Origin of the sequence: Escherichia sp. GZ89, assembly GCF_019366485.1 — a bacterium.
Taxonomy (GTDB): Bacteria; Pseudomonadota; Gammaproteobacteria; order Enterobacterales; family Enterobacteriaceae; genus Escherichia; species Escherichia fergusonii.
The window spans coordinates 173,015-230,685 of the sequence record NZ_JAEOHX010000005.1 but is presented as its reverse complement, the minus strand read 5'-3'; the positions used below and the strand labels follow the sequence as shown (position 1 = coordinate 230,685).

Annotated in this window: 54 protein-coding genes and 1 pseudogene (2 of these 55 running past the window's edge); 32 read left to right on the top strand and 23 right to left on the bottom strand. The window is 51.4% G+C overall.

Features of this window, described 5'->3' with window-relative positions; all coding sequences use genetic code 11:
* Nucleotides 1-402 carry the 3' portion of a molecular chaperone DnaJ gene (dnaJ, locus tag K0335_RS11085; RefSeq protein WP_001118464.1) on the top strand. It extends 729 nt beyond the left edge of the window, so only the last 402 of its 1,131 coding nucleotides appear in the window; the start codon falls outside the window, past its left edge; it ends in the stop codon at nt 400-402.
* Nucleotides 403-507: 105 nt separating this feature from the next.
* On the opposite strand, the gene mokC is transcribed toward dnaJ, so the two are convergent.
* Nucleotides 508-660, bottom strand: coding sequence for a type I toxin-antitoxin system toxin MokC (gene mokC, locus K0335_RS11080; protein WP_000809173.1), 153 nt, complete (start codon nt 658-660; stop codon nt 508-510).
* A gap of 540 nt (nt 661-1,200) precedes the next feature.
* Here mokC and nhaA point away from each other — a divergent pair.
* Nucleotides 1,201-2,367 (top strand): Na+/H+ antiporter NhaA, encoded by a 1,167-nt coding sequence (gene nhaA, locus K0335_RS11075; protein WP_000681374.1) that lies wholly within the window; start codon nt 1,201-1,203, stop codon nt 2,365-2,367.
* A gap of 67 nt (nt 2,368-2,434) precedes the next feature.
* Nucleotides 2,435-3,334, top strand: coding sequence for a transcriptional activator NhaR (nhaR, locus tag K0335_RS11070; protein ID WP_000019050.1), 900 nt, complete (start codon nt 2,435-2,437; stop codon nt 3,332-3,334).
* 95 nt (nt 3,335-3,429) lie between these two features.
* Here nhaR and rpsT read toward each other — a convergent pair whose 3' ends face one another.
* The gene (gene rpsT, locus K0335_RS11065) at nt 3,430-3,693 is read right to left on the bottom strand and encodes a 30S ribosomal protein S20 (RefSeq protein ID WP_001274021.1); all 264 of its coding nucleotides are present in this window, start codon (nt 3,691-3,693) and stop codon (nt 3,430-3,432) included.
* Nucleotides 3,694-3,795: 102 nt separating this feature from the next.
* Between rpsT and K0335_RS11060 the strand changes: the two genes are divergently transcribed.
* From K0335_RS11060 to K0335_RS11025, 8 genes are all read left to right on the top strand, one after another.
* A complete protein-coding gene (locus K0335_RS11060) occupies nt 3,796-4,014 on the top strand; it encodes a DUF2575 family protein (RefSeq protein WP_012599853.1) in 219 nt (72 codons plus the stop codon).
* Between the two features lie 7 nt (nt 4,015-4,021).
* On the top strand, nt 4,022-4,963 hold the full coding sequence (gene ribF / locus K0335_RS11055) for a bifunctional riboflavin kinase/FAD synthetase (protein ID WP_000767324.1): 942 nt from the start codon (nt 4,022-4,024) through the stop codon (nt 4,961-4,963).
* Between the two features lie 42 nt (nt 4,964-5,005).
* Entirely contained in the window at nt 5,006-7,822 is a 2,817-nt protein-coding gene (ileS, locus tag K0335_RS11050; RefSeq protein ID WP_104919943.1) for an isoleucine--tRNA ligase, read from the top strand.
* Nucleotides 7,822-8,316: a signal peptidase II gene (gene lspA / locus K0335_RS11045; protein WP_000083381.1), complete on the top strand. Its 495-nt coding sequence runs from the start codon at nt 7,822-7,824 to the stop codon at nt 8,314-8,316. Before ileS ends, lspA begins: the two co-directional genes overlap by 1 nt.
* A gap of 107 nt (nt 8,317-8,423) precedes the next feature.
* The gene (gene fkpB / locus K0335_RS11040) at nt 8,424-8,873 is read left to right on the top strand and encodes an FKBP-type peptidyl-prolyl cis-trans isomerase (protein WP_000004655.1); all 450 of its coding nucleotides are present in this window, start codon (nt 8,424-8,426) and stop codon (nt 8,871-8,873) included.
* Between the two features lies 1 nt (nt 8,874).
* Complete coding sequence (ispH, locus tag K0335_RS11035; protein ID WP_001166400.1) at nt 8,875-9,825, top strand: 4-hydroxy-3-methylbut-2-enyl diphosphate reductase; 951 nt, start codon at nt 8,875-8,877, stop codon at nt 9,823-9,825.
* A gap of 65 nt (nt 9,826-9,890) precedes the next feature.
* Entirely contained in the window at nt 9,891-10,805 is a 915-nt protein-coding gene (rihC, locus tag K0335_RS11030) for a ribonucleoside hydrolase RihC (protein WP_104919944.1), read from the top strand.
* Nucleotides 10,806-10,822: 17 nt separating this feature from the next.
* A complete protein-coding gene (locus K0335_RS11025; protein ID WP_104919945.1) occupies nt 10,823-11,188 on the top strand; it encodes a DUF805 domain-containing protein in 366 nt (121 codons plus the stop codon).
* 45 nt (nt 11,189-11,233) lie between these two features.
* On the opposite strand, the gene K0335_RS11020 is transcribed toward K0335_RS11025, so the two are convergent.
* From K0335_RS11020 to citS, 6 genes are all read right to left on the bottom strand, one after another.
* Nucleotides 11,234-11,917 carry a response regulator gene (locus K0335_RS11020; protein ID WP_000357985.1) on the bottom strand — a complete coding sequence of 228 codons (684 nt, stop codon included), beginning with the start codon at nt 11,915-11,917 and terminating at the stop codon, nt 11,234-11,236.
* A complete protein-coding gene (locus K0335_RS11015; RefSeq protein ID WP_012599854.1) occupies nt 11,910-13,538 on the bottom strand; it encodes a sensor histidine kinase in 1,629 nt (542 codons plus the stop codon). The genes K0335_RS11020 and K0335_RS11015 overlap by 8 nt, the downstream gene beginning before the upstream one ends.
* 142 nt (nt 13,539-13,680) lie before the next feature.
* Nucleotides 13,681-14,982 carry an oxaloacetate decarboxylase subunit beta gene (locus tag K0335_RS11010; protein ID WP_000377761.1) on the bottom strand — a complete coding sequence of 434 codons (1,302 nt, stop codon included), beginning with the start codon at nt 14,980-14,982 and terminating at the stop codon, nt 13,681-13,683.
* A gap of 12 nt (nt 14,983-14,994) precedes the next feature.
* Nucleotides 14,995-16,776, bottom strand: coding sequence for a sodium-extruding oxaloacetate decarboxylase subunit alpha (gene oadA, locus K0335_RS11005; protein WP_219393824.1), 1,782 nt, complete (start codon nt 16,774-16,776; stop codon nt 14,995-14,997).
* Nucleotides 16,777-16,791: 15 nt separating this feature from the next.
* Nucleotides 16,792-17,040, bottom strand: coding sequence for an oxaloacetate decarboxylase subunit gamma (locus K0335_RS11000; RefSeq protein WP_000990547.1), 249 nt, complete (start codon nt 17,038-17,040; stop codon nt 16,792-16,794).
* Between the two features lie 150 nt (nt 17,041-17,190).
* Complete coding sequence (gene citS / locus K0335_RS10995) at nt 17,191-18,531, bottom strand: citrate/sodium symporter CitS (protein WP_219393823.1); 1,341 nt, start codon at nt 18,529-18,531, stop codon at nt 17,191-17,193.
* A gap of 283 nt (nt 18,532-18,814) precedes the next feature.
* Here citS and citC point away from each other — a divergent pair, with 283 nt between their 5' ends.
* The 7 genes and pseudogenes from citC (at nt 18,815) to dapB (ending at nt 24,944) form a co-directional block, all read left to right on the top strand.
* Nucleotides 18,815-19,801 (top strand): [citrate (pro-3S)-lyase] ligase, encoded by a 987-nt coding sequence (citC, locus tag K0335_RS10990; RefSeq protein ID WP_223667279.1) that lies wholly within the window; start codon nt 18,815-18,817, stop codon nt 19,799-19,801.
* Between the two features lie 29 nt (nt 19,802-19,830).
* Entirely contained in the window at nt 19,831-20,124 is a 294-nt protein-coding gene (gene citD / locus K0335_RS10985) for a citrate lyase acyl carrier protein (RefSeq protein ID WP_000402612.1), read from the top strand.
* Nucleotides 20,121-20,991, top strand: a pseudogene (gene citE / locus K0335_RS10980) (citrate (pro-3S)-lyase subunit beta). The gene citD and the pseudogene citE overlap by 4 nt, the downstream one beginning before the upstream one ends.
* 12 nt (nt 20,992-21,003) lie before the next feature.
* The gene (citF, locus tag K0335_RS10975; protein WP_104919948.1) at nt 21,004-22,524 is read left to right on the top strand and encodes a citrate lyase subunit alpha; all 1,521 of its coding nucleotides are present in this window, start codon (nt 21,004-21,006) and stop codon (nt 22,522-22,524) included.
* Complete coding sequence (gene citX / locus K0335_RS10970) at nt 22,524-23,075, top strand: citrate lyase holo-[acyl-carrier protein] synthase (protein WP_001012528.1); 552 nt, start codon at nt 22,524-22,526, stop codon at nt 23,073-23,075. Before citF ends, citX begins: the two co-directional genes overlap by 1 nt.
* Nucleotides 23,053-23,964 (top strand): triphosphoribosyl-dephospho-CoA synthase CitG, encoded by a 912-nt coding sequence (gene citG / locus K0335_RS10965; RefSeq protein ID WP_104919949.1) that lies wholly within the window; start codon nt 23,053-23,055, stop codon nt 23,962-23,964. Before citX ends, citG begins: the two co-directional genes overlap by 23 nt.
* Nucleotides 23,965-24,122: 158 nt before the next feature.
* Complete coding sequence (dapB, locus tag K0335_RS10960; RefSeq protein ID WP_000543618.1) at nt 24,123-24,944, top strand: 4-hydroxy-tetrahydrodipicolinate reductase; 822 nt, start codon at nt 24,123-24,125, stop codon at nt 24,942-24,944.
* 131 nt (nt 24,945-25,075) lie between these two features.
* On the opposite strand, the gene K0335_RS10955 is transcribed toward dapB, so the two are convergent.
* Nucleotides 25,076-25,282 (bottom strand): hypothetical protein, encoded by a 207-nt coding sequence (locus K0335_RS10955; protein ID WP_219393822.1) that lies wholly within the window; start codon nt 25,280-25,282, stop codon nt 25,076-25,078.
* A gap of 117 nt (nt 25,283-25,399) precedes the next feature.
* Here K0335_RS10955 and carA point away from each other — a divergent pair, with 117 nt between their 5' ends.
* The 3 genes from carA to caiF all read left to right on the top strand — a co-directional run bounded on the left by carA (nt 25,400) and on the right by caiF (nt 30,446).
* Nucleotides 25,400-26,548, top strand: coding sequence for a glutamine-hydrolyzing carbamoyl-phosphate synthase small subunit (gene carA / locus K0335_RS10950; protein WP_012599856.1), 1,149 nt, complete (start codon nt 25,400-25,402; stop codon nt 26,546-26,548).
* Nucleotides 26,549-26,565: 17 nt separating this feature from the next.
* Nucleotides 26,566-29,790: a carbamoyl-phosphate synthase large subunit gene (carB, locus tag K0335_RS10945; protein WP_001126395.1), complete on the top strand. Its 3,225-nt coding sequence runs from the start codon at nt 26,566-26,568 to the stop codon at nt 29,788-29,790.
* Between the two features lie 260 nt (nt 29,791-30,050).
* Nucleotides 30,051-30,446 carry a carnitine metabolism transcriptional regulator CaiF gene (gene caiF / locus K0335_RS10940; protein WP_000333114.1) on the top strand — a complete coding sequence of 132 codons (396 nt, stop codon included), beginning with the start codon at nt 30,051-30,053 and terminating at the stop codon, nt 30,444-30,446.
* An 85-nt stretch (nt 30,447-30,531) separates the two neighbouring features.
* Here the strand turns inward: caiF and caiE are convergent, their stop codons facing one another.
* The 6 genes from caiE to caiT form a co-directional block, all read right to left on the bottom strand.
* A complete protein-coding gene (gene caiE / locus K0335_RS10935; protein WP_104918211.1) occupies nt 30,532-31,122 on the bottom strand; it encodes a carnitine operon protein CaiE in 591 nt (196 codons plus the stop codon).
* 5 nt (nt 31,123-31,127) lie between these two features.
* Nucleotides 31,128-31,913: a crotonobetainyl-CoA hydratase gene (gene caiD, locus K0335_RS10930; RefSeq protein WP_104919951.1), complete on the bottom strand. Its 786-nt coding sequence runs from the start codon at nt 31,911-31,913 to the stop codon at nt 31,128-31,130.
* Between the two features lie 109 nt (nt 31,914-32,022).
* Nucleotides 32,023-33,576, bottom strand: coding sequence for a crotonobetaine/carnitine-CoA ligase (gene caiC / locus K0335_RS10925; protein WP_160193839.1), 1,554 nt, complete (start codon nt 33,574-33,576; stop codon nt 32,023-32,025).
* Between the two features lie 72 nt (nt 33,577-33,648).
* Nucleotides 33,649-34,866 carry an L-carnitine CoA-transferase gene (gene caiB, locus K0335_RS10920; RefSeq protein WP_000349945.1) on the bottom strand — a complete coding sequence of 406 codons (1,218 nt, stop codon included), beginning with the start codon at nt 34,864-34,866 and terminating at the stop codon, nt 33,649-33,651.
* A 70-nt stretch (nt 34,867-34,936) separates the two neighbouring features.
* Nucleotides 34,937-36,079, bottom strand: coding sequence for a crotonobetainyl-CoA dehydrogenase (gene caiA, locus K0335_RS10915; RefSeq protein ID WP_000347117.1), 1,143 nt, complete (start codon nt 36,077-36,079; stop codon nt 34,937-34,939).
* Nucleotides 36,080-36,109: 30 nt separating this feature from the next.
* Nucleotides 36,110-37,624: an L-carnitine/gamma-butyrobetaine antiporter gene (gene caiT, locus K0335_RS10910; RefSeq protein WP_219393821.1), complete on the bottom strand. Its 1,515-nt coding sequence runs from the start codon at nt 37,622-37,624 to the stop codon at nt 36,110-36,112.
* 472 nt (nt 37,625-38,096) lie between these two features.
* Between caiT and K0335_RS10905 the strand changes: the two genes are divergently transcribed.
* The 10 genes from K0335_RS10905 (at nt 38,097) to K0335_RS10860 (ending at nt 46,635) form a co-directional block, all read left to right on the top strand.
* Complete coding sequence (locus K0335_RS10905) at nt 38,097-38,867, top strand: electron transfer flavoprotein (protein ID WP_000692219.1); 771 nt, start codon at nt 38,097-38,099, stop codon at nt 38,865-38,867.
* Between the two features lie 14 nt (nt 38,868-38,881).
* Entirely contained in the window at nt 38,882-39,823 is a 942-nt protein-coding gene (locus K0335_RS10900; protein ID WP_104919954.1) for an electron transfer flavoprotein subunit alpha/FixB family protein, read from the top strand.
* Between the two features lie 50 nt (nt 39,824-39,873).
* The gene (locus K0335_RS10895; RefSeq protein WP_219393820.1) at nt 39,874-41,160 is read left to right on the top strand and encodes an FAD-dependent oxidoreductase; all 1,287 of its coding nucleotides are present in this window, start codon (nt 39,874-39,876) and stop codon (nt 41,158-41,160) included.
* A complete protein-coding gene (gene fixX / locus K0335_RS10890; RefSeq protein ID WP_000203741.1) occupies nt 41,157-41,444 on the top strand; it encodes a ferredoxin-like protein FixX in 288 nt (95 codons plus the stop codon). The genes K0335_RS10895 and fixX overlap by 4 nt, the downstream gene beginning before the upstream one ends.
* Nucleotides 41,445-41,502: 58 nt before the next feature.
* Nucleotides 41,503-42,834 carry an MFS transporter gene (locus K0335_RS10885; RefSeq protein ID WP_104919955.1) on the top strand — a complete coding sequence of 444 codons (1,332 nt, stop codon included), beginning with the start codon at nt 41,503-41,505 and terminating at the stop codon, nt 42,832-42,834.
* A gap of 107 nt (nt 42,835-42,941) precedes the next feature.
* Nucleotides 42,942-43,472, top strand: coding sequence for a glutathione-regulated potassium-efflux system oxidoreductase KefF (kefF, locus tag K0335_RS10880; RefSeq protein WP_000600701.1), 531 nt, complete (start codon nt 42,942-42,944; stop codon nt 43,470-43,472).
* The gene (gene kefC / locus K0335_RS10875; protein WP_104919956.1) at nt 43,465-45,327 is read left to right on the top strand and encodes a glutathione-regulated potassium-efflux system protein KefC; all 1,863 of its coding nucleotides are present in this window, start codon (nt 43,465-43,467) and stop codon (nt 45,325-45,327) included. Before kefF ends, kefC begins: the two co-directional genes overlap by 8 nt.
* 192 nt (nt 45,328-45,519) lie before the next feature.
* A complete protein-coding gene (gene folA / locus K0335_RS10870; protein ID WP_000624375.1) occupies nt 45,520-45,999 on the top strand; it encodes a type 3 dihydrofolate reductase in 480 nt (159 codons plus the stop codon).
* A gap of 85 nt (nt 46,000-46,084) precedes the next feature.
* Nucleotides 46,085-46,318 (top strand): type II toxin-antitoxin system CcdA family antitoxin, encoded by a 234-nt coding sequence (locus K0335_RS10865; RefSeq protein ID WP_000125566.1) that lies wholly within the window; start codon nt 46,085-46,087, stop codon nt 46,316-46,318.
* Between the two features lie 2 nt (nt 46,319-46,320).
* Entirely contained in the window at nt 46,321-46,635 is a 315-nt protein-coding gene (locus tag K0335_RS10860; RefSeq protein ID WP_001160963.1) for a CcdB family protein, read from the top strand.
* On the opposite strand, the gene apaH is transcribed toward K0335_RS10860, so the two are convergent.
* Genes apaH through lptD form a run of 6 tightly spaced genes read right to left on the bottom strand, consistent with a single transcriptional unit; the run spans nt 46,632 to nt 53,365 of the window.
* On the bottom strand, nt 46,632-47,480 hold the full coding sequence (gene apaH / locus K0335_RS10855) for a bis(5'-nucleosyl)-tetraphosphatase (symmetrical) ApaH (protein WP_000257189.1): 849 nt from the start codon (nt 47,478-47,480) through the stop codon (nt 46,632-46,634). The genes K0335_RS10860 and apaH overlap by 4 nt on opposite strands.
* Nucleotides 47,481-47,486: 6 nt before the next feature.
* Nucleotides 47,487-47,864, bottom strand: coding sequence for a Co2+/Mg2+ efflux protein ApaG (gene apaG / locus K0335_RS10850; RefSeq protein ID WP_000610901.1), 378 nt, complete (start codon nt 47,862-47,864; stop codon nt 47,487-47,489).
* A gap of 2 nt (nt 47,865-47,866) precedes the next feature.
* Nucleotides 47,867-48,688: a 16S rRNA (adenine(1518)-N(6)/adenine(1519)-N(6))-dimethyltransferase RsmA gene (gene rsmA, locus K0335_RS10845; protein ID WP_001065388.1), complete on the bottom strand. Its 822-nt coding sequence runs from the start codon at nt 48,686-48,688 to the stop codon at nt 47,867-47,869.
* Nucleotides 48,685-49,674 (bottom strand): 4-hydroxythreonine-4-phosphate dehydrogenase PdxA, encoded by a 990-nt coding sequence (pdxA, locus tag K0335_RS10840; RefSeq protein ID WP_104918215.1) that lies wholly within the window; start codon nt 49,672-49,674, stop codon nt 48,685-48,687. The genes rsmA and pdxA overlap by 4 nt, the downstream gene beginning before the upstream one ends.
* Nucleotides 49,674-50,960 (bottom strand): peptidylprolyl isomerase SurA, encoded by a 1,287-nt coding sequence (gene surA, locus K0335_RS10835; protein ID WP_219393819.1) that lies wholly within the window; start codon nt 50,958-50,960, stop codon nt 49,674-49,676. Before surA ends, pdxA begins: the two co-directional genes overlap by 1 nt.
* A 53-nt stretch (nt 50,961-51,013) precedes the next feature.
* Entirely contained in the window at nt 51,014-53,365 is a 2,352-nt protein-coding gene (gene lptD, locus K0335_RS10830; RefSeq protein ID WP_104919958.1) for an LPS assembly protein LptD, read from the bottom strand.
* Nucleotides 53,366-53,619: 254 nt separating this feature from the next.
* On the opposite strand from lptD, the gene djlA reads away from it, so the two are divergent.
* Nucleotides 53,620-54,435 (top strand): co-chaperone DjlA, encoded by an 816-nt coding sequence (gene djlA, locus K0335_RS10825; protein ID WP_001200589.1) that lies wholly within the window; start codon nt 53,620-53,622, stop codon nt 54,433-54,435.
* 70 nt (nt 54,436-54,505) lie between these two features.
* Here the strand turns inward: djlA and rluA are convergent, their stop codons facing one another.
* On the bottom strand, nt 54,506-55,165 hold the full coding sequence (rluA, locus tag K0335_RS10820) for a bifunctional tRNA pseudouridine(32) synthase/23S rRNA pseudouridine(746) synthase RluA (protein WP_000525176.1): 660 nt from the start codon (nt 55,163-55,165) through the stop codon (nt 54,506-54,508).
* A gap of 11 nt (nt 55,166-55,176) precedes the next feature.
* Nucleotides 55,177-57,671: the 3' portion of an RNA polymerase-associated protein RapA gene (gene rapA, locus K0335_RS10815; protein WP_001117011.1), read on the bottom strand. It continues 412 nt past the right edge of the window; 2,495 of the gene's 2,907 nt are visible here — the last part of the coding sequence; the start codon falls outside the window, past its right edge — the gene reads right to left on this strand; it ends in the stop codon at nt 55,177-55,179.

Genomic DNA, 57,671 nt, shown 5'->3' with positions numbered 1-57,671 from the left:
CTGTACGTTCAGGTTCAGGTTAAACAGCACCCGATTTTCGAGCGTGAAGGCAACAACCTGTATTGCGAAGTCCCGATCAACTTCGCTATGGCGGCGCTGGGTGGCGAAATCGAAGTACCGACCCTTGATGGCCGCGTCAAACTGAAAGTGCCCGGCGAAACCCAGACCGGTAAGCTGTTCCGTATGCGCGGTAAAGGCGTGAAGTCTGTCCGCGGCGGCGCACAGGGTGATTTGCTGTGCCGCGTTGTCGTCGAAACACCGGTAGGCCTGAACGAGAAGCAGAAACAGCTGCTGCAAGAGCTGCAAGAAAGCTTTGGTGGTCCAACCGGTGAGCACAACAGTCCGCGCTCAAAGAGCTTCTTTGATGGTGTGAAGAAGTTTTTTGACGACCTGACTCGCTAACCTCCCCAAAAAGCCTGCCCGTGGGCAGGCCAGGTAAAAAAACAGGGTGCGTTGAAGATATGCGAGCACCTGTAAAGTGGCGGGGATCACTCCCCGCCGTTGCTCTTACTCGGATTCGTAAGCCGTGAAAACAGCAACCTCCGTCTGGCCAGTTCGGATGTGAACCTCACAGAGGTCTTTTCTCGTTACCAGCGCCGCCACTACGGCGGTGACACAGATGACGATCAGAGCGACTATCATCGCCTTATGCTGCTTCATTGCTCTCTTCTCCTTGACCTTACGGTCAGTAAGAGGCACTCTACATGTGTTCAGCATATAGGGGGCCTCGGGTTGATGGTAAAATATCACTCGGGGCTTTTCTCTATCTGCCGTTCAGCTAATGCCTGAGACAGACAGCCTCAAGCACCCGCCGCTATTATACAGCGCTTTTAATTTCCCCTTACTTACTCCTTTCTGTTTCCTGAAAGCACTACGCAAAAATGAAGAATTATTTTTAATTTCTTTGTTTTTCAAAAGATTATTTGTATCTCGTCGGACTTTCGCGTGAGCAGGCTGAACATGCGCGAATTCCCCATTATGCAAAGCGTTTTCAAGGCATGATCATTTTTATCCAATATTCTTAAGATTAATCTTTTTCAGACAGTACAATACATACAATACGTGAATGACTTATGAGTGAAATTGCTCATAAAACTCGAATTATCCGAATTAAAAGCCATAAATAATCTAATTTTAGCGATTTGTTGATCGGTGTAATATAGAAATAACGAAGTGTTCACGGTGAAGAGAGAAGAAAAAGTGAAACATCTACATCGATTTTTCAGTAGCGATGCCTCGGGGGGCATCATACTTATCATTGCCGCAGTATTGGCAATGATAATGGCGAATAGCGGAGCAACCAGTGGATGGTATCACGACTTTCTGGAGACCCCAGTACAGTTGCGGGTGGGAGCCCTTGAGATCAATAAAAACATGCTGTTATGGATTAACGATGCACTTATGGCAGTGTTTTTCTTATTGGTCGGCTTAGAAGTCAAACGTGAACTGTTGCAAGGTTCTCTGGCGAGTTTGCGCCAGGCAGCATTTCCAGTGATAGCGGCGATTGGTGGGATGATTGTCCCGGCACTGCTTTATCTGGCATTTAACTATTCAGATCCCATTACTCGTGAGGGTTGGGCAATTCCTGCGGCTACAGATATCGCATTTGCTCTTGGTGTACTTGCTTTGCTGGGTAGCCGTGTACCGCTGGCGTTGAAAATCTTTTTGATGGCGTTGGCAATTATCGATGATCTGGGCGCTATCATTATCATCGCACTGTTTTACACCAATGACCTGTCGATGGCGTCACTGGGTGTTGCGGCTTGCGCCATTGCGGTATTGGCGGCGCTTAATCTTTGTGGGGTTCGTCGTACAGGTGTTTACATACTGGTTGGCGTGGTCTTGTGGACTGCCGTTCTGAAATCAGGCGTACATGCGACGTTAGCAGGCGTTATTGTCGGTTTCTTTATCCCCTTGAAAGAGAAGCATGGACGGTCTCCCGCAAAACGTCTGGAGCATGTTCTTCATCCATGGGTTGCTTATTTGATTCTGCCATTGTTTGCTTTTGCCAACGCCGGTGTTTCGTTACAAGGCGTCACTGTTAATGGGCTGACTTCGGTATTGCCTCTGGGGATCATCGCCGGGTTGTTAATCGGTAAACCTTTGGGGATCAGCTTGTTTTGCTGGCTTTCCTTGCGTCTTAAACTGGCGCATTTGCCAGAAGGGACACATTTTTCGCAAATTATGGCGGTGGGCATTTTGTGTGGCATTGGCTTCACCATGTCGATCTTTATTGCCAGCCTGGCTTTCGGCAGTGTTGATCCAGAATTGATTAACTGGGCGAAACTGGGAATATTAATCGGTTCACTACTTTCGGCGCTAATTGGTTATAGCTGGTTACGTCTTCGTTTAAACGCGACGACATGATCGGTACAAGAGAGCAGGGAGCCATGATCGGCTCCCTTTGTGGTACATATCAGGGAGAGAAAAAAGAATGTCTCATATGAATTACAACCATCTTTATTATTTCTGGCATGTGTATAAAGAAGGTTCGGTGGTTGGTGCGGCTGAGGCACTTTACTTAACGCCACAAACCATTACCGGTCAGATTAAGGCGCTGGAAGAACGCTTGCAGGGAAAACTGTTCAAACGTAAAGGGCGCGGCCTTGAGCCCAGCGAGTTGGGAGAGTTAGTTTTCCGTTATGCTGACAAAATGTTCACATTAAGCCAGGAAATGTTGGATATTGTGAACTATCGCAAAGAGTCTAACTTACTGTTTGACGTCGGTGTTGCCGATGCGTTGTCGAAGCGCCTGGTCAGCAGTGTGCTGAATGCAGCAGTGGTGGAGGAAGAGCAGATCCATCTGCGCTGTTTTGAATCGACGCATGAGATGCTATTGGAGCAGTTGAGTCAGCATAAACTGGATATGATCATCTCTGACTGTCCGATCGATTCCACTCAGCAGGAAGGTCTGTTTTCCATGAAGATAGGCGAGTGTGGTATCAGTTTTTGGTGTACTAATCCACTGCCAGAAAAACCGTTTCCTGCCTGTCTTGAAGAGCGCCGTTTACTTATTCCGGGGCGTCGCTCAATGTTGGGGCGTAAGCTATTAAACTGGTTTAACTCCCAGGGCTTGAACGTCGAAATCTTGGGTGAGTTTGATGATGCTGCGTTGATGAAAGCCTTTGGGGCGACGCATAACGCTATTTTCGTTGCACCTTCGCTTTACGCTAATGATTTCTATAACGATGATTCGGTTGTGGAGATAGGCCGCGTTGAGAACGTGATGGAAGAGTACCACGCTATTTTCGCCGAAAGGATGATTCAGCATCCTGCAGTACAGCGTATTTGCAATACAGATTACTCAGCGCTGTTTACTCCAGCTTCAAAATAAACATTTGTACTTTGCAGGCCGAATTTTGGCCTGCAGGTGGACATAAAAAAACCCGCCAGAGCGGGTTTTTTTACAAAGCTGACAACAACAGGCGATTAAGCCAGTTTGTTGATCTGTGCAGTCAGGTTAGCCTTATGACGTGCAGCTTTGTTTTTGTGGATCAGACCTTTAGCAGCCTGACGGTCCACGATCGGTTGCATTTCGTTAAATGCTTTCTGTGCAGCAGCTTTGTCGCCAGCTTCGATAGCTGCGTATACTTTCTTGATGAAAGTACGCATCATAGAGCGACGGCTTGCGTTGTGCTTACGAGCCTTTTCAGACTGAATGGCGCGCTTCTTAGCTGATTTGATATTAGCCAAGGTCCAACTCCCAAATGTGTTCTATATGGACAATTCAAAGGCCGAGGAATATGCCCTTTTAGCCTTCTTTTGTCAATGGATTTGTGCAAATAAGCGCCGTTAATGTGCCGGCACTCGTTACGTAGTGATGGCGCAGGATTCTACCAGCTTGCGGGGTGTGAATACAGCTTTTCCGCGATAAAAATTGCAGCAGGCAGTCTGTTTCTTCCCGTAATTTGCGCCATGGCAATGAAAAGCCACTTCTTTCTGATTTCGGTACTCAATCGCCGGTTAACCTTGACCGCTGTACAAGGTATACTCGGACGATTTTCACTGTTTTGAGCCAGACATGAAGCTGATACGCGGCATACATAATCTCAGCCAGGCCCCGCAAGAAGGGTGTGTGCTGACTATTGGTAATTTCGATGGCGTGCATCGCGGTCATCGCGCGCTGTTACAGGGCTTGCAGGAAGAAGGGCGCAAGCGCAACTTACCGGTGATGGTGATGCTTTTTGAACCTCAACCACTGGAACTGTTTGCTACCGATAAAGCCCCGGCACGGCTGACCCGGCTGCGGGAAAAACTGCGTTACCTTGCTGAGTGCGGCGTTGATTACGTGCTGTGCGTGCGTTTCGACAGGCGTTTCGCGGCGTTAACCGCGCAAAATTTCATCAGCGATCTTCTGGTGAAGCATTTGCGCGTAAAATTTCTTGCCGTAGGTGATGATTTCCGCTTTGGCGCTGGTCGTGAAGGCGATTTCTTGTTATTACAGAAAGCTGGCGCGGAATACGGCTTCGATATCACCAGTACGCAAACTTTTTGCGAAGGTGGCGTGCGCATCAGCAGTACCGCTGTACGTCAGGCGCTGGCGGATGACAATCTGGCTCTGGCAGAAAGTTTACTGGGACACCCGTTTGCCATCTCCGGGCGTGTGGTCCACGGTGATGAATTAGGGCGCACTATAGGTTTCCCGACGGCGAATGTACCGCTGCGCCGTCAGGTTTCCCCGGTGAAAGGGGTTTATGCGGTAGAAGTGCTGGGCCTCGGTGAAAAGCCGTTACCCGGCGTTGCAAACATCGGAACACGCCCAACGGTTGCCGGTATTCGCCAGCAGCTGGAAGTGCATTTGTTAGATGTTGCAATGGACCTTTACGGTCGCCATATACAAGTAGTGCTGCGTAAAAAAATACGCAATGAGCAGCGATTTGCGTCGCTGGACGAACTGAAAGCGCAGATTGCGCGTGATGAATTAACCGCCCGCGAATTTTTTGGGCTAACAAAACCGGCTTAAGCCTGTTATGTAATCAAACCGAAATACGGAACCGAGAATCTGATGAGTGACTATAAATCAACCCTGAATTTGCCGGAAACAGGGTTCCCGATGCGTGGCGATCTCGCCAAGCGCGAACCGGGAATGCTGGCGCGTTGGACTGATGATGATCTGTACGGCATCATCCGTGCGGCTAAAAAAGGCAAAAAAACCTTCATTCTGCATGATGGCCCTCCTTATGCGAATGGCAGCATTCATATTGGTCACTCGGTTAACAAGATTCTGAAAGACATTATCGTGAAGTCCAAAGGGCTTTCCGGTTATGACTCGCCGTATGTGCCTGGCTGGGACTGCCACGGTCTGCCGATCGAGCTGAAAGTAGAGCAAGAATACGGCAAGCCGGGTGAGAAATTCACCGCCGCCGAGTTCCGCGCTAAGTGCCGCGAATACGCTGCGACCCAGGTTGATGGTCAGCGCAAAGACTTTATCCGTCTGGGCGTGCTGGGCGACTGGTCGCACCCGTACCTGACTATGGACTTCAAAACTGAAGCCAATATCATCCGCGCGCTGGGCAAAATCATCGGCAACGGTCACCTGCACAAAGGCGCGAAGCCGGTGCACTGGTGCGTTGACTGCCGTTCTGCACTGGCAGAAGCGGAAGTTGAGTATTACGACAAAACTTCTCCGTCCATTGACGTCGCTTTCCAGGCGGTCGATCAGGATGCGCTGAAAGCAAAATTTGCCGTAAGCAACGTTAACGGCCCAATCTCGCTGGTGATCTGGACCACCACGCCGTGGACTCTGCCTGCCAACCGCGCAATCTCCATTGCACCGGATTTCGACTATGCGCTGGTGCAGATCGACGGTCAGGCTGTGATTCTGGCGAAAGATCTGGTTGAAAGCGTAATGCAGCGTATCGGCGTTACCGATTACACCATTCTCGGCACGGTAAAAGGTGCGGAGCTGGAGCTGCTGCGCTTTACCCATCCGTTTATGGGCTTCGACGTTCCGGCAATTCTTGGCGATCACGTTACGCTGGATGCCGGTACCGGTGCCGTTCACACCGCGCCTGGCCACGGCCCGGACGACTATGTGATCGGTCAGAAATATGGTCTGGAAACCGCTAACCCGGTTGGCCCGGACGGTACTTATCTGCCGGGTACTTACCCGACGCTGGATGGCGTTAACGTCTTCAAAGCGAACGACATCGTCGTTGCGCTGCTACAGGAAAAAGGCGCGCTGCTGCACGTTGAGAAAATGCAGCACAGCTATCCGTGCTGCTGGCGTCACAAAACGCCGATCATCTTCCGCGCGACGCCGCAGTGGTTCGTCAGCATGGATCAGAAAGGTCTGCGTGCGCAGTCACTGAAAGAGATCAAAGGCGTGCAGTGGATCCCGGACTGGGGCCAGGCGCGTATCGAGTCGATGGTTGCTAACCGTCCTGACTGGTGTATCTCCCGTCAGCGCACCTGGGGCGTACCGATGTCACTGTTCGTGCACAAAGACACGGAAGAGCTGCATCCGCGTACCCTCGAACTGATGGAAGAAGTGGCAAAACGCGTTGAAATTGATGGCATCCAGGCGTGGTGGGATCTCGATGCGAAAGAGATCCTCGGCGACGAAGCTGACCAGTACGTGAAAGTGCCGGATACGCTGGACGTATGGTTTGACTCCGGATCTACCCACTCTTCCGTTGTTGACGTGCGTCCGGAATTTGCCGGTCACGCAGCGGACATGTATCTGGAAGGTTCTGACCAACACCGTGGCTGGTTCATGTCTTCTCTGATGATCTCTACCGCGATGAAAGGCAAAGCGCCGTATCGTCAGGTACTGACCCACGGCTTTACCGTAGATGGTCAGGGTCGCAAGATGTCTAAATCTATCGGCAACACCGTTTCGCCGCAGGACGTGATGAACAAACTCGGCGCGGATATTCTGCGTCTGTGGGTGGCATCAACTGACTACACCGGTGAAATGGCTGTTTCTGACGAGATCCTGAAACGTGCTGCCGACAGCTATCGTCGTATCCGTAACACCGCGCGCTTCCTGCTGGCAAACCTGAACGGTTTCGATCCGGCAAAAGATATGGTGAAACCGGAAGAGATGGTAGTACTGGATCGCTGGGCCGTAGGTTGTGCAAAAGCGGCACAGGAAGACATCCTCAAGGCATACGAAGCATACGATTTCCACGAAGTGGTACAGCGTCTGATGCGCTTCTGCTCCGTTGAGATGGGTTCCTTCTACCTCGACATCATCAAAGACCGCCAGTACACCGCGAAAGCGGACAGCGTGGCACGTCGTAGCTGCCAGACTGCGCTGTATCACATCGCAGAAGCGCTGGTTCGCTGGATGGCACCAATCCTCTCCTTCACTGCTGATGAAGTGTGGGGCTACCTGCCGGGCGAACGTGAAAAATACGTCTTCACCGGCGAATGGTACGAAGGTCTGTTTGGTCTGGCAGACAGTGAAGCGATGAACGATGCGTTCTGGGACGAGCTGTTGAAAGTGCGCGGTGAAGTGAACAAAGTCATTGAGCAAGCGCGTGCTGACAAGAAAGTGGGTGGCTCGCTGGAAGCGGCAGTAACCTTGTATGCAGAACCGGAACTGGCGGCGAAACTGACCGCGCTGGGCGATGAATTACGATTTGTCCTGTTGACCTCCGGCGCTACCGTTGCAGACTATAACGACGCCCCTGCTGATGCTCAGCAGAGCGAAGTACTCAAAGGGCTGAAAGTCGCGTTGAGTAAAGCCGAAGGTGAGAAGTGCCCACGCTGCTGGCACTACACCCAGGATGTCGGCAAGGTAGCGGAACACGCAGAAATCTGCGGCCGCTGTGTCAGCAACGTCGCCGGTGACGGTGAAAAACGTAAGTTTGCCTGATGAGTCAATCGATCTGTTCAACAGGGCTACGCTGGCTGTGGCTGGTGGTAGTCGTGCTGATTATCGATCTGGGCAGCAAGTACCTGATCCTCCAGAACTTTGCTCTGGGGGATACGGTCCCGCTGTTCCCGTCGCTTAATCTGCATTATGCGCGTAACTATGGCGCGGCGTTTAGTTTCCTTGCCGATAGCGGCGGCTGGCAGCGTTGGTTCTTTGCCGGTATTGCGATTGGTATTAGCGTGATTCTGGTAGTGATGATGTATCGCTCGAAGGCCACGCAGAAGCTGAACAATATCGCTTACGCGCTGATTATTGGCGGCGCGCTGGGTAACCTGTTCGACCGCCTGTGGCACGGCTTCGTTGTCGATATGATCGACTTCTACGTCGGCGACTGGCACTTCGCCACCTTCAACCTCGCCGATACTGCTATCTGTGTCGGTGCGGCACTGATTGTGCTGGAAGGTTTTTTACCTTCGAAAGCGAAAAAACAATAATAAACCCTGCCGGATGCGATGCTGACGCATCTTATCCGGCCTACAGATTGCTGTGAAATCGTAGGCCGCATCCGGCAAAAATCCTCAAAATATAAGAGCAAACCTGCATGTCTGAATCTGTACAGAGCAATAGCGCCGTCCTGGTGCACTTCACGCTAAAACTCGACGATGGCACTACCGCCGAGTCTACCCGCAACAACGGTAAACCGGCGCTGTTCCGCCTGGGCGATGCTTCTCTCTCCGAAGGTCTGGAGCAACACCTGCTGGGGCTGAAAGTGGGCGATAAAACCACCTTCTCGCTGGAGCCAGATGCGGCGTTTGGCGTGCCGTCACCGGACCTGATTCAGTACTTCTCCCGCCGTGAGTTTATGGATGCAGGCGAGCCAGAAATTGGTGCAATCATGCTTTTTACCGCAATGGATGGCAGTGAGATGCCTGGCGTGATCCGCGAAATTAACGGCGACTCCATTACCGTTGATTTCAATCATCCGCTGGCCGGGCAGACCGTTCATTTTGATATTGAAGTGCTGGAAATCGATCCGGCACTGGAGGCGTAACATGCAGATCCTGTTGGCCAACCCACGTGGTTTTTGTGCCGGGGTAGACCGCGCTATCAGCATTGTTGAAAACGCGCTGGCCATTTACGGCGCACCAATTTATGTCCGTCACGAAGTAGTGCATAACCGCTACGTGGTCGATAGCCTGCGCGAGCGTGGGGCTATCTTTATTGAGCAGATCAGCGAAGTGCCGGACGGTGCGATCCTGATCTTCTCCGCACACGGTGTTTCTCAGGCGGTACGTAACGAAGCGAAAAGCCGTGATTTGACGGTATTTGACGCTACCTGTCCACTGGTGACCAAAGTGCATATGGAAGTCGCCCGTGCCAGCCGTCGTGGCGAAGAATCTATTCTTATCGGTCACGCCGGGCACCCGGAAGTAGAAGGGACGATGGGGCAGTACAGCAACCCTGAAGGGGGAATGTATCTGGTCGAATCGCCAGACGATGTGTGGAAACTGACGGTCAAAAACGAAGAGAAACTCTCCTTTATGACCCAAACTACGCTGTCGGTGGATGACACGTCTGATGTGATCGATGCGCTGCGTAAACGCTTCCCGAAAATTGTTGGTCCGCGCAAAGATGATATCTGCTACGCCACCACTAACCGTCAGGAAGCGGTACGCGCTCTGGCAGAACAGGCGGAAGTAGTACTGGTGGTTGGTTCGAAAAACTCTTCCAACTCCAACCGTCTGGCGGAACTGGCCCAGCGTATGGGCAAACGCGCGTTTTTAATTGACGATGCGAAAGATATCCAGGAAGAGTGGGTAAAAGGTGTGAACTGCGTTGGCGTAACTGCGGGCGCATCGGCTCCGGATATTCTGGTGCAGAATGTAGTCGCACGTTTACAGCAACTGGGCGGTGGTGAAGCCATTCCGCTGGAAGGTCGTGAAGAAAACATTGTTTTCGAAGTGCCGAAAGAGCTGCGTGTCGATATTCGTGAAGTCGATTAAGTCATTAGCAGCCTAAGTTATGCGAAAATGCCGGTCTTGTTACCGGCATTTTTTATGGAGAAAACATGCGTTTACCCATTTTCCTTGATACTGACCCAGGCATTGACGATGCCGTCGCCATTGCCGCCGCGATTTTTGCCCCGGAACTTGACCTGCAACTGATGACCACCGTCGCGGGTAATGTCTCGGTAGAGAAAACCACCCGCAACGCCCTGCAACTGCTGCATTTCTGGAATGCGGAGATTCCGCTTGCCCAGGGAGCCTCCGTTCCGCTGGTACGCGCACCGCGTAATGCGGCATCTGTACACGGTGAATCGGGAATGGCAGGCTACGACTTTGTTGAGCACAACCGAAAGCCACTGGAGATACCGGCATTCCTGGCGATTCGTGATGCCCTGATGCGTGCGCCTGAGCCTGTGACTCTGGTAGCCATCGGCCCGTTAACTAATATTGCGTTGTTACTTTCGCAATGCCCGGAATGTAAACCGCATATTCGCCGGCTGGTGATCATGGGCGGTTCTGCCGGACGCGGCAACTGCACGCCAAACGCCGAGTTTAATATCGCTGCCGATCCGGAAGCGGCAGCCTGTGTCTTCCGTAGCGGCATCGAAATTGTCATGTGTGGTCTGGATGTCACCAATCAGGCAATATTAACCCCTGACTATCTCGCCACGTTGCCGGAGTTGAATCGCACCGGAAAAATGCTACACGCCCTGTTTAGCCACTACCGTAGCGGCAGTATGCAAAGCGGTCTGCGTATGCACGATCTTTGCGCTATTGCCTGGTTGGTGCGCCCGGACCTGTTCACTCTCAAACCGTGTTTTGTGGCAGTGGAAACTCAGGGTGAATTTACCTCAGGCACGACGGTGGTTGATATCGACGGTTGCCTGGGCAAGCCAGCCAATGTACAGGTGGCATTGGAGCTGGATGTAAAAGGCTTCCAGCAGTGGGTGGCAGAAGTTTTGGCGAAGGCTTCATAAAATAAGGAACTAAAGGGATGAACAACAGCAAGGGAAGGCAAAATGGCTGGCGAAATGCCATAGATTTTAATGGTGTTGCCAGCCGCTATGAGTTTTGGTCATTTTTATCAGTAAGTGTGGGGATCTGCCTGTTGCCACTGTTTTGCTGGTGGCTGGCGTTAATGGCTAATCCTGATTATGGTGTTTTTATTTTCTTTGCTCTGCCACTGAGCGTATTACTCGGCTTACTCTTTCTTATACCTGTTCTTGCCATCGGTGTGCGGCGGATGCACGACATTGGCTACTCAGGATGGTGGTTTATTGCCGCAGTTCTCACGATATGGTTCATACCTGTCATCTTGTTGATATGTTGTATGAAATCGCGGACAACCTCAGAAAGTTAAACAGCACCGAACAGTAAGCAGATCTGTTGCGGTGCCTGGCGATTGTTATTTCCCGCGATAAATCCGTTCAGGTCTGCCGACTTTGCCATAAACGATTTCAGCTTCGAGAAAATTATCTTTTACCCCCTGTTCCAGGTAGCGACGAGCTGTGGTTTTACTGCTACCGAGCAGGCGAGATAGTGAGTCGGCAGTATGTACCACCTCTGGCTCGCTGAAGCATTGGCGCACGCGTTGTAATGTTGTTTCATCAATACCTCGCATTGTTGCCTCAGGTGCAATATTTTCTTCTTTTGCCTGAATATTAAATAGCGCATCGACATGCGTCTGGCTGGCTTGTTCACTTGAACGAAGTGAGCTGCGATAGCGAGAAAAGCGCTGGAGTGTATGTTGTAGTCGTTGGTAATGAACAGGTTTTATTAAATAATCAAACACGCCAAGGCGTAGCGCTTCACTAATCGTATCCATATGGTTATCTGCGGTGATAAAAATTATTCGACCGCTATAGCTGGTATTCACCGTATGGCGAATTAAATCGATACCTTTACCGTCAGGCAAAAAATTATCCAGTAAAATTAATTGTGGTTGATAAAGACGGATCATTTTTTTAGCACTTTCTTGTTTATCCGCAACGCCAATAACATCAAAAGCCGGGAGTTGCTTAAGTGTATCAACCAAAATCTCTGCCAGTAATGGCTCATCCTCAACTATCAGTGTGGTTATCTTATCCATGATGTTGTTCTCTGGTCAGGGGAATATATAAACTAAATATGGTGCCATAGGGGATGTTGTCATCAATAACGATATGCCCACCCGCCTGTTCGGTGTAGCTTTTAACCAGCCACAAACCAATACCGTGTTCAGCGTTATTACTGCTGGTAATACCACGTTCAAAAATATGATCGCGAATACTATCGTCAATACCACAGCCCTGATCGGCTACTTCAATCAGTATTTCATCGCCCTCGCTGTTAATCAGACATTCAATTTTACGGCTACCATCAGGCTGTTTCAGCGTGGCATTAAAGGCGTTATCCAGCAGATTACCAACAATGGAAATCCACTCATTATGGGTGAGCGATGTGGGTAGTGAATCTACATAGCAGGCGGGATCGAACACCAATTCAAGATCCAACTCTTTGGCGCGATAGTATTTACCGATCAACAGGCCAGCAAGGTGACTGTTTTTGAATTTTTGTGCAATAAAATCAATCACTTTTTGGTGGCTGTCAGACTGTTGTTGAATCAGGTTAAGAGCATGGTCGTAGCGTTTTAAATAAAGCAAGCCAGCAATAGTAGAAATCACGTTACGATGCTCGTGCTGAACTGCACGTAAATTATCGGCATATTGTTGAATCTGACTCAGTTGCAGGCTGAGAGTATTAATATCATCTTTACTTCGAAAGCTAATGACCCAACCTTGCGGTTTTTCATCGAGAATGACGGCCATACGGCTGGCAATAACTTTAATTTGATTAAAGGTAACTATCTCATCTTTTTTATTATTCTGCGGCTTATCGTAAAAAAAGGTATCTGGCGAAACAACATCGGATATTTTTTTGCCAATTAAATATTGTTCAGGATATGGCTGATTAAGCATCTGTCGGGCCGTCTGATTAATTGCAGTGATCTGATGTTGTGAATCAATGGCAATTAAACCTTCAAATACTGACTCAAATAACACATTTTGTTGTAATACCAGTTTCGATATTTGTTGTGGCTCCATATTAAACATCTGCCGTTTAATATGTAATGAAAACAACCGAGCAGAAAATAACAACAACAAAAGTAGGGCAAGCATGGGTAACATTAACGAACTATGTTGCAGACTCAACCAGCTTTCCAGTTGTTGCAGGGTATATCCCACCGATACAATCCCTATCACTTTACCTGTCGCGTCCTGAATCGGCGATTTTCCCCGTAACGAAGAGCCCAGCGAACCTTGCCGTACAGAAACATAACTTTTGGCATTAATCAGCGCTTCGTCGTTATCGCCACCTTCCATTTGCTGACCAATTTCATTTGGCACTACATGATAAAGTCGAATACCTTTGGCATCGCCAACGGTAATGTAGGTGGCATCGGAAAATGAATGCATTGGATCTATTAGCGCTTTAATTCGGGCCAGATCATTTTTTTCGACGGCTTCAACCAGTTCTGGCATGGCGGAGATTTGCATCGCCTGGATCAAGGCCCGTTGACCTACCTGATAGTGCAGACGCTCTTTAGTGATATTGGTTAAATACCAGGAAATCGCCAGCATCACGACAGTAGAAGTGAAAAGAATCAGCAAGAAGATGCGATTTTGAAATGAGCGTCGGGAGAACCACTGAATCACGATTTGAATTATCACCTGAGAAATAATTTACGGATATGATTTTCGCCTTTTCATTGCGGTTACGGGCCGACCTGGCGCATATTTCAATGAAATTCGGAAAACGTTTAAAAAGGAACCGTAAAAAGGCGGGAGTCGCTCCCGCCTTTTGAGGACAAAATTACATTGCCATAACGTATTTCAACATCACCCCAGCGGCGATGGCAGAGCCAATAACACCTGCCACGTTCGGCCCCATCGCGTGCATCAACAAGAAGTTCTGGGCGTCAGACTCCAGGCCCACCTTGTTGGAGACACGGGCTGCCATGGGCACTGCCGAAACACCGGCTGAACCGATCAGTGGGTTAATTTTGTTTTTGCTGAATACGTTCATCAGCTTCGCCATTAACACACCCGCTGCCGTACCGATACAGAACGCAATAACACCTAACAGCAAGATCCCCAGCGTTTGCGGCTGGAGGAACTTATCTGCCACCAGTTTTGCGCCAACGGAAAGGCCCAAAAAGATAGTTACGATGTTGATCAATGCGTTCTGTACGGTATCGCTCAGACGCTCAACTACACCACTTTCGCGCATCAGGTTGCCGAAACAGAACATCCCCAACAGCGGTGCTGCATCCGGCAATAACAGTGCAACCAACAGCAGAAGTACCAACGGGAAAATAATTTTCTCGCGCTTACTGACTGTACGCATTTGCACCATGCGGATCTTGCGTTCTTTTTCCGTGGTCAGGAGCTTCATAATCGGTGGCTGAATCAGCGGTACCAGTGCCATATAAGAGTACGCTGCAACTGCAATTGCTCCCAACAGCTCAGGCGCCAGCTTGCTTGCGAGGTAGATCGCGGTTGGGCCGTCAGCACCACCGATGATGCCAATTGCCGCAGCCTGTGGCAGGGAGAACGAAATAAAGCCGAAGTAATTCAGCGTTAATGCTCCCAGCACCGTGGCGAAGATACCAAACTGAGCAGCTGCACCCAGTAATAGCGTACGTGGATTCCCCAACAGCGGACCAAAATCAGTCATTGCGCCTACGCCCATGAAAATCACCAGCGGAGCGACGCCTGAACCAATAGCCACTTTATAGAACAACGCCAACACGCCAGGCGTATAGCCCATATCAACAGCCAGTGTTTCCAGTTGCGCCTGAACTGATGGTAATGCCAGCGCCAATGCTTCTTTAATCGCATGTACGTCTGGCACGCAGTTCAGTTTGGCTGCCACAATCGCCAGTTGCCCGGCATCATGATGTACCAGCAAACTTTCGAATGCCGTCATCGCCAGCCCGGCTTCGGGAATGTTGGAAAGCAGGCCACCGAAGCCAATGGGTAGCAGGAGTAACGGTTCGAACTTTTTCACAATGGCGAGCCACAGCAGCACCAGACTGACCAGCAACATCACGGCCTGTCCAGCGCTGAGGTGCATCAGCCCCATACCCTGAATTAGGGCATTCAGACTATCCATCTCAGTTCTCCGTTACGCCAGCGTCATCAGGGTATCGCCAACCGCAACGGCGTCTCCGGCCTTGACCGCAATACCACGAACAGTTCCCGCCTGTGCAGCGCGGATCTCGGTTTCCATTTTCATCGCTTCAAGGATCAGCAGCACATCACCTTCAGCGACGCTTTGTCCTTCGGTAGCGATGATTTTCCAGATATTCCCGGCCAGCGGTGCGGTTACCGGAGTACCACTCCCGGCAGGTGCGGCAGCTGGTGCGGAAGGTTGAGCGACGGTCGTGGTGGCAACTTGCTGAATGTCGCCACCTTCGCTTACTTTCACCACAAAAGCTTTGCCTTCAACTTCAACGGTGTAAATTCCAGAAGAAGATGGCACTTTTGCTTCAGTTTTCGCAGGTTCTGCCGGACGAGTACTTTCAATCTGCGGTACAGGTTCAAATGCTGCCGGATTTCCGCGATTTTCGAGGAATTTCAGCCCAATTTGTGGGAACAGGGCAACTGTCAGCACATCGTCAATGGTGTTAGCAGCAAGCTTGATGCCTTTTTCTGCCGCCTGGCGTTTCACTTCCTCTTCCAGCTGGGCCAGTTCAGGTTTCAGCAGATCGGCGGGGCGACAAGTGATGGCGACGTCGCCTTTTAACACTTCAGCCTGCAGAGCCGCGTTTACTGGAGCAGGTGTCAGGCCATATTCACCTTTCAGAATGCCAGCAGTTTCTTTAGCAATAGTTTTATAACGCTCACCCGTCAGAACATTAAGTACCGCCTGAGTACCAACAATTTGAGAGGTTGGTGTAACCAGCGGGATAAAGCCCAGATCTTCACGCACGCATGGAATTTCGCTCAGCACAGCATCCAGTTTGTCGGAAGCATTTTGTTGTTTCAGCTGGCTTTCAAGGTTGGTCAACATGCCACCTGGCACCTGTGCCACCAGAATGCGGCTGTCGTAACCTTTCAACTGGCCTTCAAACGCATGGTATTTCTTACGTACATCGCGGAAATAAGCTGCGATTTTTTCCAGACGTTGAATATCCAGTCCGGTATCGAATTCCGTTCCGGCAAGTGTGGCGACCATGGCTTCAGTTGCCGGATGGGCGTAGGTGGCACTCATTGAAGATATTGCCGTATCAACACCATCTACACCTGCTTCGATAGCTTTCAACAGTGCCATCTCTGCCATCCCGGTAGTGGCGTGGCAATGCAGATGCAGTTTCACGTCATAACGCTGTTTAATTGCGTGAACCAGTTCCCAGGATGCACTCGGTGTCAGGATGCCTGACATATCTTTAATAGCGATAGAGTCGACGCCGATTTCCAGCAACTGCTCAGTCAGATCCAGCCAGGTTTGCAGGGTATGTACCGGGCTTGTGGTGTAGGAGAGCGTTCCCTGAGCGTGAGCACCATGGCTCCGTACAGCACGCAACGCTGCCTGCATATTGCGTGGATCGTTCATCGCATCGAAAACGCGGAACACATCCATGCCGTTTTTCACCGCGCGTTCAACGAAACGTTCCACGACGTCGTCAGCGTAGTGGCGATAACCCAGGAGATTTTGTCCGCGCAGCAACATCTGCAACGGCGTTTTCGGCATCGCTTTTTTCAGTTCACGCAGGCGGACCCATGGATCTTCACCCAGAAAGCGAATGCAGGCGTCATAGGTTGCACCGCCCCAGCACTCCAGTGAACCGTAGCCGATGTTATCGAGTTCTGCGGCGATGGGGAGCATATCGTCCAGGCGCAGACGCGTGGCGAAAAGAGATTGGTGCGCATCGCGCAGGACCACGTCAGTAATGGAAATAGTCATAGGTTCCTCCCTGAATTACGAATTAAGACGGCGATGATGATGAATGGCGGCAGCGATTACCGGCTTCAGGCGGCTGAAATCATCAGCTGGTGCAGCGGTAGTGGCGGCAGGTTTTGGTGCGGCAACCGGCTCCGGGAAGAAGCGGTTAACGGCGACGGACATACTTTTAATGGCGAGGATAAGCAGGCAGAGAAAGCCCAGAACAAAACCCATCCCCAGAAACATCAGCGTGAAGCCTTCGCCTAAAAGTTGTGCAGCGTTCATAGATGTATCTCAAGCGGAGGCACAACGACGCGACAGAGCGTTAATCTTCTTTTCTTGCTAAGAAAGGGTGGACTTCCCGGAACCGCCCCTGGCTCAGGTCCCTTTCTTAGCAGAAGAATTAACGACCCATCGCGCCATTGTGCGAACAGGTTAAACCATCATCCCAAATACAATACTGGCGATAACCAGCACGATACCGCCACCCAGACGGGAGGAGATCTGTGCATAAGAGATCAGGTTCATACGGTTACAAGCAGACAGCACTTCCAGGTCACCGGAACCACCACGGTTAGCCATACACAGGCCAGCGGTAATTGCTGATTCGATCGGGAAGAAGCCAATTATCCAACCACCCAGTGCAGCACCGACGACGGCACCCACTACGATAAATGCAGCGATAACCACGTTAGCGAAGGTGATAGCGTCGATGATTTCTTGCAGGTCGGTATAGCAAACGCCAACCCCTACCATCAGCACCCACAGCAGTTGCTTGGAGAAGAAGTCAGACAGGCGTTTAGCACCCGCTTTGATTTCAGGAGAACACAGACCAGAGGCGTTCAGTGCTGCAACGATCAGAACCATCCATGCGAAGTAGTGGATAGATACACCACCAATGCTTGGCAGGATTTTCTTCGCCATGACATAAGCCAGCAGGAAGCAGGTGGTCGCCAGTACCATACCTACAGCCGTTTCACGATGGGTTATCTGGCCTGCTTTTTCATCATCTTCTGCTCTGAAAGAGGCTTTACGAACCAGTTCGCCTTCACCGCTCAATACCGGGTATTTTTTACCGACGATATCAAGAACAGCAGCCATAACGATGGCGAAAATGTTAGCGATGGTCAGAATGGCGATTGCAGTTGAGTAGTACTCTTCACGAGAACGGCCGGTGATGGAGTGATAAATTTCAGACAGCGGAACAGCACCCGCACCGTTACCACCACCCATGATTGGCAGAACGTACAGCATCATGATGCGGTCAACTGGAATACCAAAGCACAGACCAATTAAAATACCGAATACAGATGCACCGAGAATCCCCACCAGAATGGTCGGAATATAACCCAGCAGAGATTTTATAAGCAGACGACGGTTAACCGACAAAATGGCGCCGGTAATCAGCACGGTAATAAACAAGTTAAGGAAGTTACTTTTATCCATAACATTGCTAATGGTGTCGATTTCTTTCTGAGTAAAAATACCAGCATAAACAAAATATGCCGCTACCAGAAATATCATTACTGGTGCGCCACCAATATATTTGTTAAATATCGGCAGGCGCTTACCAATTTCACCAAAAATAGCGCCAATAATAAACATGATTGCGAAACCACCGACCAGGTCGTTTGGCAATGAATCATTAAAATGCGAAAGTAATAGTGTAATTAACGCAAACGCGTAAAGCGGAAGCGGCATGCCGAATATTTTAAAACTCAGCAAGGCATTCGCGCCTTTTTTCTCCGTGACCGGAGCCTGGCTGATGTTACTCATAAACTATCCTGTTTAAGTAAAAAAGTTAAAATGGCGAGGCAGCGTAAATGGTAAGCAATCAGAAGGTGGGCAGGTTGTGATTTTGTTCACCGAATCAAGAGTGTTTTTATTGATTTAATTATTTTATTTCACCCAATTAATTAAATGCATAAAATCAATAAGCCAGATAAAAATACCCTGCAGAATGTGAGCAGAATAAAAGAATGATCCCCCCAGCAATGGCGAAATACGCCTGTATATTTTCTACAGGTGGGAAATAGTGAATATCATCTTTAAACAGTGTATTCCACAACGGGATGCCAGGAACAGGGCACGGCTGGTTGAGTTTCTTAGCGAGTCAGGGCTGACGTTGGAAGCCGATTGCGAAGTCATGGTACTGGCAGAGCAACGTGGGCGCCTGGTCGGCTGCGGCGCTATTGCGGGAAATGTCATTAAAGATATCGCCATCGACCCTACTGCGCGTGGTGACGGCCTGAGTCTGAAATTGCTCACTGAACTACTTATACTGGCTTGTGAGATGGGACGTAACGATCTTTTTCTGTTTACCAAACCGGAAAACGTCGTGCTTTTTTCTGGCGCTGGTTTTTTCCCTATTGCGCAGACAGAGCACGTTGTTCTGATGGAAAATAGCCGTGAACGGCTGACACGTTATTGCCGACAACTTGCATTATATCGCCAGTCAGGAAATAAAATTGGTGCAATTGTAATGAATGCCAATCCATTTACCCTCGGGCATCGTTATCTCGTAGAGCAGGCATTAAAACAGTGCGACTGGTTGCATATATTTGTAGTTCAGGAAGATGCCTCTTTTTTCAGTTATCTCGATCGCTGGAAATTAATTGAACAGGGTATTTTGGGAATGGATCGTGTGACACTGCATCCAGGATCGTCATATATCATTTCTCGAGCCACTTTCCCGGGTTATTTCCTCAAGGATAAAGGCGTGATAGATGAAAGCCACAGCCAAATCGATTTACAACTCTTTCGTGATCACCTCGCGCCCGCATTAGGCATCACACACCGCTTTGTGGGTACAGAACCAAACTGCCAGCTGACTCGCGCCTATAACCAGAAAATGAAAACGCTGCTGGCACCCGCCATTGAAGTGGTGGAACTACCCAGAACAGAAAAAGAAGGCGCTGCAATTTCAGCTTCTCGCGTGCGCAAACTTTACAACGAACGAAACTGGCAGGCACTGGCGCCGCTGGTTCCTTCTTCAACACTCGCTTTTTTGACGCGTCTGGCGGCCGGTAATACGGAAACGGCATGACATTTTCTTCGTGAATAAGGAAAGAACAGATGGAAATTATTAAAGACGCCCTGGCCGGCACGCTGGAATCCAGCGATGTCATGGTCAGAATTGGCCCTTGCGATGAACCAGGAATACACCTGGAACTGGAGAGCCTGGTGAAACAACAATTTGGCAACGCCATTGAACGCGTTACCCGCGAAACCCTGGCGAAGCTGGGCGTGGAACGTGCACACGTAGTGATTGATGACAAAGGTGCGCTGGAGTGTGTGTTACGTGCTCGCGTACAGGCAGCGGTAATGCGTGCTGCAGAACAAGCGGAAATTCAGTGGGGGGCAATATGAAACCACGTCGCAGTATGTTGTTTATCCCGGGTGCAAATGCCGCCATGTTAAGTACTTCCTTCGTTTATGGCGCAGATGCCGTCATGTTCGATCTGGAAGATGCTGTTTCTCTGCGTGAAAAAGACTCCGCTCGTCTGCTGGTGCATCACGCATTAACAGCATCCGTTATATCAGGATGTAGAAACCGTTGTTCGTATCAACCCACTCAATACACCGTTTGGTCTGGCTGATCTGGAAGCTGTAGTACGCGCCGGAGTGAATATTGTTCGCCTGCCGAAAACTGACAGTAAAGAAGATGTTCTGGAGCTGGAAGCGCACGTTGAGCGTATTGAACGTGAATGCGGACGTGAGCCTGGCAGCACGAAATTAATGGCGGCAATTGAGTCTGCTGTGGGTGTTGTCAATGCGGTTGAGATCGCGACATCTTCCCCGCGCATGGTCGCTATTGCTCTGGCGGCTTTTGACTATGTGATGGATATGGGCACCAGTCGTGGCGATGGCACTGAGCTATTTTACGCGCGTTGTGCGGTATTACATGCAGCTCGTGTGGCGAAAATTGCGGCCTACGATGTGGTGTGGTCAGACATTAACGATGAAGCGGGATTTGTCAAAGAAGCGCAACTGGCGAAAAACCTTGGTTTTAACGGTAAATCCCTGGTAAACCCTCGTCAGATCGAGATGCTGCACCAGGTTTATGCACCGACGCGTGCTGAAGTAGGTCATGCACTGGAGGTGATTGCTGCGGCAGAAGACGCCGAAGAACGCGGCCTGGGCGTGGTGTCATTAAACGGCAAGATGATAGATGGCCCGATTATCGATCACGCACGTAAAGTGGTGGCGCTGTCGGCTTCCGGATTTCGCGACTAAGGACAGGGAACAATGAAAGACACCGTATCGATGCTGAATCAGCAATATGTTATGCCGGAAGGATTACAACCTTACGCGGGTGTGACTGCAAAAAGCCCATGGCTGGCGGATGAAAAAGAAAAACGTAGCCGTAAAATTTGTGACTCTCTGGAAGATGCCATTCGCCGCTCAGGTCTGCAAAACGGCATGACTATCTCCTTTCACCATGCGTTTCGTGGTGGCGATAAAGTTGTTAACCTGGTGGTAGCGAAACTGGCTGAAATGGGCTTTCGCGATCTGACACTGGCCTCCAGTTCACTGATTGATGCCCACTGGCCGCTGATTGAGCACATTAAAAATGGCGTCATTCGCCAGATCTACACTTCCGGCCTGCGCGGCAAACTGGGTGAAGAAATCTCTGCCGGGCTGATGGAAAATCCGGTACAAATTCACTCCCACGGTGGTCGTGCGCACCTGGTGAAATCGGGTGAGCTGAGCATTGACATTGCATTTCTCGGTGTACCGTGCTGTGACGAATTTGGTAACGCCAACGGATTTAGCGGTAAATCTCGTTGCGGTTCACTGGGCTATGCCAAAGTGGATGCCGATGCGGCGAAATGTGTGGTACTGCTGACAGAAGAGTGGGTCGGTTATCCTAACTACCCAGCGAGTATTGCTCAGGATCAGGTTGATCTCATTGTCCAGGTCGAAGAAGTCGGTGATCCGGCAAAGATCACTGCAGGTGCTATTCGCCTGACCAGCAATCCTCGCGAACTGTTAATAGCCCGCAAGGCAGCGAATGTTATTGAGCATTCTGGTTATTTCAAAGACGGATTCTCGCTACAAACCGGTACTGGCGGTGCCTCGCTGGCAGTGACGCGTTTCCTCGAAGATAAAATGCGCCGTCTTAATATTACCGCTGGTTTTGGCCTTGGCGGGATCACTGGCACGATGGTTGATCTGCATGAAAAAGGGCTGATCAAAGCGCTGCTTGATACCCAATCATTCGATGGAGATGCCGCTCGCTCGCTGGCAACTAACCCGAATCATATCGAAATTTCAGCGAATCAATATGCTAACCCCAGCTCTAAAGGTGTCTCTTGTGAGCGACTGAATGTGGTGATGCTGAGTGCGCTGGAAATTGACGTTAACTTCAACGTTAACGTCATGACTGGTTCCAATGGCGTACTGCGCGGTGCATCCGGTGGTCATAGTGACACCGCAGCTGGTGCTGATCTCACTATTATCACCGCACCCTTAGTGCGTGGTCGTATTCCGTGTGTCGTGGAAAAAGTACTGACCACCATAACACCGGGCGCCAGTGTTGACGTGTTGGTTACCGATCATGGTATTGCTGTTAACCCGGCACGTCAGGATCTGATCGACAATCTGCGTGAAGCGGGTGTGCCGTTAATGACCATTGAACAGCTCCAGGCACGTGCCGAAATGCTCACCGGCAAACCAGAACCCATCGAATTTACTGATCGGGTGGTAGCTGTGGTGCGTTATCGTGATGGATCGGTCATTGATGTGATTCGCCAGGTGAAAAACTGATGAATGGCGCAGACTTGCTGTCAGGCGGTCAGCCTGTCACGCTCGAAGAAATGCTGCTGGCTCGCGAAAAGCGGGCAGCACGGCAACGGCATGCAGTAGCTTGCTACCGGGTGTCGTTAATCTCTCTGACGCTGGTCGCGCCGGGACAGGTAAAAAATTCACCTGTCTGGCAACGTGTGGCGGGCTATGCGCGTGAGGCTGTTCTCACGTGTTGCCAGCAACATGAGTGGGTAAGCGTCTGGGAAAAGAGCATTGATGAGCGCAGCGGGCCTGAATGGATGGCTGCGGTCTGCGCCCCGGCAAAAAACCTAAAACAGGCGATGCTACAACTGGAGGACGAACATCCTCTTGGCCGGCTCTGGGATATTGATGTCCTGGACAGCGAAGGGACGGGGATTTCCCGTCGTGCACTGGGGCTGCCACCACGTCAATGCTTGATCTGTCAGGATGATGCGCACCTTTGCGCACGTGCCAGACGGCATACGCCTGAACTGCTGTTGGAAGAAATAACTAAAAGGATTGTAAGTTATGAGCGACGTCATCACGACTGATCAACCTGCCAGTGCGACATCGTTACTACAGGCCAAAGGTATTGCAAACCTTGTAGAAAGAGCACTGCTCACCGAAGTTCGTTTAACGCCTAAACCAGGTCTTGTGGATATTCGCAACTCCGGCGCCCATAAAGATATGGATTTAGCTCTGTTTGAAAAGAGTACGGTAGCGGTTGCACCGTGGATGGAAAATTTTTACCAGTTGGGGTACGACACCTCCGCACTGGAAGCAGAACTCGTATTGCCGATGCTTCGCCCCATTGGTATGGCGTGTGAGGCCGACATGCTACAGGCGACAGGGGGAGTTAACACTCACCGTGGCGCAGTTTTCTCCTTTGGTTTAATCAGTGCAGTCACAGGCCGCATGGTGGCACTGGAGGAAGAGCTCGAACAGAACCGTATTTGTTACTGGGTAGCAAGAATGTGTCGGGATCTGGTCGCAAAAGAGCTATCCAGTGAAGCGACAAACGCAGCAACCAGTAAAAGTGTCGAACACTTTTTACATTACGGTCTTTCTGGTGCGCGAGGCGAAGCTGAAAGCGGATTCCAGACAGTGAGAACCGTCGCCTTGCCAATTTTTGAACGTATCCGCGCCCAAAACGAAGATATGAATCTGGCATTGCTGCAAACATTGTTGCATTTGATGGCGTGGAATAACGACACCAACCTTGTCTCTCGCGGCGCCTTAAAAGGGTTGTATTACGTACAGCAGCAGGCGCAGAAAATGTTATGGGAAGGGGGCGTATTAATGCGCGGTGGCCTGGAGGCATTACAGGCTTTCGACGATGAACTGATCGCCCGTAACCTGAGCCCAGGCGGTAGTGCTGACCTGTTAGCCGTTACCTGGTTTTTAAGCCACTTCCCGAAAGGCGAAACTTTCGCTGATTAATCTTCCTGTAATTCACCCTGCGGGGTGAATCATATCTTTTACTGATTACCCTGCCTGTTTTACATTTAATTCTAATTATCCGCGTTTTTCTGTAGCAGCGTAACGAGACGCTGGGTACTCTGAAACGGTTTACGCAAAATTAACAAGAGAGAATAACTATGCATGATGCAAACATCCGCGTTGCCATCGCGGGGGCTGGTGGTCGCATGGGGCGGCAGTTGATTCAGGCTGCTCTGGGACTGGAAGGCGTGCAGCTTGGTGCGGCGCTGGAGCGTGAAGGTTCTTCATTGTTAGGCAGTGATGCGGGTGAGCTGGCGGGAGCAGGCAAAACAGGTGTTACCGTGCAAAGCAGCCTCGATGCAGTAAAAGATGATTTTGATGTGTTTATCGATTTTACCCGCCCGGAAGGTACGCTGAATCATCTCGCTTTTTGCCGCCAGCATGGCAAAGGGATGGTGATTGGCACCACGGGTTTTGATGACGCAGGTAAACAGGCGATTGGTGAAGCTGCCAAAGATATTGCGATTGTTTTTGCCGCCAATTTTAGCGTTGGCGTTAATGTCATGCTTAAGCTGCTGGAGAAAGCAGCGAAAGTGATGGGTGACTACACCGATATCGAAATTATCGAAGCGCATCATCGACATAAAGTAGATGCGCCGTCAGGCACCGCCCTGGCAATGGGAGAGGCGATCGCCCACGCTCTTGATAAAGATCTGAAAGATTGCGCGGTCTACAGTCGTGAAGGTCATACCGGTGAACGTGTGCCCGGCACCATTGGTTTTGCCACTGTACGTGCCGGAGACATCGTGGGTGAACATACCGCCATGTTTGCCGATATCGGCGAGCGCCTGGAGATTACGCATAAGGCTTCCAGCCGCATGACTTTTGCTAACGGCGCGGTAAGATCGGCATTGTGGTTGAAAGGTAAAGATAAAGGACTTTTTGATATGAAAGATGTGCTTAATTTGAATGATTTATGATGGTTTTCAATATAATTTTATGTTTTTATTTTTTTTAATATATTGATTTTAAAGGGGGCGATAAAATTTCGCCCTTTATTTTTCTGGTTATTATGTGTTTTTATTGTGAGTTGATTAAAAGTATCTGTTTTTCATTCTATTTTTGTTGCGTAACTGTAAATTTTGACCAAATGGTCCACTTTTTCGACGTGTTTGATAATTTTATGAATTAAACTTTTACCGCAAGCGTTTTCCAGAGTGAGTTTGCTGATGTTTTTACCTGTTAATGCCTGTAAAACATGCATGAGCCATAAAATAATATAAAAAATCCCGCCATTAAGTTGACTTTTAGCGCCCATATCTCCAGAATGCCGCCGTTTGCCAGAAATTCGTCGGTAAGCAGATTTGCATTGATTTACGTCATCATTGTGAATTAATATGCAAATAAAGTGAGTGAATATTCTCTGGAGGGTGTTTTGATTAAGTCAGCGCTATTGGTTCTGGAAGACGGAACCCAGTTTCACGGTCGGGCCATAGGGGCAACAGGTTCGGCGGTTGGGGAAGTCGTTTTCAATACTTCAATGACCGGTTATCAAGAAATCCTCACTGATCCTTCCTATTCTCGTCAAATCGTTACTCTTACTTATCCCCATATTGGCAATGTCGGCACAAATGACGCCGATGAAGAATCTTCTCAGGTACATGCTCAAGGTCTGGTGATTCGCGACCTGCCGCTGATTGCCAGCAACTTCCGTAATACCGAAGACCTCTCTTCTTACCTGAAACGCCATAACATCGTGGCGATTGCTGATATCGATACCCGTAAGCTGACGCGTTTGCTGCGTGAGAAAGGCGCACAGAATGGCTGCATTATCGCAGGCGATAACCCGGATGCGGCGCTGGCGTTAGAAAAAGCCCGCGCGTTCCCAGGTCTGAACGGCATGGATCTGGCAAAAGAAGTGACCACCGCAGAAGCCTATAGCTGGACACAAGGGAGCTGGACGCTGACCGGCGGTCTGCCAGAAGCGAAGAAAGAAGACGAGCTGCCGTACCACGTCGTGGCTTATGATTTTGGTGCCAAGCGCAACATCCTGCGGATGCTGGTGGACAGAGGCTGTCGCCTGACCATCGTTCCGGCGCAAACCTCTGCGGAAGACGTGCTGAAAATGAATCCAGACGGCATCTTCCTCTCCAACGGTCCTGGCGACCCGGCACCGTGTGATTACGCTATTACTGCCATCCAGAAATTCCTCGAAACCGACATTCCGGTATTCGGCATCTGCCTCGGTCATCAGCTGCTGGCGCTGGCGAGCGGTGCGAAGACCATTAAGATGAAGTTCGGACACCACGGCGGCAACCATCCGGTTAAAGATGTTGAGAAAAACGTGGTGATGATCACCGCCCAGAACCACGGTTTTGCGGTGGATGAAGCAACATTACCTGCAAACCTGCGTGTTACGCATAAATCCCTGTTCGACGGTACGTTACAGGGCATTCATCGCACCGATAAACCGGCATTCAGCTTCCAGGGGCACCCGGAAGCCAGCCCTGGTCCACACGACGCAGCGCCGTTGTTCGACCACTTTATCGCGTTAATTGAGCAGTACCGTAAAACCGCTAAGTAATCAGGAGTAAAAGAGCCATGCCAAAACGTACAGATATAAAAAGTATCCTGATTCTGGGTGCGGGCCCGATTGTTATCGGTCAGGCGTGTGAGTTTGACTACTCTGGCGCGCAAGCATGTAAAGCCCTGCGCGAAGAGGGTTACCGCGTCATTCTGGTGAACTCCAACCCAGCGACCATCATGACCGACCCGGAAATGGCCGATGCGACCTACATCGAGCCGATTCACTGGGAAGTGGTACGCAAGATTATTGAAAAAGAGCGTCCGGACGCGGTGCTGCCAACGATGGGCGGTCAGACAGCGCTGAACTGTGCGCTGGAGCTGGAGCGTCAGGGCGTGCTGGAAGAGTTCGGCGTCACCATGATTGGTGCTACCGCCGATGCGATTGATAAAGCCGAAGACCGCCGCCGTTTCGACGTGGCGATGAAGAAAATCGGTCTGGAAACTGCGCGTTCCGGTATTGCACACACCATGGAAGAAGCGCTGGCAGTTGCCGCTGAAGTGGGCTTCCCGTGCATTATTCGTCCATCCTTTACTATGGGTGGTAGCGGTGGCGGTATTGCTTATAACCGCGAAGAGTTTGAAGAAATTTGCGCCCGCGGTCTGGATCTCTCTCCGACCAAAGAGCTGCTGATTGATGAGTCGCTGATCGGCTGGAAAGAGTACGAGATGGAAGTGGTGCGTGATAAAAACGACAACTGCATCATCGTCTGCTCTATCGAAAACTTCGATGCGATGGGCATCCACACCGGTGACTCCATCACTGTCGCGCCAGCCCAAACGCTGACCGACAAAGAATATCAAATCATGCGTAACGCCTCGATGGCGGTACTGCGTGAAATCGGCGTTGAAACCGGTGGTTCCAACGTCCAGTTTGCGGTGAACCCGAAAAATGGTCGCCTGATTGTTATCGAAATGAACCCGCGAGTGTCCCGTTCTTCGGCGCTGGCGTCGAAAGCCACCGGTTTCCCGATTGCCAAAGTGGCGGCGAAACTGGCGGTGGGTTACACCCTCGACGAGCTGATGAACGACATCACCGGCGGGCGTACTCCGGCCTCCTTCGAGCCGTCCATCGACTACGTGGTGACTAAAATTCCTCGCTTCAACTTCGAGAAATTCGCCGGTGCTAACGACCGTCTGACCACTCAGATGAAATCGGTTGGCGAAGTGATGGCGATTGGTCGCACGCAGCAGGAATCCCTGCAAAAAGCCCTGCGCGGCCTGGAAGTCGGTGCGACTGGTTTTGACCCGAAAGTCAGCCTGGACGACCCGGAAGCGCTGACCAAAATCCGCCGCGAACTGAAAGACGCAGGCGCAGAGCGTATCTGGTACATCGCCGATGCTTTCCGTGCGGGCCTGTCTGTAGACGGCGTCTTTAACCTGACCAACATTGACCGCTGGTTCCTGGTACAAATTGAAGAACTGGTGCGTCTGGAAGAGAAAGTGGCGGAAGTGGGCATCACTGGCCTGAACGCTGACTTCCTGCGCCAGTTGAAACGCAAAGGCTTTGCCGATGCGCGTCTGGCTAAACTGGCGGGCGTGCGCGAAGCGGAAATCCGCAAGCTACGCGACCAGTATGACCTGCACCCGGTCTACAAACGTGTGGATACCTGTGCGGCAGAATTTGCCACCGACACCGCGTATATGTACTCCACCTATGAAGAAGAGTGCGAAGCGAATCCGTCTACCGACCGTGAAAAAATCATGGTGCTTGGCGGCGGCCCGAACCGTATCGGTCAGGGTATCGAATTCGACTACTGCTGTGTACACGCCTCGCTGGCGCTGCGTGAAGACGGTTACGAAACCATTATGGTTAACTGTAACCCGGAAACCGTCTCCACCGACTACGACACTTCCGACCGTCTCTACTTCGAGCCGGTAACCCTGGAAGATGTGCTGGAAATCGTGCGTATTGAGAAGCCGAAAGGCGTTATCGTCCAGTATGGAGGTCAGACCCCGCTGAAACTGGCGCGCGCGCTGGAAGCCGCTGGCGTACCGGTTATCGGCACCAGCCCGGATGCTATCGACCGTGCGGAAGACCGTGAACGCTTCCAGCATGCGGTTGACCGTCTGAAACTGAAGCAACCGGCGAACGCCACTGTTACCGCTATTGAAATGGCGGTTGAGAAAGCGAAAGAGATTGGCTACCCGCTGGTGGTGCGTCCGTCTTACGTTCTCGGCGGTCGGGCGATGGAAATCGTCTATGACGAAGCTGACCTGCGTCGTTACTTCCAGACGGCGGTCAGCGTGTCTAACGATGCGCCAGTGTTGCTGGACCACTTCCTCGACGACGCGGTAGAAGTGGATGTGGACGCCATCTGCGACGGCGAAATGGTTCTGATTGGCGGCATCATGGAGCATATCGAGCAGGCGGGCGTGCACTCCGGTGACTCTGCATGTTCGCTGCCAGCCTACACTTTAAGTCAGGAAATTCAGGATGTGATGCGCCAGCAGGTGCAGAAACTGGCCTTCGAATTGCAGGTGCGCGGCCTGATGAACGTGCAGTTTGCGGTGAAAAACAACGAAGTCTACCTGATTGAAGTTAACCCGCGTGCAGCACGTACCGTACCGTTCGTCTCCAAAGCCACCGGCGTACCGCTGGCAAAAGTGGCGGCGCGCGTGATGGCTGGCAAATCGCTGGCTGAGCAGGGCGTAACTAAAGAAGTTATCCCGCCGTACTACTCGGTGAAAGAAGTAGTGCTGCCGTTCAACAAATTCCCCGGCGTTGACCCGCTGTTAGGGCCAGAAATGCGTTCTACCGGGGAAGTGATGGGCGTGGGCCGCACCTTCGCTGAAGCGTTTGCCAAAGCGCAGCTGGGCAGTAACTCCACGATGAAGAAACACGGTCGTGCGTTGCTCTCCGTGCGTGAAGGCGATAAAGAACGCGTGGTTGACCTGGCGGCAAAACTGCTGAAACAGGGATTCGAGCTGGATGCGACCCACGGCACAGCGATTGTGCTGGGCGAAGCAGGCATTAATCCGCGTCTGGTGAACAAGGTGCATGAAGGTCGTCCGCACATTCAGGACCGTATCAAGAATGGCGAATATACCTACATCATCAACACCACCTCAGGCCGTCGCGCGATTGAAGACTCCCGCGTGATTCGTCGCAGTGCGCTGCAATATAAAGTGCATTATGACACCACCCTGAACGGTGGTTTCGCTACCGCGATGGCGTTGAATGCCGATGCGACCGAGAAGGTCATTTCGGTGCAGGAAATGCACGCGCAAATCAAAAAATAATCACTGGCGGTTAATAAAATAATATAGGCCGCTAAGTAAATAATCAGAACGGTTCTCAATTGAGGGCCGTTTTTTTATGCGCAGTACAAATTTTCGCGAATCGGTTTTAATACACAATTTGAACCTAATAATCAGGATATAGCTCACACATATGGATCATTAAGTCGCATACTATCAATATATCCACAATTTTAATATGGTCTTGATTAATATATAGACAAGCCATGACAAGATTTCTAATTAGTGCAACTGGAGTTCCTATGTGTGAAGGATATGTTGAAAAACCACTCTACTTGTTAATTGCCGAATGGATGATGGCAGAAAACAGATGGATTATTGCAAGAGAGATCTCTATTCATTTTGATATTGAACACAGCAAGGCAATAAATACCCTGTCTTATATTTTGGGTGAAGTTGCTGAAATTAGCTGTGAAGTGAAAATGATCCCCAATAAGCTGGAGGGGCGAGGGTGCCAGTGTCAGCGCCTGGTAAAAGTGGTTGATATCGATGAGCAAATTTACGCCCGCCTGCGACATAACAGCCGGGAAAAAGTCGTCGGTGTCAGAAAGACGCCGCGTATTCCTGCCGTTCCACTCACGGAACTTAACCGCGAGCAGAAGTGGCAGATGATGTTGTCAAAGAGTATGCGCCGTTAATTTTGTCTCGTTGATACCGGGCGTCCTGCTTGCCAGATGCGATGTTGTAGCATCTTATCCAGTAACCAGGTCGCATCCGGCAAGATCACCGCTTTGGCGCCACATCCGTCGTCCCCTGCAAACGGGGACGATTTTCCTCCATTTGTCTCAACGGCTGCGTTTCATGTAACGCTACATGGCAGCGGCCGACAAGATCCTGATACTCTTTGGTATTCAACTGCTTCCAGTGTAACTCGTCGTCACTAACACTGCGTACAGCGCGGGCAGGCGTGCCCATCAACAACTGGCGTTTCTCGCCGCTAAAGCCCGCTTTGACAAAGCTCATGGCGGCAACAATGCTCTCTTCGCCAATGACCGCGCCATCCATAATCACGCTGTTCATCCCGACCAATGCATCGCGACCAATCACACAACCATGCAGGATCGCTCCGTGCCCGATATGGCCGTTTTCCCCAACGATGGTGTCAGTGTCGCAGTAGCCATGCATAATGCAGCCATCCTGAATATTGGCTCCCGCTTGCACGATCAACCGCCCGTAGTCACCACGCAGTGAGGCGAGTGGGCCGATGTAGACACCGGCTCCCACAATCACATCGCCAATCAATACTGCACTGGGATGGACAAACGCCGTCGGGTGAACCACCGGAATTAACCCTTCAAAGGCGTAATAGCTCACGGTTGTTAACGTCCTTTCCACACCGGATCGCGCTTCTCGGCAAACGCCAGTGGCCCTTCAATGGCATCTTCCGAATGCAGAACCGATGGATAGTGTTTCAACACGCCGCTGCGAATATAGCGATACGCTTCTTCTACTGGCATTTCGCTGGTGGTGCGGTAGATCTCTTTCAGCGCTGCGATCGCCAGTGGTGCGCTGTCAACGAGTTGCTGTGCCAGTTCGCGGGCGTTATCCATCAGCTCCGCCTGGCTAACCACGCGGTTGACTACCCCCCAACGCAGCGCCTCTTCTGCGCCCATTCTTCTGCCGGTCATTACCATTTCATTGACGATGGCAGGTGGCAGGATCTTCGGCAGACGCAGCACGCCGCCGCTGTCAGGAACGATGCCCAGTTTGGCTTCCGGCAGGGCGAAGCTGGCGTTATCGGCACAGACAATAAAATCTGCCGCCAGTGCCAGTTCAAAGCCGCCGCCAAAGGCGTAGCCGTTCACAGCTACGATTACTGGTTTGTCGAGATTGAAAATTTCGGTTAATCCCGCAAAACCACCTGGACCAAAGTCAGCATCCGGTGCTTCGCCTTCTGCTGCCGCTTTTAAATCCCAGCCCGCGGAAAAGAATTTCTCTCCGGCACCGGTAATAATGGCGACGCGTAATTGTGGATCGTCACGGAAATTTAGAAATACTTCGCCCATTTCAAAGCTGGTTTTTGCATCAATAGCATTCGCTTTTGGGCGATCAAGGGTAATTTCCAGAATTGATCCATTGCGGGTCAGATGTAATGATTCACTCATTCCTTTTCTCCATTTTTGCTTTTTCAGGGACGACAACACCCCTGCAAAAAAATGCATATTATTTTTGAACGTGATTATTACCAGACAGAGTAGTACCCTGCTGTAGTGTTTATTTCAGCGCCTTTCTGATTATTTTTCCCGAGCAATTACGTGGCAGATCTTTTCTGATCTCCAGATAAGAGGGCACTTTAAATTTCGCCATATTCTGCTCGCAGAAGCAGAAGAACTCCTCTTCGCTCAATGTTTCACCTTCATTCAGCACCACAAATGCTTTGATAGCTTCATCACGAATCGAATCTTTAATACCAACAACTACGATGTCCTGAATTTTCGGATGTGCGGCGATAATATTTTCCAGCTCCACGCAGGAGACATTCTCGCCACCGCGTTTAATCATATTGCAGCGGCGATCGACGAAATAAAAAAAGCCCTCTTCGTCGCGGTATCCGGTATCGCCAGTGTGCAGCCAGCCATCGGCTTCCAGGACTCTGGCAGTGGCTTGCGGGTTAAGAAAATATTCTTTGAAGATGGTTTTCCCTGGTACGCCTTTAATGCAGATTTCACCGATCTCACCTGCCGGGAGCGGTCGATTGTGATCGTCGCGGATCTCCGCTTCGTAGCAAAATCCTGCACGGCCAATTGACGGCCAGCGTCGTTTATCGCCGGGGCGATCGCCGATAATGCCAACAATGGTTTCCGTCATCCCATAAGACGTCAGCAAGCGGACGCCAAAGCGTTCACAAAATGCGTCCTTTTCCTGCTCCGACAGGTTGAGATAAAACATCACTTCCCGCAGATGGTGTTGCCGATCGTTCACAGAAGGCGGCTGCACCATCAAGGTACGGATCATCATCGGAATGCATTCGGTAACGGTGGCGCGGTACTTTTGTACCTGTCCCCAGAAGGCGCGGGCGCTGTATTTCTCGACCAGCACAAAAGTGGCTCCGGCAGAAAACGCCGCCATCGCCGCAGTACACTGACAATCGATATGAAACGCAGGCATTACTGTCAGGTAGATGTCATCGTCACGCAGTGCACACTGCCAGGCGGAGTAATATCCGGCGAAGCGCAGGTTGTAATGGGTAATCACCACCCCTTTCGGCCGGGAAGTGGTACCGGAGGTAAAGAGAATTTCCGCCGTATCGTCAGTCGATAGCGGCGGTGCATAGCACAAGGTTACAGGTTGTTGATTTTTCAGTTGAGTAAACGAACTCACGCCATCATCAGCGGGAAGCTCCACATCTGTCAGGCAAATGTGCCGCAGTTGCGTGGCATCTTCCTGCTGAATCTGTTGATACATTGGATAGAACTGCGCACTGGTCACCAGCAGGCACGCCTGGCTATTTTGCAGGATCCACGCGCTTTCTTCGCGCAACAGGCGGGCGTTAATCGGCACCATAATTGCGCCAATTTTTACCAGCCCGAACCAGCAAAAGATAAATTCCGGGCAGTTGTCGAGATGTAGAGCAACCTTGTCGCCTTTGCGAATCCCCAGCGTATAAAACAGGTTTGCCGTGCGGTTAATTTCCTGATTTAACTCAAGATAACTGTACCGGTTAACGACTCCGCCGCTGGATTCACAAATCAACGCCGTTTTATGACCGTAAATGTCAGCCAGATCGTCCCACATTTGACGTAGATGTTGTCCGCCAATGATATCCATTGCACCTCTATCCATTTTAGTCATTTGTTATTGGGCGGGCGCTAGTCAGACAAGCCGACTGACGCCACGCGTTTAGTCCTCAACTTTGGCCAGACCTTTGCTGACCAACTCCTGAATGTCGTTTTCGCTGTAGCCGATGGTTTTCAAAATGGCTGCCGTGTCCATGCCATGTGATGGCATTCCGCGCCAGATTTGGCCTGGGTTATTTTTGAATTTCGGCATCACGTTTGGCCCTTTGCAGGTGCGACCATCCATTGTTTGCCACTGGGTGATTGATTCACGGGCCACATACTGTGGATTGCTTTCCAGTTCCGGTACGGTCAGCACTTTGGCGCAGGCGATATTCAGTTCGGCAAAGCGTTCTTTTACTTCTGCGATGGTATGTGTCGCCAGCCAGGCATCGAGTTTCTCTTCTACCAGTGGGCCGTAAGGGCATTCGATACGGTGGATAAGCTGAGTGCCTTCCGGGATTTCCGGCGTACCGAGCAGATGTGCGAGGCCAATATCTTTAAAACATTCTGCAATCTGAGTAATGCCTACCAGTTCCATTACGATGTAGCCGTCGGCGCATTTGTACAGACCGCAACCTGCATAGTAGGGATCTTTACCTTTGGTCATGCGCGGGCACATTTCGCCGCCGTTGAAGTAATCCATCATGAAGTACTGGCCCATACGCAGCATCACCTCATACATGGCGATGTCGATACTTTCGCCTTTACCGGTTTCACGCACTTTATGCAGTGCTGCCAGCGCCGCAGTGGTTGCGGTCAGGCCAGAAAAGTAATCGGCGGTATACGGGAAGGCAGGCATTGGCTGGTCAACATCACCGTTCTGAATCAGGTAACCACTGAAGGCCTGGGCGATGGTGTTATAGGCCGGAAGATTGGTGTACTCCTCGGTGCCGTACTGACCAAAACCGGACAGGTGAGCGATAACCAGTTTCGGGTTGTGCTGCCACAGGACTTCATCGGTAATGCCACGACGGGCAAAGGCCGGACCTTTACTGGCTTCGATGAAGATATCGGTGGTTTCCATTAATTTCAGAAACGCTTCGCGGCCTTCATCTTTGAAGATATTTAACGACAGCGCGTGCAAATTGCGGCGGGAGAGCTGCGGGTAGTTCGGTTGAACGCGAATGGTGTCGGCCCAGGCGACGTTCTCGATCCAGATAACTTCCGCCCCCCATTCTGCGAACATTTGCCCTGCGAACGGTCCGGCGATTTCGATACCGGAGAAGACAACGCGCAATCCGGCCAGCGGCCCGAATTTCGGCATGGGTAGATGATCCATTATTAGCTCCTGAAAAATTTGGTTATGCCTGATAAGACGCAACAAGCGCCCTATCAGGTTGCGCATTGACTTAACGGTATTGCTTCAGCACCGCGCGACCCAGCGTCAGGATCTGCATTTCGTCAGATCCTCCGGAAACGCGGTCTACACGCAGGTCACGCCAGAAGCGGCTGATGCGGTGGTTGCCCGCAATCCCGACACCGCCCAGCACCTGCATTGCGCTATCCACCACTTCAAATGCCGCATTGGCGCAGAAGTATTTGCACATCGCTGCATCGCCAGAGGTGATGGTGCCGTTGTCTGCTTTCCACGCTGCTTCATACAGCATGTTTTTCATGGAGTTTAATTTGATCGCCATGTGGGCGAATTTTTCCTGAATCAACTGGAAACGACCAATAGCCTCGCCAAACTGCACGCGCTGGTTGGCGTAGCGCGCCGCATCTTCAAAGGCGCACATCGCCGTACCATAGTTGGTGAGAGCTACCAGGAAACGTTCATGGTCGAACTCTTCTTTGACGCGGTTAAAGCCGTTACCTTCCCGACCGAACATGTCTTTCTCGTCCAGTTCCACATCGTCAAAGGTGATTTCACAGCAGCTATCCATACGCAGACCGAGCTTCTCAAGTTTGGTCACTTTGATGCCCGGTTTGCTCATATCAACAAACCATTCGGTGTAGACAGGTTTGTCCGGAGAAGCCCCGTCACGCGCCATCACCACGATGTACGGGGTGTAGGCGCTGCTGGTAATAAAACACTTACTACCATTAAGATAAATCTTACCATTTCTACGGGTATAAGTCGTTTTCAGGCTACCCACGTCAGAGCCAGCCCCTGGTTCGGTAATCGCTGAGTTCCACATCTGCTTACCAGTACCACGAAACGCCATAATCTTGTCGATCTGCTCTTGTGTGCCTTCGCGCAGGAAGGTGTTGAATCCACCCGGCAACTGGTACAGCACGTAGGTTGGTGCCCCCAAACGACCCAATTCCATCCACACGGCGGCGAGGGTGACAAAACCTGCGTCCAGCCCGCCGTGCTCTTCCGGGATAAGCAGGCTGTCGATACCCATATCTGCCAGTGCTTTGACAAAACGTTCCGGGTAGACGCTGTCACGGTCGCACTCGGCAAAATAGGCCTCCCAGTTTTCGCTGGCCATCAGTTCGCGGATACCGGCGACAAACAGTTCCTGCTCATCATTTAAATTAAAATCCATCTTTCAACCTCTTGATATTTTGTGGGTTAATTAATCTTTCCAGTTCTGTTTCGCGTCTTTAATAAAGGAGAGCGTCACCATAATATTGACGAAGAACAGCGGGCATCCTCCGGCGATAATGGCGGTTTGAATCGGTTTCAGGCCGCCGAGCGCCAACAGAACGATGCCGATAATGCCGACCAGAATTGACCAGCCGATACGCACCAGCAGCGGTGGTTCTTCGCCGTCGCGCACTTCGCGGCAGGTGGACATCGCCAGGGTGTAAGAGCAGGCATTAATCAGGGTAACGGTGGCAATAAAGCAGAGAATGAAGTAGCCCCACATGGTGGCAGTGCTGAGCGGCAGAGCGGCCCAGGTTTCGATGATGGCGCGCGCGACACCGTACTGTTCGATCAGATTTGGAATGTTGATGATGTTTTTATCCATCAACAGCAGAGTGTTACTGCCGAGTATAGTCCACAGGATCCAGGTGGATGCTGTCAGCCCCATCACCATACCGAAGCACAGTTCACGCACGGTACGACCACGGGAGATGCGGGCAAGGAAGATACTCATCTGGATAGCGTAAATTACCCACCATGCCCAGTAGAATACGGTCCAGCCCTGCGGGAAGCCGCCTTTGCCAACGGCATCGGTATAGAACAACATGCGCGGCAGATACATCAGCAACATCCCCACCGAGTCGGTGAAGTAGTTCATGATGAAGCTGGCGCCGCTGACGATAAATACCCAGCCGAGCATCAGGAAACTCAGATAGCTGCGCACATCGCTGGCGATTTTTACCCCTTTTTGCAGACCACAGGCCACGCAGATAGCGTTGAGGATGATCCAGCAGGTAATGATAATGGCGTCCAGTTGCAGGGTATGCGGAATACCAAACAACCACTGCATACACTCGGTTACCAGCGGCGTGGCAAGACCCAGACTGGTGCCCATTGCGAAGATCAGTGCTACCAGATAGAAGTTATCGACGATAGTGCCAAACAAGCCTTTGGCATGTTTTTCACCCACCAGCGGCACCAGAGTGGAGCTGGGGCGAATCACATCCATTTTGCGGACAAAGAAGAAGTACGCGAAGGCGACGGAAAGGAAGCTGTAAGTGGCCCACGGTAGAGGTCCCCAGTGGAACAAACTGTAGGCCAGCCCCAACTCTTTCGCGCCAGTGGAGTTTGGCTCTAAAGCAAATGGTGGCGTGGAGATGTAGTAGTAGATCTCAATTGACCCCCAGAACAGTACTGCGGCAGAGGTACAGGAGGCGAACATCATAAAGATCCAACTGGCGGTACTGAACTCGGGCGGTTCGTTACCTAAACGCTTTTTGGCATACGGGCCGAATACCAGCCAGAACCAGCCGAAAAGCATTACCACCATATACCATTCAAATGCCCATCCCCATACATTGGTGACGTAACTGAATACAGCATTAATAACGACATTCGCCGCATCCAGATCTCTGACTGTAAGCCAACAAAGTATGCCAACGATTATTAATGGCGGAAAGAACACCTTCGGTTCTATTCCCGTTTTTTTCTTTTCTTTTGTCATGAGTTAATTCCACTGTAAAAATAAATATTTATTTGGCGTTCCCGTTTGTTTTATTTTTGTTAACATTTAATATAATTATTATTAACCTCGTGGACGCGTTAATGGCTAACTCATAATGGGTATTCAATGGGTTGCATTCTGTGATGTAAATCACGGTTTTTTATCGAGTAAAAATAGGGTGTCTTTGTGCAAATATTCATTATTAATCAATAATATGTGTTTGATTGTGAGTGAAAAAATAGCATCTGACTTTCAATATTGGTGATCCATAAAACAATATTGAAAATTTCTTTTTGCTACGCCACGTTTTCAATATTGGTGAGGAACTTAACAATATTGAAAGTTGGATTTATCTGCGTGTGACATTTTCAATATTGGTGATTAAAGTTTTATTCCCGAATTAAAGGACGTGATATCTGTAATTAACACCACCGATATGAACGACGTTTCCTTCATGATTTCTGGAGATGCAATGAAGATTATTACTTGCTATAAGTGCGTGCCTGATGAACAGGATATTGCGGTCAATAATGCTGATGGTTCATTAGACTTCAGTAAAGCCGATGCCAAAATAAGCCAATACGATCTCAACGCTATTGAAGCGGCTTGTCAGTTAAAACAGCAGGCGGCAGAAGCGCAGGTGACGGCCTTAAGTGTGGGCGGTAAAGCCCTGACCAACGCCAAAGGGCGTAAAGATGTGCTATCACGCGGTCCGGATGAACTGATTGTGGTGATTGATGACCAGTTCGAGCAGGCACTGCCGCAACAAACGGCGACTGCACTGGCTGCAGCCGCCCAGAAAGCAGGGTTTGATCTGATCCTCTGCGGCGATGGTTCTTCCGACCTTTATGCCCAACAGGTTGGTTTGCTGGTGGGCGAAATCCTCGATATTCCAGTCGTTAACGGTGTCAGCAAAATTATTTCCCTGACGGCAGATACCCTCACCGTTGAACGCGAACTGGAAGATGAAACAGAAACGTTAAGCATTCCGCTGCCTGCGGTTGTTGCTGTTTCCACTGATATCAACTCCCCACAAATTCCTTCGATGAAAGCCATTCTCGGCGCGGCGAAAAAGCCAGTCCAGGTATGGTCGGCGGCGGATATTGGCTTTAACGCCGTGGAAGCCTGGTCTGAACAACAGGTTGCCGCACCGAAACAACGCGAGCGTCAGCGCATCGTGATTGAAGGCGACGGCGAAGAACAGATCGCCGCATTTGCTGAAAATCTTCGCAAAGTCATTTAATTACAGGGGATGCTATGAACACGTTTTCTCAAGTCTGGGTATTCAGCGATACCCCTTCTCGTCTGCCGGAACTGATGAACGGTGCGCAGGCTTTAGCTAATCAAATCAACACATTTGTCCTCAATGATGCCGACGGCGCACTGGCAATCCAGTTTGGCGCTAATCATGTCTGGACATTAAGCGGCAAACCGGACGATCGGATGATCGAAGATTACGCCGGTGTCATGGCTGACACTATTCGCCAGCACGGCGCAGACGGTCTGGTGCTGTTGCCGAATACCCGTCGCGGCAAATTACTGGCGGCAAAACTGGGTTACCGCCTTAAAGCGGCGGTTTCGAACGATGCCAGCGCCGTTAGCGTGCAGGACGGTAAAGCGACAGTGAAACACATGGTTTACGGCGGTCTGGCGATTGGCGAAGAACGCATTGCCACGCCGTATGCGGTACTGACCATCAGCAGCGGCACGTTTGATGCGGCTCAGCCAGACGCGTCACGTACTGGCGAAACACACACCGTGGCGTGGCAGGCTCCGGCGGTGGCGATTACCCGCACGGCAACGCAGGCGCGCCAGAGCAACAGCGTCGATCTGGATAAAGCCCGTCTGGTGGTCAGCGTCGGTCGCGGCATTGGCAGCAAAGAGAACATTGCGCTGGCAGAACAGCTTTGCAAGGCGATAGGTGCGGAGCTGGCCTGTTCTCGTCCGGTGGCGGAAAACGAAAAATGGATGGAGCACGAACGCTATGTCGGTATCTCCAACCTGATGCTGAAACCTGAATTGTACCTGGCGGTGGGGATCTCCGGGCAGATCCAGCACATGGTTGGCGCTAACGCGTCGCAAACTATTTTCGCCATCAACAAAGATAAAAATGCGCCGATCTTCCAGTTCGCGGATTACGGCATTGTTGGTGACGCCGTGAAGATCCTTCCGGCGCTGACCGCCGCTTTAGCGCGTTGATCCACTCTGGCAGGGCTGCATTTCGGCCCTGCCGCTGACAGGGAGCTCTTATGTCCGAAGATATCTTTGACGCCATCATCGTCGGTGCAGGGCTTGCCGGTTCGGTTGCCGCACTGGTGCTCGCCCGCGAAGGGGCGCAAGTGTTAGTTATCGAGCGTGGCAATTCCGCAGGTGCCAAGAACGTCACCGGCGGGCGTCTCTATGCCCACAGTCTGGAACACATTATTCCTGGTTTCGCCGAATCCGCCACCGTAGAACGCCTGATCACCCATGAAAAACTCGCGTTTATGACGGAAAAGTCAGCGATGACTATGGACTACTGCAACGGTGACGAAACCTCACCATCACAGCGTTCTTACTCCGTTTTGCGCAGTAAATTTGATGCCTGGCTGATGGAGCAGGCCGAAGAAGCGGGTGCGCAGTTAATTACCGGGATTCGTGTCGATAACCTCGTACAGCGCGATGGCAAAGTCGTCGGTGTAGAAGCCGATGGCGATGTGATTGAAGCGAAAACGGTGATCCTTGCTGACGGGGTGAATTCCATCCTTGCCGAAAAGCTGGGGATGGCAAAACGCGTCAAACCGACGGATGTGGCGGTTGGCGTGAAGGAACTGATCGAGTTACCGAAGTCGGTTATCGAAGACCGTTTTCAGTTGCAGGGTAATCAGGGGGCGGCTTGCCTGTTTGCGGGATCACCTACTGATGGCCTGATGGGCGGCGGCTTCCTTTATACCAATGAAAATACCCTGTCGCTGGGGCTGGTTTGCGGTCTGCATCATCTACATGACGCAAAAAAATCGGTGCCGCAAATGCTGGAAGATTTCAAACAGCATCCGGCCGTTGCACCGCTGATCGCGGGTGGCAAGCTGGTGGAATATTCCGCTCACGTAGTGCCGGAAGCAGGCATCAACATGTTGCCGGAGCTGGTCGGTGACGGCGTGTTGATTGCCGGTGATGCCGCCGGAATGTGTATGAACCTCGGTTTTACTATTCGCGGTATGGATCTGGCGATTGCCGCCGGGGAAGCTGCTGCAAAAACCGTGCTTTCAGCGATGAAAAGCGACGATTTCAGTAAGCAAAAACTAGCGGAATATCGTCAGTATCTGGAGAGTGGCCCACTGCGCGATATGCGCATGTACCAGAAACTACCGGCGTTCCTTGATAACCCACGCATGTTTAGCGGTTACCCGGAACTGGCGGTGGGCGTGGCGCGTGACCTGTTCACCATTGACGGCAGCGCGCCGGAACTGATGCGCAAGAAAATCCTCCGCCACGGCAAGAAAGTGGGCTTCATCAATCTGATCAAGGATGGCATGAAAGGAGTGACCGTTTTATGACTTCTCCCGTAAATGTGGACGTCAAACTGGGCGTCAATAAATTCAATGTCGATGAAGAGCATCCGCACATTGTTGTAAAGGCCGACGCGGATAAACAGGCGCTGGAGCTGCTGGTGAAAGCGTGCCCCGCAGGTCTGTATAAGAAGCAGGATGATGGAAGTGTGCGCTTCGATTACGCCGGATGTCTGGAGTGCGGCACCTGTCGCATTCTGGGGCTGGGGTCGGCGTTGGAACAGTGGGAATACCCGCGCGGCACCTTTGGTGTGGAGTTTCGTTACGGTTGATGTTGGTTTGATACGTAACGCCGTACTGACTCTCATTGTAAAAAAACAGGAATAACCCATGCAACCGTCCAGAAACTTTGACGATCTCAAATTCTCCTCAATTCACCGCCGCATTTTGCTGTGGGGAAGCGGTGGCCCGTTTCTGGATGGTTATGTACTGGTAATGATTGGCGTGGCGCTGGAGCAACTGACTCCGGCGCTGAAACTGGACGCTGACTGGATTGGCTTGCTGGGCGCGGGAACGCTCGCCGGGCTGTTCGTTGGCACATCGCTGTTTGGCTATATCTCCGATAAAGTCGGACGGCGCAAAATGTTCCTCATCGATATCATCGCCATCGGCGTAATATCGGTAGCAACGATGTTTGTTTCATCCCCCGTCGAACTGCTGGTGATGCGGGTACTCATCGGCATTGTCATCGGTGCGGATTATCCCATCGCGACTTCGATGATCACCGAGTTCTCCAGCACCCGTCAGCGGGCGTTTTCCATCAGCTTTATCGCCGCTATGTGGTATGTCGGCGCGACCTGTGCCGATCTGGTCGGCTACTGGCTTTATGATGTGGAAGGTGGCTGGCGCTGGATGCTGGGTAGCGCGGCGATCCCCTGTTTGTTGATTTTGATTGGTCGATTCGAACTGCCAGAATCTCCCCGCTGGTTATTACGCAAGGGGCGAGTGAAAGAGTGCGAAGAGATGATGATCAAACTGTTTGGTGAGCCGGTGGCTTTCGACGAAGAGCCGCCGCAGCAAGCCCGTTTTCGCGATCTGTTTAATCGCCGCCATTTTCCTTTTGTTCTGTTTGTTGCCGCCATCTGGACCTGCCAGGTGATCCCGATGTTCGCTATTTACACCTTTGGCCCGCAAATCGTTGGTCTGCTGGGATTGGGCGTTGGCAAAAATGCGGCACTGGGGAACGTGGTGATTAGCCTGTTCTTTATGCTCGGCTGTATTCCGCCGATGCTGTGGCTAAACACTGCCGGACGGCGTCCGTTGTTGATTGGCAGCTTTGCCATGATGACGCTGGCGTTGGCGGTTTTGGGGCTGATCCCGGATATGGGGATCTGGCTGGTAGTGATGGCATTTGCGGTGTATGCCTTTTTCTCTGGTGGGCCGGGTAATTTGCAGTGGCTCTATCCTAATGAACTCTTCCCGACGGATATCCGCGCCTCTGCTGTGGGCGTTATTATGTCCTTAAGCCGTATTGGCACCATTGTTTCAACCTGGGCGCTGCCGATCTTTATCAATAATTACGGCATCAGTAACACGATGCTGATGGGAGCAGGTATCTCGCTGTTTGGTTTGTTGATTTCCATTGCGTTTGCGCCAGAGACACGGGGGATGTCGCTGGCCCAGACCAGCAATATGACGATTCGCAGGCAACGAATGGGGTAATTTATTCAGATTTCTGCCTTTTTTGAATCAATATTATTGACTATTAGCTGCGTGAATATGTGACTACACTTTGTGGGAAAACAAAGGCGTAAACACGCGAGTTAACTATGATCCTCATAATTTATGCGCATCCGTATCCGCATCATTCTCATGCGAATAAACGGATGCTTGAACACGCAAGGACGCTGGAAGGCGTCGAAGTTCGCTCTCTTTATCAACTCTATCCTGACTTCAATATCGATATTGCTGCCGAGCAGGAGGCGTTGTCTCGCGCCGACCTGATCGTCTGGCAGCACCCGATGCAGTGGTACAGCATTCCACCGCTCCTCAAACTTTGGATCGATAAAGTTTTCTCGCACGGCTGGGCTTACGGTCACGGCGGCACGGCACTGCATGGTAAACATTTGCTGTGGGCGGTGACGACCGGCGGCGGGGAAAGTCATTTTGAGATTGGCGCGCATCCGGGCTTTGATGTGCTGTCGCAGCCGCTACAGGCGACGGCAATCTACTGCGGGCTGAACTGGCTGCCACCGTTTGCTATGCACTGCACCTTTATTTGTGACGACGAAACCCTCGAAGGGCAGGCGCGTCATTATAAGCAACGTCTGCTGGAATGGCAGGAGGCATATCATGGATAGCCATACGCTGATTCAGGCGCTGATTTATCTCGGTTCGGCGGCGCTGATTGTACCTATTGCGGTGCGTCTTGGGCTTGGCTCGGTTCTTGGCTACCTGATCGCGGGCTGCATTATTGGCCCGTGGGGGTTGCGACTGGTGACCGATGCCGAATCTATCCTCCACTTTGCCGAGATTGGCGTGGTGCTGATGCTGTTTATCATCGGCCTCGAACTTGATCCACAAAGGCTGTGGAAGTTGCGTGCGGCAGTGTTTGGTGGTGGTGCATTACAGATGGTGATTTGCGGCGGCCTGCTGGGGCTGTTCTGCATGTTCCTTGGTCTGCGCTGGCAGGTAGCGGAACTGATCGGCATGACACTGGCGCTCTCATCAACGGCAATTGCCATGCAGGCGATGAATGAACGCAACCTGATGGTGACACAAATGGGCCGTAGCGCCTTTGCGGTGCTGCTGTTCCAGGATATCGCCGCGATCCCGCTGGTAGCGATGATCCCGCTACTGGCGGCGAGCAGTGCCTCGACGACGATGGGCGCATTTGCTCTCTCGGCGTTAAAAGTGGCGGGTGCACTGGTGCTGGTGGTACTGCTGGGGCGCTATGTCACGCGTCCGGCGCTGCGTTTTGTTGCCCGCTCTGGCTTGCGGGAAGTGTTTAGTGCCGTGGCGTTATTCCTCGTGTTTGGCTTTGGTTTGCTGCTGGAAGAGGTCGGCTTGTCGATGGCGATGGGGGCGTTTCTGGCGGGCGTACTGCTGGCAAGCTCGGAATACCGCCATGCGCTGGAAAGCGATATCGAGCCATTTAAAGGTTTGCTGTTGGGGCTGTTTTTCATCGGTGTTGGCATGTCGATAGACTTTGGCACGCTGATTGAAAACCCATTGCGTATTGTCATTTTGCTGCCTGGTTTCCTCATCATCAAAATCGCTATGCTGTGGCTGATTGCCCGACCGTTGCAGGTGCCGAATAAACAGCGTCGCTGGTTTGCGGTGTTATTAGGACAGGGCAGTGAGTTTGCCTTTGTAGTATTTGGTGCGGCGCAGATGGCGAATGTGCTTGAGCCGGAGTGGGCGAAATCGCTGACCCTGGCGGTGGCGCTGTCGATGGCAGCAACGCCGATTCTGCTAGTGATCCTCAATCGCCTTGAGCAATCTTCTACTGAAGAGGCGCGTGAAGCCGATGAGATCGACGAAGAACAGCCGCGGGTAATCATTGCCGGATTCGGTCGTTATGGACAGATTACCGGACGTTTACTGCTCTCCAGCGGGGTGAAAATGGTGGTGCTCGATCATGATCCTGACCATATCGAAACCTTGCGCAAATTTGGCATGAAAGTGTTTTACGGCGATGCCACGCGGATGGATTTACTGGAATCTGCCGGAGCGGCGAAAGCAGAAGTGCTGATTAACGCCATTGACGATCCACAAACCAACCTGCAACTGACGGAGATGGTGAAAGAACATTTCCCGCATCTGCAGATTATTGCCCGCGCCCGTGATGTCGATCACTACATTCGTTTGCGTCAGGCAGGTGTTGAAAAGCCAGAGCGTGAAACCTTTGAAGGGGCACTGAAAACCGGGCGTCTGGCGCTGGAAAGTTTAGGTCTGGGGCCGTATGAAGCGCGGGAGCGTGCAGATGTATTCCGCCGTTTTAATATTCAGATGGTGGAAGAGATGGCAGTAGTTGAGAACGACACCAAAGCCCGCGCAGCGGTCTATAAACGCACCAGTGCGATGTTAAGTGAGATCATTACCGAAGACCGCGAACATCTGTCATTAATTCAACGACATGGCTGGCAGGGCACCGAAGAAGGTAAACATACCGGCAACATGGCGGATGAACCGGAAACGAAACCCTCATCCTAATAAAGAGTGACGTAAATCACACTTTACAGCTAACTGATTGTTTTTGTTTCATTGTAATGCGGCGAGTCCAGGAAGAGAGCGTGGACTCGCCAGCAGAACGTAAAATTTTCCTCAACATCATCCTTGCGCCAGTCGACGAAGGTTTACGCTTTACGTATAGTGGCGACAATTTTTTATATCCAGGATAAATCAATGATTAGTCTGATTGCGGCGTTAGCGGTAGATCGCGTTATCGGCATGGAAAACGCCATGCCGTGGAACCTGCCTGCCGATCTCGCCTGGTTTAAGCGTAACACCTTAAATAAACCCGTGATTATGGGCCGCCATACGTGGGAATCCATCGGTCGTCCGTTACCAGGGCGCAAGAATATTATCCTCAGCAGCCAGCCGGGTACGGATGATCGCGTAACGTGGGTTAAATCGGTGGATGAAGCCATCGCGGCGTGTGGTGACGTACCAGAAATTATGGTGATTGGCGGTGGTCGCGTTTATGAGCAGTTTCTGCCAAAAGCGCAAAAACTGTATCTGACGCATATCGACGCGGAAGTGGAAGGCGACACCCATTTCCCGGATTACGAGCCGGATGACTGGGAATCGGTATTCAGCGAATTCCACGACGCTGATGCGCAGAACTCTCATAGCTATTGCTTTGAGATTCTGGAGCGGCGGTAAGTTTGTATATTAGAATTCCGGCATCACTTATACGTGCAGATATCCGTGTATACTAGACGTATAAATTGTACAGGAGCACGATATCATGACTGCAAAACGTACCACACAAAGTGTGACCGTCACCGTCGACCGTGAGTTAGTCAATCGCGCTCGTGATGCAGGCTTAAATATGAGCGCCACCCTTACGGTTGCGCTCAATGCTGAACTTAAAAAACATGCAGCAACACGTTGGCGTGAAGAGAACGCAGAAGCTATCGCTGCGTTAAATCAATTGGCTGATGAAACCGGATGTTTCTCTGATGAGTACCGGAGCTTCTAGCGATGCAATTTACGGTATACCGCAGTCGCGGCAGGAACGCCGCGTTTCCCTTTGTTATCGATGTTACCAGCGACATTATTGGTGAGATTAATCGCCGTATCGTTATTCCATTAACACCTATTGAACGATTTAGCCATATTCGCCCACCAGAACGGCTTAACCCAATCCTTTTACTGGTAGACGGCAAAGAATATGTGCTCATGACGCATGAGACTGCAACTGTTCCAGTTAACACGCTGGGAACGAAATTTTGCGATGCCAGCGCGCACCGAACTTTGATTAAAGGAGCATTAGATTTTATGCTCGACGGGATTTAAGACGCGACCGCCTCTCCCTCACCCATATCTTTATGCCGGTTCGACGGCTGGACAAAATACTGCTTATCTTCCCAGCGCAGGCAGGTTAATGACCCACCCCAGCAGCAACCAGTATCCAGCGCGTAAATACCTTCCGGCGTACCTTTGCCTTCCAGCGATGCCCAGTGACCAAAGGCGATGCTGTACTCTTCAGCGACGGGGCCAGGAATCGCAAACCACGGTTTCAGTGGGGCAGGGGCTTCTTCCGGCGATTCTTTGCTGTACATATCCAGTTGACCGTTCGGGAAGCAAAAACGCATACGGGTAAAGGCGTTGGTGATAAAACGCAGTCTTCCCAGCCCCCGCAATTCCGGTGACCAGTTATTTGGCATATCGCCGTACATGGCATCAAGGAAGAAGGGGTAGGAGTCGCTCGACAGCACCGCTTCTACATCGCGCGCGCACTCTTTGGCAGTCTGCAGATCCCACTGCGGCGTGATCCCGGCGTGGGCCATCACCAACTTTTTCTCTTCGTCGATTTGCAGCAGAGGCTGGCGACGCAGCCAGTTAAGCAGCTCGTCGGCATCCGGCGCTTCCAGCAGCGGTGTCAGGCGATCTTTCGGTTTATTGCGGCTGATCCCGGCGAATACCGCCAGCAGATGCAGATCGTGATTGCCCAGCACCAGACGTACGCTGTCGCCTAAGGATTTCACATAGCGCAGAACATCCAGCGAACCAGGGCCGCGCGCAACCAGATCGCCTGTCAGCCAGAGGGTATCTTTCCCAGGGGTAAATTCTACTTTATGCAGCAATGCGATCAGTTCATCGTAACAACCATGAACGTCGCCAATTAGGTATGTCGCCATATTCTTTTAATGAATGAGTGTGGGAACGGCGAGTCGGAATACGGGAATGTCGATGCTGAAGGGGACGCCATTTTCATCGATCATTTCGTAGTGACCCTGCATGGTGCCCAGCGGTGTTTCAATGATTGCACCGCTGGTGTACTGGTACTCTTCGCCAGGCGCGATAAGTGGCTGAACGCCAACCACTCCTTCGCCCTGGACTTCGGTTTCACGGCCATTGCCATTGGTGATCAGCCAGTAACGCCCCAACAACTGCACTGGCGCTCGCCCCAGATTGCGTATGGTTACGGTATAAGCAAAAACGTAACGTTCATTATCAGGTGAAGATTGTGCCTCAATGTAGACGCTTTGAACCTGAATACACACTCGGGGCGAATTGATCATCGTTAACTCTCCTGCAAAGGCGCGTTCTCCGCCAGATAGTTCGCCATCTGGCAATATTGCGCGACAGAGATATTTTCCGCTCGCATCGCCGGGTCGATCCCCATTCCTGTTAATACCTCGACGCTAAACAGGTTGCCGAGGCTGTTACGAATGGTTTTACGACGCTGGTTAAAGGCTTCGGTGGTGATGCGGCTCAACACGCGAACATCTTTAACCGGGTAGGGCATCGTTGCATGAGGAACCAGGCGCACGACGGCGGAATCCACTTTGGGTGGTGGTGTAAAGGCTGACGGCGGTACTTCCAGCACCGGGATCACGTTACAATAGTATTGCGCCATGACGCTTAATCGACCATACGCCTTGCTGTTCGGTCCTGCAACCAGACGATTCACCACCTCTTTTTGCAACATAAAGTGCATGTCGGCAATGGCATCAGTATAGCTAAACAGATGGAACATCAACGGCGTGGAGATGTTATAAGGCAGGTTGCCGAAAACACGCAGCGGCTGGCCCATTTTCTCGGCCAGTTCGCCAAAGTTAAAGGTCATCGCATCCTGCTGATAAATAGTCAGTTTCGGGCCTAAGAATGGATGCGTTTGCAGACGTGCCGCCAGATCGCGGTCAAGTTCGATGACCGTCAGCTGGTCCAGACGTTCGCCGACCGGTTCGGTCAATGCCGCCAGACCGGGGCCGATTTCGACCATTGCCTGGCCTTTCTGCGGGTTAATGGCAGAAACAATGCTGTCGATCACGAACTGATCGTTGAGAAAGTTTTGCCCGAAGCGTTTACGGGCTAAGTGGCCCTGGTGGACTCGATTATTCATTGGGTGTTAACAATCATTTTGATGGCGAGATTAAGCGCCGTAATAAAACTGCCGACATCGGCTTTGCCACGTCCCGCCAGTTCAAGTGCGGTGCCGTGGTCCACTGATGTGCGAATAAAGGGCAGGCCCAGCGTAATGTTCACACCGCGCCCGAAGCCCTGGTATTTTAGCACGGGAAGACCCTGATCGTGGTACATCGCCAGCACGGCGTCGGCGTTATCGAGATATTTCGGCTGAAACAGGGTATCGGCAGGCAGCGGCCCTTTAAGTTTCATCCCCTGCACCCGTAACTCGTCGAGCACCGGAATGATAGTGTCTATCTCTTCCGTACCCATATGACCGCCTTCGCCCGCGTGCGGATTTAGCCCGCAGACCAGAATGCGCGGTTCGGCAATACCAAATTTGGTCCGCAAATCGTGATGCAAAATAGCAATGACTTCGTGCAAAAGCGCAGGGGTGATGGCGTCAGCAATATCGCGCAGCGGTAAATGCGTCGTTGCCAGCGCCACGCGAAGTTCTTCGGTCGCCAGCATCATCACCACTTTTTTCACCTGCGAACGCTCTTCGAAAAACTCGGTATGACCGGTAAACGGAATGCCTGCGTCGTTAATGACGCCTTTATGCACGGGGCCTGTGATCAGTGCAGCAAATTCACCGTGCAGACAGCCATCACACGCTCGCGCCAGCGTTTCCACCACATAATGTCCATTTTCAACCGCTAACTGCCCCGCAGTGACAGATTCACGTAGCGCGACAGGAAGTAGCGTTAATGTGCCCGCAGTTTGCGGTTGTGCAGGGGAGTTGGGGGTATAAGGGCGGAGGGTGAGCGGCAAACCGAGCATCGCTGCCCGGTCGGTAAGGAGAGTGGCATCGGCACAAACAACCAGTTCGACCGGCCACTCACGCTGTGCAAGCTGGACAACTAAGTCCGGGCCAATCCCGGCGGGCTCGCCGGGAGTGATCACAACACGTTGGGTTTTAACCATTAGTTGCTCAGGATTTTAACGTAGGCGCTGGCGCGTTGTTCCTGCATCCAGCTTGCTGCTTCTTCCGAGAACTTACGGTTCATCAGCATGCGGTACGCACGATCTTTCTGCGCAGCGTCGGTTTTATCGACATTACGGGTATCCAGCAGCTCGATCAAATGCCAGCCAAAGGAGGAGTGAACCGGTGCACTCATTTGGCCTTTGTTCAGGCGGGTGAGTGCGTCACGGAACGCCGGATCAAAAATGTCTGCTGTTGCCCAACCGAGATCGCCGCCCTGGTTAGCAGAACCTGGATCCTGGGAGAACTCTTTCGCTGCGGCAGCAAAAGTCGTTTTACCACTTTTGATATCAGCAGCGATTTGCTCCAGTTTCACGCGGGCTTGTTCGTCGGTCATAATCGGCGATGGTTTCAGCAGAATATGGCGAGCATGAACTTCGGTAACCGAGATATTATGGCTACCACCACGCAGATCGTTGACTTTCAGAATATGGAAGCCAACACCGGAACGAATTGGGCCAACAACATCGCCTTTCTTCGCGGTACTTAACGCCTGGGCAAAGATACCCGGCAGTTCCTGAATGCGTCCCCAGCCCATCTGACCGCCTTTCAGGGCTTGTTGATCAGCAGAGTAGGAGACTGCCAGTTTGCCAAAATCAGCGCCGTTACGGGCTTGATCGACAATGGCACGCGCCTGGCTTTCTGCTTCGTTCACCTGATCAGAGGTCGGGTTTTCCGGCAGCGGGATCAGAATGTGGCTCAGATTCAGCTCAGTGCTGGCATCGTTTTGATTCCCGACCTGCTGCGCGAGAGATTCCACTTCCTGCGGCAGGATAGAGATACGACGACGAACTTCATTGTTGCGCACTTCAGAGATAATCATCTCTTTGCGGATCTGATTACGATAGGTGTTGTAGTTCAGCCCATCGTAAGCCAGACGGCTACGCATCTGATCCAGCGTCATGTTGTTTTGTTTAGCGATGTTAGCAATCGCCTGATCCAGCTGCTCATCGGAGATTTTCACCCCCATTTTCTGGCCCATTTGCAGCAGGATCTGATCCATGATCAACCGTTCCAGGATCTGATGACGCAGCGTAGCATCATCAGGAAGTTGTTGCCCCGCTTGTGCGGCATTCAGTTTTACTGACTGCAATAAACCATTAACGTCGCTTTCCAGCACGACGCCGTTATTGACGACGGCTGCGACTTTATCGACTACCTGGGGGGCAGCGAAACTGGTATTCGCGATCATGGCGATACCGAGAAGCAGCGTTTTCCAGTTCTTCATACTTTTTCCATTTCAATTAGCCGCAATGCGGATTACGTTGTAACTCAATCAAATCACAAAGAGTTTTGATACGGCAGAATGTTCGAACGCAACATCTCTTGCGTGCCGAGGCCATAGTTAGAGCTCAGGCCACGAAGTTCGATGTTAAAGCCGATTACGTCGTCATAAACTGCATGTTGTTTATCATTATCCCAGCCGTTCAGCTTACGCTCGTAACCGACACGAATCGCATAACAGCAGGAACTGTACTGCACGCCTAACATGGAGTCGGCTGGTTTGTTCACATTGGTGTCGAAGTAGTAAGCCCCGACAATCGACCAGCGATCAGCAAATGGCCAACTGGCTACGCCACCTACCTGCGAAATCCCCTTATTATATTGTTCAGAGGTGGAATAACGTGGCAATGTCGCCTGAATATATTCCGGGCTGGCATAGCGGTAATTTAGCTGTACCAGACGGTCTTGATCCCGACGGTACTCAATGCTGGCATTACTGGTCGCGACGTTATCCAGACGAGTGTCGTACTGCACACCACCCCGTACACCCCAACGCTCGGATATTCGCCAGTAAGTATCACCAGCCCACACCAGTGAACCTTTATCGTCGTCTTTCTCCCATTTTATGTGGTCATCGCCAGTGCGAGACTCGCTGAAATAGTAGATTTGACCAACAGAAACGTTAAAACGTTCAACGGCATTTTCATCATATATACGAGATGTGACACCGGTCGTAACCTGGTTTGCTGATGCGATGCGGTCCAGACCACCATAAGTACGGTCGCGGAACAGGCCGCTATAGTCAAACTGCAACAGAGAAGAGTCGAAATTGTAGATGTCGCTCTGATCGCGATAGGGTACGTACAGATACTGCGCGCGTGGTTCCAGTGTCTGGGTAAAGCCAGGCGCCAGCAGATTCATGTCACGCTCAAAGACCATTTTGCCATCAACTTTAAATTGCGGCATTACACGGTTAACAGAATCAGCCAGCTTGTTTGTATTTCTGGCGTTATACCAGTCAAGATTGGTCTGCTGATAGTGTGTCGCCAGCAGTTTGGCTTCGGTATTTAAACTGCCCCAGTTGTTCGACAACGGGAGATTGATCGTCGGTTCAAGGTGCAGACGTGTGGCTTCTGGCATATTGCTATTGGTATTTAGAAAATGCACTGCCTGACCATAGATACGGGTATCAAACGGACCGAGATCGTTATGGTAGTAGTTGACGTCTAACTGCGGCTCAGCGGCGTAACTGTTACCACTGTTATCGTCAAAGACCTGAAACTGTTTGGTCGAAAGTGTGGCGTCAAAGTTCTGTACTGCGTAACCGACGCTGAATTTTTGCGTAGCGTAGCCGTCGGTACTGGAACCGTACTTATTATCAAAGTCGTTGAAATAACTTGGATCACTAACTTTGGTGTAGTCAATATTGAAGCGCCACACCTGATCCATTACACCAGAGTGTTGCCAGTAAAATAACCAACGACGTGAGTTATCATCGTTCGGGTGTTCATCTTCATAGACTTTATCTGAAGGCAGATAGTCCAGTTCCATCAAGCCTGCGCCCGCCTGGGAGAGGTAGCGGAACTCGTTCTCCCACATAATGTTGCCACGACGATGCATATAATGCGGCGTGATGGTGGCATCCATATTTGGCGCGATGTTCCAGTAATATGGCAGGTAGAACTCAAAGTAGTTCTTGGTCGTGTACTTGGCGTTTGGGATCAAGAAACCGGAGCGGCGTTTGTCACCCACCGGTAACTGCAAATAGGGGCTGTAGAAGATTGGCACCGGGCCAACTTTAAAACGGGCGTTCCAGATTTCGGCTACTTGCTCTTCGCGGTCATGGATAATTTCGCTCCCCACCACGCTCCAGGTATCGGCCCCCGGTAAGCAGGAGGTAAAGCTGCCGTTATCCAGAATGGTATAACGGTTTTCGCCTCGTTGTTTCATCAGGTCCGCTTTACCGCGCCCCTGACGACCCACCATCTGGTAATCCCCTTCCCAGACGTTAGTATCTTTGGTGTTCAGATTCGCCCATCCCTTTGGCCCTTTCAGAATGACCTGGTTGTCGTCGTAATGGACATTACCGAGCGCATCAACAGTACGAATCGGTTCTGGCTCGCCAGGTGCTTCTTTTTGATGAAGTTGCACTTCATCGGCCTGCAGTCGACTGTTCCCTTGCATGATATCTACATTGCCGGAAAACACTGCGTCATCAGGATAATTCCCTTTGGCGTCGTCAGCATTAATCGTCACGGGCAGTTCGTTCGTGTCGCCCTTCACCAGAGGACGGTCATAGCTCGGCACGCCCAACATACACTGTGAGGCGAGATCGGCTGCCAGGCCCTGTTGACTGTAAAGGGCGGTGGCAATCATGGTGGCCAGGAGGGTGGGGATACGTTTTTTCATACGTTGAATTTTATTGTTCCATCATCGGTAACGTTGCGCGCGGCAAACGGTCAGAGACTAACGTACTCATCATCTCTACGCTAGTGTTAATCCTGCCCGAATAGTGTCTGTGATGTTAGGCACGGCATAGAATGACAGGTATGATAATGCAAATTATAGGCGATGTCTCACAATAGACCGCAGCCCGAAATGGGTAAAAGCGCCTTAAATTGTGAGAGATAGCCCTGATATCCGAGTGTCGATTTGGGGAATATATGCAGTATTGGGGAAAAATCATTGGCGTGGCCGTGGCCTTAATGATGGGCGGTGGTTTTTGGGGCGTTGTATTAGGGCTGTTGATTGGCCATATGTTTGATAAAGCCCGCAGCCGTAAAATGGCGTGGTTCGCCAATCAGCGTGAGCGTCAGGCGCTGTTTTTTGCCACCACTTTTGAGGTGATGGGGCATTTAACCAAATCTAAAGGTCGCGTTACTGAGGCTGATATTCATATTGCCAGCCGTTTGATGGATCGAATGAATCTGCATGGCGCTTCCCGTACTGCGGCGCAAAATGCATTCCGGGTGGGAAAATCAGATAATTACCCACTGCGTGAAAAGATGCGCCAGTTTCGCAGTGTCTGCTTTGGTCGTTTTGACTTAATTCGTATGTTTCTGGAGATCCAGATTCAGGCGGCGTTTGCTGATGGTTCGCTGCATCCAAATGAGCGGGCGGTACTGTATGTCATTGCTGAAGAATTAGGGATCTCCCGCGCTCAGTTTGACCAGTTCCTGCGCATGATGCAGGGCGGTGCACAGTTTGGCGGCGGTTATCAGCAGCAATCTGGCGGTGGTAACTGGCAGCAAGCGCAGCGAGGCCCGACGCTGGAAGATGCCTGTAATGTGCTGGGTGTGAAGCCGACGGATGATGCGACCACCATTAAACGTGCCTACCGTAAGCTGATGAGTGAACACCATCCGGATAAGCTGGTGGCGAAAGGTTTGCCGCCTGAGATGATGGAGATGGCGAAGCAGAAAGCGCAGGAAATTCAGCAGGCCTATGAGCTGATAAAGCAGCAGAAAGGGTTTAAATAAGTTTCAGGGCGAGTAAGAAGAGAAGGCCTTAACGCCTTCTCCTGCCTACCTAATCGCGCTACCGAGACTATTAAAAATCCGCGGGCGCCTTAAACGTCATACTATTGCCATATGCCGGATGGGTAATCGTCAACATCTCTGCATGTAGCAGTAAACGTGGTGCCATTGCCCTGGCTTCTGGTGATGCATAAAAACGATCGCCGAGAATCGGATGGCCCAGCGCCAGCATATGCACACGCAGCTGATGCGAACGCCCGGTAATCGGTTTTAACACCACTCTTGCTGTGTTATCCGCAGCATACTCCACCACTTCATATTCCGTCTGCGCAGGTTTACCCGTTTCGTAACAGACTTTCTGTTTCGGGCGGTTTGGCCAGTCGCAAATCAGCGGCAGATCTACCAGACCTTCCGCAGGGGATGGATGTCCCCAGACGCGGGCCACATACTGCTTTTTCGGCTCGCGCTCGCGGAACTGGCGTTTTAATTCCCGCTCCGCGGCTTTGGTCAGCGCCACTACAATCACGCCGCTGGTAGCCATATCCAGACGATGCACCGATTCCGCCTGCGGATAATCACGCTGAATGCGCGTCATCACGCTGTCTTTGTGCTCTTCCAGACGCCCCGGCACCGATAACAAGCCGCTCGGCTTGTTGACCACCATAATGTGGTCATCCTGATACAGGATAACCAGCCAGGGTTCCTGCGGCGGATTGTAGTTTTCCATCCCCATTTTCGGCTCCGTTACTGATGCGTCACAACGATCAAACGCAGGGCATCCAGACGCCAGCCTGCCTGATCCAGGCTTTCCATTACCTGCTGACGGTTGCTCTCAATGGCGGTCAGTTCATCGTCACGAATGTTCGGGTTCACTGCGCGCAGAGCTTCCAGACGAGACAGCTCGGCAGACAGTTTTTCGTCGGCTTCGTTACGTGCTGCATCAATCAATGCACGGGCAGATTTCTCGATCTGCGCTTCACCCAACTGAAGGATAGCGTGAACATCCTGCTGCACGGCATTAACCAGCTTGCTGCCAGTGTGGCGGTTAACCGCGTTAAGCTGACGGTTAAAGGTTTCAAACTCCACCTGCGCCGCCAGGTTGTTGCCATTTTTATCCAGCAGCATACGTACCGGCGTCGGCGGCAGGAAGCGGTTGAGCTGCAACTGCTTCGGTGCCTGCGCTTCAACCACGTAAATCAATTCCACCAACAGCGTACCTACCGGCAACGCTTTGTTTTTCAACAGTGAAATCGTGCTGCTACCGGTATCGCCAGAGAGGATCAGATCCAGGCCGTTGCGGATCAGTGGATGCTCCCAGGTAATAAACTGCGCATCTTCACGCGCCAGCGCCACTTCACGGTCGAAGGTGATGGTGATGCCATCTTCCGACAGGCCCGGGAAGTCCGGCACCAGCATATGATCGGACGGCGTCAGCACGATCATGTTGTCGCCGCGATCGTCCTGATTGATACCGATAATATCGAACAGGTTCATGGCGAAGGCGATCAGGTTGGTATCGTCATCCTGCTCTTCAATGCTTTCAGCTAATGCCTGCGCTTTTTCGCCACCGTTGGAATGGATCTCCAGCAGGCGGTCACGACCCTGTTCCAGCTGTGCCTTCAACGCCTCGTGCTGCTCGCGGCAGTTTTTGATCAGATCGTCAAAGCCTTCGGTTTGATCCGGTGAGGCCAGGTAGTTAATAAGATCGTTATACACGCTATCGTAGATAGTGCGTCCGGTCGGGCAGGTGTGCTCGAATGCATCCAGACCTTCGTGATACCAGCGTACCAGTACCGACTGAGCGGTTTTCTCCAGATAAGGCACATGGATCTGAATATCGTGCGCCTGGCCGATACGATCCAGACGACCAATACGCTGCTCCAGCAGATCCGGGTTGAATGGCAGGTCAAACATCACCATGTGGCTGGCGAACTGGAAGTTACGCCCTTCAGAACCAATTTCCGAACACAGCAGCACCTGCGCGCCGGTGTCTTCTTCGGCAAACCATGCCGCAGCGCGGTCACGCTCAATAATCGACATGCCTTCGTGGAACACCGCAGCGCGGATACCTTCACGCTCGCGCAGTACCTGCTCCAGTTGCAGCGCGGTAGCGGCTTTAGCGCAGATCACCAGCACTTTCTGTGAGCGATGGCTGGTCAGGTAGCCCATCAGCCACTCAACGCGCGGGTCGAAGTTCCACCAGGTGGCGTTATCGCCTTCAAATTCTTGATAAATACGCTCCGGGTAGAGCATATCGCGAGCGCGGTCTTCGGCACTTTTACGTGCGCCCATAATGCCGGACACTTTAATCGCCGTCTGATACTGCGTCGGCAGCGGCAGTTTAATAGTGTGTAGCTCGCGTTTCGGGAAGCCTTTAACGCCGTTACGGGTGTTACGGAACAGCACGCGGCTGGTGCCGTGGCGATCCATCAGCATGGAAACCAGTTCCTGACGGGCGCTCTGGGCATCTTCGCTGTCGCTGTTTGCCGCCTGCAGTAACGGCTCAATATCCTGCTCGCCGATCATCTCACCGAGCATGTTCAGTTCGTCATTGCTGAGTTTGTTACCTGCCAGCAGCATGGCAACGGCATCTGCTACTGGACGATAATTTTTCTGCTCTTCAACGAACTGCGCGAAATCGTGGAAACGGTTCGGGTCCAGCAGGCGCAGACGGGCGAAGTGGCTTTCCATCCCCAGTTGTTCCGGGGTCGCAGTCAGCAGCAGAACGCCGGGCACATGCTCTGCCAGTTGTTCAATGGCCTGATATTCACGGCTCGGCGCATCTTCGCTCCACACCAGGTGATGCGCTTCATCGACCACCAGCAGGTCCCATTCGGCTTCACAGAGATGTTCCAGACGCTGTTTGCTACGACGGGCAAAATCCAGCGAACAAATCACCAGCTGTTCGGTGTCGAACGGGTTGTAGGCATCGTGCTGGGCTTCGGCGTAACGCTCGTCATCAAACAGGGCAAAACGCAGATTGAAGCGGCGCAGCATTTCTACCAGCCACTGATGCTGTAAGGTTTCCGGGACGATAATCAGTACACGTTCAGCAGCGCCAGAGAGCAGTTGCTGATGCAGGATCATCCCGGCTTCAATGGTTTTCCCTAAACCCACTTCGTCAGCCAGCAGGACGCGCGGCGCATGGCGGCGACCAACATCATGAGCGATGTTGAGCTGATGTGGGATCAGACTGGTACGCTGACCGCGCAGGCCGCTGTACGGCATACGGAACTGTT

Bases quoted from the DNA above. Each gene is read 5' to 3' on its own strand.
- mokC (WP_000809173.1), bottom strand. From the start codon at position 660: ATGAAGCAGCATAAGGCGATGATAGTCGCTCTGATCGTCATCTGTGTC.
- nhaR (WP_000019050.1), top strand. From the start codon at position 2,435: ATGTCTCATATGAATTACAACCATCTTTATTATTTCTGGCATGTGTAT.
- K0335_RS11060 (WP_012599853.1), top strand. From the start codon at position 3,796: ATGTGCCGGCACTCGTTACGTAGTGATGGCGCAGGATTCTACCAGCTT.
- ribF (WP_000767324.1), top strand. From the start codon at position 4,022: ATGAAGCTGATACGCGGCATACATAATCTCAGCCAGGCCCCGCAAGAA.
- ileS (WP_104919943.1), top strand. From the start codon at position 5,006: ATGAGTGACTATAAATCAACCCTGAATTTGCCGGAAACAGGGTTCCCG.
- lspA (WP_000083381.1), top strand. From the start codon at position 7,822: ATGAGTCAATCGATCTGTTCAACAGGGCTACGCTGGCTGTGGCTGGTG.
- fkpB (WP_000004655.1), top strand. From the start codon at position 8,424: ATGTCTGAATCTGTACAGAGCAATAGCGCCGTCCTGGTGCACTTCACG.
- ispH (WP_001166400.1), top strand. From the start codon at position 8,875: ATGCAGATCCTGTTGGCCAACCCACGTGGTTTTTGTGCCGGGGTAGAC.
- rihC (WP_104919944.1), top strand. From the start codon at position 9,891: ATGCGTTTACCCATTTTCCTTGATACTGACCCAGGCATTGACGATGCC.
- K0335_RS11025 (WP_104919945.1), top strand. From the start codon at position 10,823: ATGAACAACAGCAAGGGAAGGCAAAATGGCTGGCGAAATGCCATAGAT.
- K0335_RS11020 (WP_000357985.1), bottom strand. From the start codon at position 11,917: ATGGATAAGATAACCACACTGATAGTTGAGGATGAGCCATTACTGGCA.
- K0335_RS11010 (WP_000377761.1), bottom strand. From the start codon at position 14,982: ATGGATAGTCTGAATGCCCTAATTCAGGGTATGGGGCTGATGCACCTC.
- oadA (WP_219393824.1), bottom strand. From the start codon at position 16,776: ATGACTATTTCCATTACTGACGTGGTCCTGCGCGATGCGCACCAATCT.
- K0335_RS11000 (WP_000990547.1), bottom strand. From the start codon at position 17,040: ATGAACGCTGCACAACTTTTAGGCGAAGGCTTCACGCTGATGTTTCTG.
- citS (WP_219393823.1), bottom strand. From the start codon at position 18,531: ATGAGTAACATCAGCCAGGCTCCGGTCACGGAGAAAAAAGGCGCGAAT.
- citD (WP_000402612.1), top strand. From the start codon at position 19,831: ATGGAAATTATTAAAGACGCCCTGGCCGGCACGCTGGAATCCAGCGAT.
- citF (WP_104919948.1), top strand. From the start codon at position 21,004: ATGAAAGACACCGTATCGATGCTGAATCAGCAATATGTTATGCCGGAA.
- citX (WP_001012528.1), top strand. From the start codon at position 22,524: ATGAATGGCGCAGACTTGCTGTCAGGCGGTCAGCCTGTCACGCTCGAA.
- citG (WP_104919949.1), top strand. From the start codon at position 23,053: ATGAGCGACGTCATCACGACTGATCAACCTGCCAGTGCGACATCGTTA.
- dapB (WP_000543618.1), top strand. From the start codon at position 24,123: ATGCATGATGCAAACATCCGCGTTGCCATCGCGGGGGCTGGTGGTCGC.
- K0335_RS10955 (WP_219393822.1), bottom strand. From the start codon at position 25,282: ATGGGCGCTAAAAGTCAACTTAATGGCGGGATTTTTTATATTATTTTA.
- carB (WP_001126395.1), top strand. From the start codon at position 26,566: ATGCCAAAACGTACAGATATAAAAAGTATCCTGATTCTGGGTGCGGGC.
- caiF (WP_000333114.1), top strand. From the start codon at position 30,051: ATGTGTGAAGGATATGTTGAAAAACCACTCTACTTGTTAATTGCCGAA.
- caiD (WP_104919951.1), bottom strand. From the start codon at position 31,913: ATGAGTGAATCATTACATCTGACCCGCAATGGATCAATTCTGGAAATT.
- caiC (WP_160193839.1), bottom strand. From the start codon at position 33,576: ATGGATATCATTGGCGGACAACATCTACGTCAAATGTGGGACGATCTG.
- caiB (WP_000349945.1), bottom strand. From the start codon at position 34,866: ATGGATCATCTACCCATGCCGAAATTCGGGCCGCTGGCCGGATTGCGC.
- caiA (WP_000347117.1), bottom strand. From the start codon at position 36,079: ATGGATTTTAATTTAAATGATGAGCAGGAACTGTTTGTCGCCGGTATC.
- caiT (WP_219393821.1), bottom strand. From the start codon at position 37,624: ATGACAAAAGAAAAGAAAAAAACGGGAATAGAACCGAAGGTGTTCTTT.
- K0335_RS10905 (WP_000692219.1), top strand. From the start codon at position 38,097: ATGAAGATTATTACTTGCTATAAGTGCGTGCCTGATGAACAGGATATT.
- K0335_RS10900 (WP_104919954.1), top strand. From the start codon at position 38,882: ATGAACACGTTTTCTCAAGTCTGGGTATTCAGCGATACCCCTTCTCGT.
- K0335_RS10895 (WP_219393820.1), top strand. From the start codon at position 39,874: ATGTCCGAAGATATCTTTGACGCCATCATCGTCGGTGCAGGGCTTGCC.
- fixX (WP_000203741.1), top strand. From the start codon at position 41,157: ATGACTTCTCCCGTAAATGTGGACGTCAAACTGGGCGTCAATAAATTC.
- K0335_RS10885 (WP_104919955.1), top strand. From the start codon at position 41,503: ATGCAACCGTCCAGAAACTTTGACGATCTCAAATTCTCCTCAATTCAC.
- kefF (WP_000600701.1), top strand. From the start codon at position 42,942: ATGATCCTCATAATTTATGCGCATCCGTATCCGCATCATTCTCATGCG.
- kefC (WP_104919956.1), top strand. From the start codon at position 43,465: ATGGATAGCCATACGCTGATTCAGGCGCTGATTTATCTCGGTTCGGCG.
- folA (WP_000624375.1), top strand. From the start codon at position 45,520: ATGATTAGTCTGATTGCGGCGTTAGCGGTAGATCGCGTTATCGGCATG.
- K0335_RS10865 (WP_000125566.1), top strand. From the start codon at position 46,085: ATGACTGCAAAACGTACCACACAAAGTGTGACCGTCACCGTCGACCGT.
- K0335_RS10860 (WP_001160963.1), top strand. From the start codon at position 46,321: ATGCAATTTACGGTATACCGCAGTCGCGGCAGGAACGCCGCGTTTCCC.
- apaH (WP_000257189.1), bottom strand. From the start codon at position 47,480: ATGGCGACATACCTAATTGGCGACGTTCATGGTTGTTACGATGAACTG.
- apaG (WP_000610901.1), bottom strand. From the start codon at position 47,864: ATGATCAATTCGCCCCGAGTGTGTATTCAGGTTCAAAGCGTCTACATT.
- rsmA (WP_001065388.1), bottom strand. From the start codon at position 48,688: ATGAATAATCGAGTCCACCAGGGCCACTTAGCCCGTAAACGCTTCGGG.
- pdxA (WP_104918215.1), bottom strand. From the start codon at position 49,674: ATGGTTAAAACCCAACGTGTTGTGATCACTCCCGGCGAGCCCGCCGGG.
- surA (WP_219393819.1), bottom strand. From the start codon at position 50,960: ATGAAGAACTGGAAAACGCTGCTTCTCGGTATCGCCATGATCGCGAAT.
- lptD (WP_104919958.1), bottom strand. From the start codon at position 53,365: ATGAAAAAACGTATCCCCACCCTCCTGGCCACCATGATTGCCACCGCC.
- djlA (WP_001200589.1), top strand. From the start codon at position 53,620: ATGCAGTATTGGGGAAAAATCATTGGCGTGGCCGTGGCCTTAATGATG.
- rluA (WP_000525176.1), bottom strand. From the start codon at position 55,165: ATGGGGATGGAAAACTACAATCCGCCGCAGGAACCCTGGCTGGTTATC.